At 69.7% G+C, this 52,477-nt stretch carries 44 protein-coding genes and 4 pseudogenes; 23 read left to right on the forward strand and 25 right to left on the reverse strand.

Going from position 1 to position 52,477, the window contains the following annotated elements:
* Positions 1-121, forward strand: a pseudogene (locus CLM62_RS08950) (IS5/IS1182 family transposase); the annotation flags it as partial.
* A gap of 159 nt (positions 122-280) precedes the next feature.
* Here CLM62_RS08950 and CLM62_RS08955 read toward each other — a convergent pair.
* The 5 genes from CLM62_RS08955 to CLM62_RS08975 all read right to left on the reverse strand — a co-directional run bounded on the left by CLM62_RS08955 (position 281) and on the right by CLM62_RS08975 (position 6,532).
* A complete protein-coding gene (locus CLM62_RS08955) occupies positions 281-793 on the reverse strand; it encodes a hypothetical protein (RefSeq protein WP_095749323.1) in 513 nt (170 codons plus the stop codon).
* A gap of 1 nt (position 794) precedes the next feature.
* A complete protein-coding gene (locus CLM62_RS52965) occupies positions 795-1,787 on the reverse strand; it encodes a hypothetical protein (RefSeq protein ID WP_095749324.1) in 993 nt (330 codons plus the stop codon).
* A 22-nt stretch (positions 1,788-1,809) separates the two neighbouring features.
* Positions 1,810-2,322, reverse strand: a complete 513-nt coding sequence (locus CLM62_RS49885) for a hypothetical protein (RefSeq protein WP_179382017.1) — start codon at positions 2,320-2,322, stop codon at positions 1,810-1,812.
* A gap of 143 nt (positions 2,323-2,465) precedes the next feature.
* Positions 2,466-4,877 (reverse strand): proprotein convertase P-domain-containing protein, encoded by a 2,412-nt coding sequence (locus CLM62_RS08970; protein WP_257003747.1) that lies wholly within the window; start codon positions 4,875-4,877, stop codon positions 2,466-2,468.
* Between the two features lie 74 nt (positions 4,878-4,951).
* Complete coding sequence (locus CLM62_RS08975) at positions 4,952-6,532, reverse strand: phospholipase (protein ID WP_257003748.1); 1,581 nt, start codon at positions 6,530-6,532, stop codon at positions 4,952-4,954.
* A gap of 206 nt (positions 6,533-6,738) precedes the next feature.
* Between CLM62_RS08975 and CLM62_RS08980 the strand changes: the two genes are divergently transcribed.
* On the forward strand, positions 6,739-7,440 hold the full coding sequence (locus CLM62_RS08980; protein ID WP_095749325.1) for a hypothetical protein: 702 nt from the start codon (positions 6,739-6,741) through the stop codon (positions 7,438-7,440).
* 487 nt (positions 7,441-7,927) lie between these two features.
* Here the strand turns inward: CLM62_RS08980 and CLM62_RS08990 are convergent, their stop codons facing one another.
* Positions 7,928-8,209 carry a helix-turn-helix transcriptional regulator gene (locus CLM62_RS08990; RefSeq protein ID WP_095749326.1) on the reverse strand — a complete coding sequence of 94 codons (282 nt, stop codon included), beginning with the start codon at positions 8,207-8,209 and terminating at the stop codon, positions 7,928-7,930.
* Positions 8,210-8,395: 186 nt separating this feature from the next.
* On the opposite strand from CLM62_RS08990, the gene CLM62_RS49265 reads away from it, so the two are divergent.
* The 3 genes from CLM62_RS49265 to CLM62_RS09000 are packed head-to-tail and all read left to right on the forward strand — an operon-like array spanning position 8,396 to position 9,452.
* Positions 8,396-8,701 (forward strand): hypothetical protein, encoded by a 306-nt coding sequence (locus CLM62_RS49265; protein WP_143658977.1) that lies wholly within the window; start codon positions 8,396-8,398, stop codon positions 8,699-8,701.
* Positions 8,698-9,171, forward strand: coding sequence for a hypothetical protein (locus tag CLM62_RS49890; protein ID WP_179382018.1), 474 nt, complete (start codon positions 8,698-8,700; stop codon positions 9,169-9,171). The genes CLM62_RS49265 and CLM62_RS49890 overlap by 4 nt, the downstream gene beginning before the upstream one ends.
* Positions 9,168-9,452 (forward strand): hypothetical protein, encoded by a 285-nt coding sequence (locus tag CLM62_RS09000; RefSeq protein WP_095749327.1) that lies wholly within the window; start codon positions 9,168-9,170, stop codon positions 9,450-9,452. The genes CLM62_RS49890 and CLM62_RS09000 overlap by 4 nt, the downstream gene beginning before the upstream one ends.
* 382 nt (positions 9,453-9,834) lie before the next feature.
* Here CLM62_RS09000 and CLM62_RS09005 read toward each other — a convergent pair.
* From CLM62_RS09005 to CLM62_RS09015, 3 genes and pseudogenes are all read right to left on the reverse strand, one after another.
* A pseudogene (locus CLM62_RS09005) lies at positions 9,835-10,268 on the reverse strand (phospholipase).
* Positions 10,269-10,406: 138 nt separating this feature from the next.
* On the reverse strand, positions 10,407-11,075 hold the full coding sequence (locus CLM62_RS09010; protein WP_257003749.1) for a response regulator transcription factor: 669 nt from the start codon (positions 11,073-11,075) through the stop codon (positions 10,407-10,409).
* A complete protein-coding gene (locus CLM62_RS09015; RefSeq protein ID WP_095749329.1) occupies positions 11,039-12,310 on the reverse strand; it encodes a sensor histidine kinase in 1,272 nt (423 codons plus the stop codon). The genes CLM62_RS09010 and CLM62_RS09015 overlap by 37 nt, the downstream gene beginning before the upstream one ends.
* Positions 12,311-12,582: 272 nt before the next feature.
* Here CLM62_RS09015 and CLM62_RS09020 point away from each other — a divergent pair, with 272 nt between their 5' ends.
* Together CLM62_RS09020 and CLM62_RS09025 are read left to right on the forward strand one after the other, a co-directional pair.
* On the forward strand, positions 12,583-13,320 hold the full coding sequence (locus CLM62_RS09020; protein WP_095749330.1) for an ABC transporter ATP-binding protein: 738 nt from the start codon (positions 12,583-12,585) through the stop codon (positions 13,318-13,320).
* The gene (locus tag CLM62_RS09025; RefSeq protein WP_095749331.1) at positions 13,314-15,770 is read left to right on the forward strand and encodes an FtsX-like permease family protein; all 2,457 of its coding nucleotides are present in this window, start codon (positions 13,314-13,316) and stop codon (positions 15,768-15,770) included. Before CLM62_RS09020 ends, CLM62_RS09025 begins: the two co-directional genes overlap by 7 nt.
* A gap of 115 nt (positions 15,771-15,885) precedes the next feature.
* Here the strand turns inward: CLM62_RS09025 and CLM62_RS09030 are convergent, their stop codons facing one another.
* Entirely contained in the window at positions 15,886-16,128 is a 243-nt protein-coding gene (locus CLM62_RS09030; protein WP_095749357.1) for a hypothetical protein, read from the reverse strand.
* 371 nt (positions 16,129-16,499) lie between these two features.
* Between CLM62_RS09030 and CLM62_RS09040 the strand changes: the two genes are divergently transcribed.
* The 4 genes from CLM62_RS09040 (at position 16,500) to CLM62_RS09055 (ending at position 22,290) form a co-directional block, all read left to right on the forward strand.
* Entirely contained in the window at positions 16,500-17,606 is a 1,107-nt protein-coding gene (locus CLM62_RS09040) for an NAD(P)/FAD-dependent oxidoreductase (protein WP_095749332.1), read from the forward strand.
* A 45-nt stretch (positions 17,607-17,651) separates the two neighbouring features.
* Positions 17,652-20,933 carry an amidohydrolase family protein gene (locus CLM62_RS09045; RefSeq protein ID WP_095749333.1) on the forward strand — a complete coding sequence of 1,094 codons (3,282 nt, stop codon included), beginning with the start codon at positions 17,652-17,654 and terminating at the stop codon, positions 20,931-20,933.
* A 47-nt stretch (positions 20,934-20,980) separates the two neighbouring features.
* A complete protein-coding gene (locus CLM62_RS09050; RefSeq protein ID WP_095749334.1) occupies positions 20,981-21,883 on the forward strand; it encodes a PhzF family phenazine biosynthesis protein in 903 nt (300 codons plus the stop codon).
* Positions 21,884-21,996: 113 nt separating this feature from the next.
* Positions 21,997-22,290, forward strand: coding sequence for a hypothetical protein (locus CLM62_RS09055; RefSeq protein WP_143658980.1), 294 nt, complete (start codon positions 21,997-21,999; stop codon positions 22,288-22,290).
* A gap of 29 nt (positions 22,291-22,319) precedes the next feature.
* Here the strand turns inward: CLM62_RS09055 and CLM62_RS09060 are convergent, their stop codons facing one another.
* The 3 genes from CLM62_RS09060 to CLM62_RS09070 form a co-directional block, all read right to left on the reverse strand.
* On the reverse strand, positions 22,320-22,745 hold the full coding sequence (locus CLM62_RS09060) for a nuclear transport factor 2 family protein (RefSeq protein ID WP_095749336.1): 426 nt from the start codon (positions 22,743-22,745) through the stop codon (positions 22,320-22,322).
* 84 nt (positions 22,746-22,829) lie between these two features.
* Positions 22,830-23,348 carry a GNAT family N-acetyltransferase gene (locus CLM62_RS09065; protein WP_095749337.1) on the reverse strand — a complete coding sequence of 173 codons (519 nt, stop codon included), beginning with the start codon at positions 23,346-23,348 and terminating at the stop codon, positions 22,830-22,832.
* 178 nt (positions 23,349-23,526) lie between these two features.
* Complete coding sequence (locus tag CLM62_RS09070) at positions 23,527-24,312, reverse strand: DUF5995 family protein (protein WP_095749338.1); 786 nt, start codon at positions 24,310-24,312, stop codon at positions 23,527-23,529.
* Between the two features lie 324 nt (positions 24,313-24,636).
* On the opposite strand from CLM62_RS09070, the gene CLM62_RS09075 reads away from it, so the two are divergent.
* From CLM62_RS09075 to CLM62_RS51300, 3 genes and pseudogenes are all read left to right on the forward strand, one after another.
* Positions 24,637-25,095 carry a hypothetical protein gene (locus CLM62_RS09075; protein WP_095749339.1) on the forward strand — a complete coding sequence of 153 codons (459 nt, stop codon included), beginning with the start codon at positions 24,637-24,639 and terminating at the stop codon, positions 25,093-25,095.
* Positions 25,092-27,734, forward strand: coding sequence for a tetratricopeptide repeat protein (locus CLM62_RS09080; RefSeq protein ID WP_095749340.1), 2,643 nt, complete (start codon positions 25,092-25,094; stop codon positions 27,732-27,734). Before CLM62_RS09075 ends, CLM62_RS09080 begins: the two co-directional genes overlap by 4 nt.
* A pseudogene (locus CLM62_RS51300) lies at positions 27,731-27,889 on the forward strand (transposase); the annotation flags it as partial. The gene CLM62_RS09080 and the pseudogene CLM62_RS51300, both read left to right, overlap by 4 nt.
* Before the next feature lie 119 nt (positions 27,890-28,008).
* Here CLM62_RS51300 and CLM62_RS09090 read toward each other — a convergent pair.
* From CLM62_RS09090 to CLM62_RS09110, 5 genes are all read right to left on the reverse strand, one after another.
* Positions 28,009-28,401, reverse strand: coding sequence for a VOC family protein (locus CLM62_RS09090; RefSeq protein WP_095749342.1), 393 nt, complete (start codon positions 28,399-28,401; stop codon positions 28,009-28,011).
* Positions 28,398-28,700: a helix-turn-helix transcriptional regulator gene (locus CLM62_RS09095; RefSeq protein WP_095749343.1), complete on the reverse strand. Its 303-nt coding sequence runs from the start codon at positions 28,698-28,700 to the stop codon at positions 28,398-28,400. The genes CLM62_RS09090 and CLM62_RS09095 overlap by 4 nt, the downstream gene beginning before the upstream one ends.
* 127 nt (positions 28,701-28,827) lie before the next feature.
* Positions 28,828-29,259, reverse strand: a complete 432-nt coding sequence (locus CLM62_RS09100) for an SRPBCC family protein (RefSeq protein WP_095749344.1) — start codon at positions 29,257-29,259, stop codon at positions 28,828-28,830.
* 201 nt (positions 29,260-29,460) lie between these two features.
* Entirely contained in the window at positions 29,461-29,748 is a 288-nt protein-coding gene (locus CLM62_RS09105; protein ID WP_095749345.1) for a DUF3303 family protein, read from the reverse strand.
* 114 nt (positions 29,749-29,862) lie between these two features.
* Complete coding sequence (locus tag CLM62_RS09110) at positions 29,863-32,775, reverse strand: BTAD domain-containing putative transcriptional regulator (protein WP_095749346.1); 2,913 nt, start codon at positions 32,773-32,775, stop codon at positions 29,863-29,865.
* Positions 32,776-32,918: 143 nt separating this feature from the next.
* Here CLM62_RS09110 and CLM62_RS09115 point away from each other — a divergent pair, with 143 nt between their 5' ends.
* A complete protein-coding gene (locus CLM62_RS09115) occupies positions 32,919-33,284 on the forward strand; it encodes a hypothetical protein (RefSeq protein ID WP_095749347.1) in 366 nt (121 codons plus the stop codon).
* Positions 33,285-33,321: 37 nt separating this feature from the next.
* Here CLM62_RS09115 and CLM62_RS49895 read toward each other — a convergent pair whose 3' ends face one another.
* Complete coding sequence (locus tag CLM62_RS49895) at positions 33,322-33,744, reverse strand: hypothetical protein (protein ID WP_179382019.1); 423 nt, start codon at positions 33,742-33,744, stop codon at positions 33,322-33,324.
* A gap of 159 nt (positions 33,745-33,903) precedes the next feature.
* On the opposite strand from CLM62_RS49895, the gene CLM62_RS09125 reads away from it, so the two are divergent.
* The 3 genes from CLM62_RS09125 to CLM62_RS09135 all read left to right on the forward strand — a co-directional run bounded on the left by CLM62_RS09125 (position 33,904) and on the right by CLM62_RS09135 (position 41,795).
* Positions 33,904-35,553, forward strand: a complete 1,650-nt coding sequence (locus tag CLM62_RS09125) for a helix-turn-helix domain-containing protein (RefSeq protein WP_257003751.1) — start codon at positions 33,904-33,906, stop codon at positions 35,551-35,553.
* 301 nt (positions 35,554-35,854) lie between these two features.
* Positions 35,855-37,318, forward strand: a complete 1,464-nt coding sequence (locus tag CLM62_RS09130) for an amino acid permease (protein ID WP_095749349.1) — start codon at positions 35,855-35,857, stop codon at positions 37,316-37,318.
* Positions 37,319-38,141: 823 nt separating this feature from the next.
* Positions 38,142-41,795 (forward strand): LamG-like jellyroll fold domain-containing protein, encoded by a 3,654-nt coding sequence (locus CLM62_RS09135; protein WP_095749350.1) that lies wholly within the window; start codon positions 38,142-38,144, stop codon positions 41,793-41,795.
* 114 nt (positions 41,796-41,909) lie between these two features.
* Here the strand turns inward: CLM62_RS09135 and CLM62_RS09140 are convergent, their stop codons facing one another.
* The 3 genes from CLM62_RS09140 to CLM62_RS09150 form a co-directional block, all read right to left on the reverse strand.
* Positions 41,910-42,746: a hypothetical protein gene (locus CLM62_RS09140; protein ID WP_257003752.1), complete on the reverse strand. Its 837-nt coding sequence runs from the start codon at positions 42,744-42,746 to the stop codon at positions 41,910-41,912.
* 483 nt (positions 42,747-43,229) lie between these two features.
* Positions 43,230-43,781, reverse strand: a complete 552-nt coding sequence (locus CLM62_RS09145) for a GNAT family N-acetyltransferase (RefSeq protein ID WP_095749351.1) — start codon at positions 43,779-43,781, stop codon at positions 43,230-43,232.
* Positions 43,781-44,785, reverse strand: coding sequence for a hypothetical protein (locus CLM62_RS09150; RefSeq protein WP_257003753.1), 1,005 nt, complete (start codon positions 44,783-44,785; stop codon positions 43,781-43,783). Before CLM62_RS09150 ends, CLM62_RS09145 begins: the two co-directional genes overlap by 1 nt.
* A 486-nt stretch (positions 44,786-45,271) precedes the next feature.
* Here CLM62_RS09150 and CLM62_RS09155 point away from each other — a divergent pair, with 486 nt between their 5' ends.
* From CLM62_RS09155 to CLM62_RS09170, 5 genes are all read left to right on the forward strand, one after another.
* Complete coding sequence (locus CLM62_RS09155) at positions 45,272-45,685, forward strand: ATP-binding protein (protein WP_257003754.1); 414 nt, start codon at positions 45,272-45,274, stop codon at positions 45,683-45,685.
* Positions 45,686-45,883: 198 nt separating this feature from the next.
* A complete protein-coding gene (locus CLM62_RS50710) occupies positions 45,884-46,294 on the forward strand; it encodes an MvdC/MvdD family ATP grasp protein (protein ID WP_218835575.1) in 411 nt (136 codons plus the stop codon).
* Entirely contained in the window at positions 46,261-46,827 is a 567-nt protein-coding gene (locus tag CLM62_RS50715) for a hypothetical protein (RefSeq protein WP_218835576.1), read from the forward strand. Before CLM62_RS50710 ends, CLM62_RS50715 begins: the two co-directional genes overlap by 34 nt.
* Positions 46,824-47,930 carry a methyltransferase domain-containing protein gene (locus CLM62_RS09165; RefSeq protein WP_095749353.1) on the forward strand — a complete coding sequence of 369 codons (1,107 nt, stop codon included), beginning with the start codon at positions 46,824-46,826 and terminating at the stop codon, positions 47,928-47,930. Before CLM62_RS50715 ends, CLM62_RS09165 begins: the two co-directional genes overlap by 4 nt.
* A gap of 265 nt (positions 47,931-48,195) precedes the next feature.
* Positions 48,196-48,510: a hypothetical protein gene (locus tag CLM62_RS09170; protein WP_257003755.1), complete on the forward strand. Its 315-nt coding sequence runs from the start codon at positions 48,196-48,198 to the stop codon at positions 48,508-48,510.
* Between the two features lie 743 nt (positions 48,511-49,253).
* Here CLM62_RS09170 and CLM62_RS09175 read toward each other — a convergent pair.
* The 3 genes and pseudogenes from CLM62_RS09175 to CLM62_RS51305 all read right to left on the reverse strand — a co-directional run.
* Positions 49,254-50,471 (reverse strand): pentapeptide repeat-containing protein, encoded by a 1,218-nt coding sequence (locus tag CLM62_RS09175; protein ID WP_257003756.1) that lies wholly within the window; start codon positions 50,469-50,471, stop codon positions 49,254-49,256.
* 877 nt (positions 50,472-51,348) lie between these two features.
* Positions 51,349-52,157 (reverse strand): IS5 family transposase gene (locus CLM62_RS09180; protein WP_257003757.1). Its coding sequence is split into 2 segments (ribosomal slippage): positions 51,349-51,837 and positions 51,840-52,157, totalling 807 coding nucleotides; the frame shifts between segments, so codons are not numbered across the junction.
* Positions 52,158-52,342: 185 nt separating this feature from the next.
* A pseudogene (locus CLM62_RS51305) lies at positions 52,343-52,477 on the reverse strand (transcriptional regulator); the annotation flags it as partial.

Genomic DNA, 52,477 nt, shown 5'->3' on the forward strand with positions numbered 1-52,477 from the left:
GCCGGTCGAGCGCGGCGTCGCACGACTGAAGTCCTGGCGGATCTTCCGCAGGGCACGATGCAGCCCGAATCGAATGTCGTCAGTCGCCGCGGCCATCCTCACCCTGGAGCGGCTCCGCTGAAAACGCCCCTTCACTGGCGACCGTGAAGCCCTGCAAGACCACCTGTCAGGCGCGTGCAGAACCGGGGCCTGGTCAGGGTCTCCCGGAGGGCGGGGCTCTGGGTGAGGGTGGGGCGTCGACGAGAACACCCCACCCTCGCAGCCTTCGCCGACCCGGGGGTCAGCCTTCGCCGGACGACCGCCGCAGCTCGATCCTCAACGCCGCCGGGTCGCGTACGGACTGCACACTCACGTACGTCACCACCGATTTGCCGGGGGCTATCTCACCGTCGGAGTCCACCGTTCCCTCCCACAGCGAGGTTGCCCCCTCGTCGCGTGAGGAGTACACGCTCAGGCGCATCTCGACACGTCGCTGCGCATCGCCGGGGTTGGTGAGCACGACGGGGATCTTCGCCAGGCGCATGTCCTCGTCCTCCCATACCGCCTCGTGGGCGGTGGCGACCGTTTCCCCACCTTCGCGGCCAGTGGCGGCACTGGGTCCCAGTGCGGCGCGCTGCGTTGTGGTGAGGGTGTCGCCGACGGGCTGCTGGGCGGGAGGTCGGGAAGCGCTCGGGGCAGGGTCGCCGGATTCGGCTTCCATGCTCTTGGCGAACGTCACTCCTCCCCATGCCGCGCCTCCGACGAACAGGCCGCCGATGAGCAGCACCGTTCCCACGCCTTTGTAACGCGCCACGTCAGCGCCCCATTCTCTTGCCGGCCTCGCTGACGGCAGCCTCGTTCTTGTTCTTGAAGGAGTCAAGGGCGGGCCGGTGCTCGGCGATGATCGCCGTTTGGATCTTCGATTCTTCGGTGAACCAGGTTCCGATCAAACCGGTCTCGGCCTTGCAGTCGATCTCCGCCAGGGCCAGGGCGATCTCCTGCTGGTCGGAGGGGGCGCCTTCGGGGCGGTTGACAGAGCGGGCGGCTTCGAAAGGATCCTTGAGGCCGGGGTGGCCCTTGCCGGTCATGCAGACCGACCAGTCCTTGAACGCGGCGGCGACGGCGGGGGTCTTCATCGACTCGGTGAAGCTGGTGCCGTTCATCTCGGAGATGCGGGTCAACTCGTCGTCGGTGGGGGCGTTGATCTCCTGATCGGCCCATCCGCTGCAGCCACGTTCATGGATCTTCTTGCCGTTGTGGCTCTCGCGGGCCTTCTCACGGGCTTCCATGGGCGTGTTCGGCGCCGTGCTCCCGTTCTGCCCCGTGGGGGCCTTGCGGCCGGTGAGGACTTCGGTCTGGACCGCATCGAGCTGGGGGAACTGCTGCTTGGTGCGGGGCTTTGCGTCCCCGGCCAGGCCGTAGCCGTACGTGGCAGCGGTCTCGCGGTCGGTCAGCCCGTAGCGCCGTTCCATGTTGGCGTCGTTCTCGGTCGGTGAGGGGTTCAGCCCGTACGCCGGAAGCTGTACGTCGAGGCCGTAGGTCTTCATGCAGTCCTCGGCGAGCAGGCGCTTGCCGTTGCCAATGGTGACGGTGTCGGCGTAGTCCTGCATGTAGGTTTCCAGCGGCAGATTCAGGCCCTTTGCCAGGCCCCGTTCGGGTGCGGAGGGCGGGAAGGTCTTGGTGTCGGCGACCGGGCTGGGGGCGGCGCCGGTGGTGCGGGCCTGGTTTGCGGGGGTGGCGCATGCGGTCAGCAGCACGGCTGCGGTGGCGGCGGTGAGTGCGAGGGCAGCGGGGGTGCGGGCGTTCATGGAAAGCGGGTTCCCTCTCGGGTCAGGCGAAGTGCTGGGAGGCGTTCTCGTTCTTCAGCGCGGAGATCAGGTCGGTGTGGACGCAGTCCTCGTAGGGGTCGCGGTGGCGGAAGAACTGGGAGGTACCGCCGTACCCGGAGTTGTAGTACACGCGGTAGTTGTCCTGGCCGGAGCAGTTCCAGACGCTGGCCGCGTTGTTCTTGACGTATTGGCCGTGGCCGTTGGTGGCACTGTCGAAGACGTAGCGATAGGTGACCAGGGTGGAGCCCTGGTACTGGCTGGAGCCGTAGTAGTCGTGGACGTTGCCGTAGAACGTGGCGTAGGCGGAGACGATGCTGCCGTTCTGGATGGCGAGGGATTTGCTGTTGTAGAACAGCCACAAGTCGCCTTCGCTGCAGGTGATCCACGGCACGTCGCAGTTGGAGGACACGGTGCCGGAGGCGGTGTGCGCCGTGGCGGGGGTGACACCGGTGGTGAGGGCGGCCGCTGCCGTCAGGGTGGTGAGGGCGGCTCGTATCGGGGCGCGCGCATTCACAAGTATCCGGTTCCTTCCGGGGGTCAGGCGAAGTGCTGGGAGACGTTCTCGTTCTTCAGGCGGAGATCAGGTTGCAGAGGACAGCGGGCCGCACTTTCGGGAGGGTGCGGCCCGCCGTTTCTCCTTGCCTGCGCCCGGAAGGGTCAGAAGCGGACGACGAAGTTGTTGACCGTGCCGGTGTTGCCGGCCAGAACGTCGTCGACGCGGAGCTTCCACCAGCCGTTGGCCGGGAATGCGGAGGCGTCCACGGTGTAGATCTTCTTCAGGTCCCCGGCCCTCGTGATCTGCCCGGAGGCCTGGAGCAGGTGCACCGAGCCGTCAGGGGCGACCAGGTCGATCTTGAGGTTGGCCAGGTACTGGTGGCTGGCGTCCACGTAGACCTGGAGCTGGTTCGAGGCGGAGCCGACCAGGCCGTCAGCCTTGGTCCACAGCTCCACGTACGTGCCGGTGGCGTCGGGGATGGCCATCTGCGTCTGGTTCTCGTAGGAGGGGAAGCCCAGCGACCAGCCCTTGAGTTCGCCGGTGGAGCCGGTGGCACCGTCGGTGACCTTGAGCTTCCACGTGCCGTTCGCGACGGCGGCCGTGGCGTCCACACCGTAGGTGGTGGTCAGGGTGCCGCCGGGCTCGGCGCCGTAGGGCTTGAGCGTGTACACCTTGCCGTCGGGGGAGTCCAGCGTCAGACGCAGGTTGCCGATCTTGGCGTGGGTGAGGTTCACCCACACCTGGGTCGGGCCGGCCGCGCGCCCGTCGATACCGTCCACGTCGAGGGTCGACACGATGGTGCCGGTGTCGGGGATTGCTTGGAGGGCGGTGCTCTCGAACGGGGTCGGGAAGATCAGCGACCAGGTGTTGATTTTGCCGGTGTCGAGGTCGTCGTGGTCGGTGGCGCGCAGTTTCCACGTGCCGTTGGCGTCCTGGCCGGCGGCGTCCACGGTGTAGGTGGCGACGACGTTGTCCGCGGCATCCGTGCCGGAGACGTCCTTGAGGAGGTACACCGTCCCCGACGGGGCGACCAGTTCGAGTTTGAGGTCACCCCGGTAGGTGTGGGTGATGTTCACGAAGACCTGGGTCTTCTTCGATGCCTTGCCGGGGTACTCCGAGACGGTCACGGGGGACTCGGCCGGGGCACCGGGGGCGGGGGAGCCGACACCGTCGGGGATCGGGGTTCGCTTGTCGTTGTCGACCTGGAACGCGCGGGGCTTCTTGTCGGCCTCTGGCTTGGGCGCGATGGCCTGCACGGCCTTGCCGACGTCGATGCGCGGGGTGGTCGCACCGGTGTAGGAGATGGGAGTGCCGGAGGTGGCCAGCAGCGACACCAGCGAGTCGATGCCCTCGGTAGGGTAGGTCTGCTTCAGGACGGCGAGGGCTCCGGCGACGTGCGGGGCGGCCATCGACGTGCCGTTCTTCGCCGCGAACGCGCCGCCCGACACCGAAGACGTCACCGCGTTGCCCGGGGCAAGCAGGTCCAGCAGCGTGCCCCGGTTGGAGAACGCCGAAAGCTGGTCGTCATCGCTGGTCGAGCCGACGGTCACCGCCGACGACACACAGCCGGGGGCGGCCACGGCGTCGGTGTGCCCGTTGTTCCCGGCCGCGATCACCGTGGCCACGTTCGCCGACCACAGCCGGTCGACGATGCCCTTACGCGGGTCCAGGTCACACGGGGCGGTAAAGCGGCCCGCACCGAGCGACATGTTCGCCGCCACGATCGGCTTCCCGGCGCTCTTCCACGCCAGGACCTTCTCCAGGCCCTTCATCTGCGACGACGAGTACGACAGCACACACGGCGAACCGCCCGCGCCGCAGTATGCGTCGTTGTCGAACAGCGAGAACACCTGCACAGCGGCGATGTTCGCCCCCGGAGCGACACCGCGTAGGGGGGCACCGGCAACGCCCTGACCGTTACCGGCAGCGATGCCCGCAACGTGGGTGCCGTGGTCGCACGCCCCGGACAGCGACGCACACGCCGACTGGGCCGTGTCGGCAGCGCCCGTACCCTCCTGGGCTTCCTGGCCGTTCGGGCACAGGCTGGACACGCCCAGTTCCACGTTGTTCACCGAGAAACACGCCTGGTCGGTGACCCGGCCGCCGAGGAACGCGTGCCCTGCCTCAACACCGGTGTCCAGAACGGCGACCGTGGCGCCCGTACCGGTCTTGCCTGCGATGGCTGCCGTGTCCGAGCCGATCTTCGCCGTGGTCTCGGTCAGCGACGGCGGCAGCGGAACGTCCTCCGTCACCGACACGACACCCGGCTGGGACTGGAGGTCGGTCAACCCGGCCTGCGTCACCTCAAGGGTCACCACCGGCAGGTAGTCGAACGTGGTCAGCACGGTGCCCGCCTCAGCGGCACCTGCCACGTCCTCACGCTGGTCGGTGACCACGTTCACGCGGACGGGCTTACCGTCCTGCGTCTGGTCGAACAACGGCGGGTCAACAGGCCCGTTCGTGCTGGCCGAAGCCGTCTGCGGGCCGAAGCCCAAAGGTATCGGGGCGGGGAACGCGGTGGCCACCATCGCGGCTGCCACAGCGATCACACCCGTGTAGATGCGTCGTCTCACGCTGCTTTTATCTCCCTGTGTGCAACATGGAGGAGGCCGGGGCGAAGCAACGCCCCGGCCTTCAACTGGCTTGCCTAGCGAGTGGCGTTGGCCCCGTTGAGGGGGCTGCCGTACTTCACGACGAACCGGTAGTACGTGTAAGCCGTGTTCCTGCAAGCGGTCGTGAAGAAGTAGTCGGGGCAGGTGTAGTGGTAGAGCTGCCCGTAGAAGGCGTAGTCGACAGCCAGGCCCTTGTTGTAGTCCAGGTACCAGGTGTAACGCTTCCAGGCGTTGCCGATCGTGCCGTAGCCGTAGTCGTGGGAGGCGCACGCAGGCTTGAAGTTCCAGCCCATCGGCGTGTCCAGCGAATCGGTGCAGTAGTCGTTGTAGATACCGACGACGCGCTTACCGGTAGGCGTGTTGAAGAAGTACGGGTACCGCCAGCCGTAGTGGGCGACCTTCGTCGCACAGCTCGTGTACCACAGGTACATCCACGACTCAGCGGTGTTGCAGTAACGCGGATTCGCGTACGGGGTGTTCAGCTCCGTCTCGGAGAACCCCTCCGCCGGGGGAGCCGCGCCGTCGTCGCCCTGCGCGACTGACGGGGTCTGGTCCATCGGCGCTTCGGGACCGGCGACCTTGCCGGTCAGATCCACAGCGGCCGGGGCCGCCTCGTCGCCGGCGAAGGTGAGCTGCCACTTGTCGCCGCCGTCGGTGGTGGCGGTCGCAAGCCGCTCCTGCGCGTCGTAGGTGTAGACGTTCAGGTCCTCACCAGCGGACGGGTTGGTGACCTTCCGCAGGAGCTTGCCGCCGTCGTACTCGTAGCGGGCCAGAGTCTGGGTGGTCGTGCCGATGGTGGCGGAGATCTCCTTCACCTGACCGGCCACATCGCCCAGCGTCTCACCCGAGGCGGTCGTCGCGGTCGCATAGGAGACCTTCACCGTCGCCGCGGGCTTGTCGCCCAGCGCGGGCTCCTTCACCTGCGACACACGGCCCTGCGCGTCGTACAGGACCGTCGCGGACTTCGTCTCCTTCGAACCGGCAGAAACGATTCGCCAGTTGTCGCCGCCGCCGCCGACCTGCTTCCACGTGAACGTGGGCTTGAGATCAGCCGCCGCGATCGGGCTCCCCAGCGCGTCCTTCGGAGCCCCATCGCCCGTGCCGTAGGCGTTGGTGAGGTCCACGTTCGTCGTCTCGACCACGCTGGTCTTGAGTTCGCCCGCAAGGTCGTCCCACACCGTCGAGTCGACGGCCGTGGAGCCGTCAGCGGCGGTGTAGGTCTTCACGTGCCCACCGAAGGGGGCGTCGAGAGTTTCGGTCAGCGAGTAGACCGTCTTCTCACCCGTGTCCAGGGCCGTCGTCGTCAGCTTGTCGCCGCTGACCGACAGGGATCGCTGGAGCTGGCCTCCCAGGAACTCCGCCTCCCAGGAGGGGCCGAACACGCCGAGGTCCGACCGGGTCGAGGGCGCGTCCTGCGCCTGCGCCACGCCCTGGGACTGACCGGTCACCGAGTGGACTCGGCCCATCAGGCCAATCGGCAGGTCGTTCTCCGAGACTCGATATGTGTCATCCGACGACGAATACTGGCCAGGTCCGGTCTGGGCGAACGTGCCGGTGTTCAACGCCGGTTGAGGCAGCTCCTCCGCGCTGGCCTGCTGCGGAAGCAGCAGACTCATCGACAGAGCGGCTATCACCGGAAGCGCTGTTTTGCGCACAGGGGTGCCTTTCGGTCAGGCCGGTTTTTGATCTTCACCGGTCGGTCACGGACCCTAGAGGTCAACTCCACACATGCGCAAGCATCTTGAATGAGAGTCAATTATTCCGCTTCGGGGTGAGTACGCGTACTCATGGCCATGTCAGCGCGCGACTGTAGGTTGACGTCATGCCCCGCATCGCACACACTGCAGCTGCCCTCGCTCTGGGCGCGCTCGCCCTCACCGCCTGCTCCAGCACTCCCCCGGCCGCCACGATCGGGACGGACAATGTCGCCTCCGTACCCGAGGGCGGGGACGCCGACAAACCGCAGCTTGACTTCATGAAGCTGTTCCTCAAGATCACCGACGGCTGCCCGGCGCTGGACGGCACCAAGACCGGCACACCCCTCGGCCCCAGCGACGTCCCCACCGTTCCCCAAGGCCCCTCCAGCAAACCCACCGGCACGCCCGGCGACCGCGTCCCCCTGCCCGCCGACCCCGCCGACCCGCCCGCCGCCGACGACCCCGTGGGGCCCATGCCCGATGGGAACCTCCTGGAGCCGGTCACGCTCACCAAGCCCGAGACCTGCTACGCGGACAAGTTCGCCGCGCACGTCACCACCGCCCTCAAGGACACGGGTGAGAACGCCGCCGAGGTGCGAGCCGCACTCAAGCGCGCCGGATACCCCGACGAGCGGATCGTGGACATGAAGCCCGAAGGCGGCTCCCCCCGCGTGCGGATCGACCTGCGCGAACAGGACACCCGCGTCGCCCTCCAGGTCGTGCACGTCGGCACCAGCGGCACCGTCGTGGACAAGTTCGGCGCACAGCCCACAGCGCCCCTCAAGGACGTCCGGTACCTCCCGGAGCTGGCCGAACCCCTGAGCTGAGACCCCGTGAACGAACTGATCTGTCGGGGACGGATGGGAATCGGCGAAGTGACGTGCACGGCCAGGACCTCTTGGTAGCAACTGCGGTGTCGAAGCCCAGTCGCGCCAAGAGGTCCCGTCATACCGTTGCACCCCGCTGTCGTCCGAAGGGGCAAGCCGCCCTGCCCGTGCCTGGCCTGCCGGTTCGGTCACGGCCGCCGCCATCCGGGCCCGGTCCCGCCGCTGCACCTCGGACACCACGGACAGTGGGAGGTGCAGCGGCGCCGACGTGGCTGGACGGCAACGGGGGCCGCTCCGAGGGCCGGGACGCCGACCCGACCGCCGCGATCACCGACTCGCAGCCGGTACGCGCCGCGGAGACGGTCGGCGCCGACAGCCGCGGGTACGACGCGGGCAAGAAGGTGGCGGTCGTGCAGGAACTCGACCAGCCAGCCCCAGCCGAACGCCGCCTCCAACGCCACCGGCGTGCCCGCCGCAAGCTCCCTGATCACGCCCAGAACGAGTCATCGTTGGCAGGTTCTGCGGCTGCAAACCAACCAGGCGCCTGAATGCGCGGCAGAACATCGGAGGCCAGCAATTCATCCAGTTCTCTGGACGTCAGTTGCAACAGCGTTGCCATTTTCGGGCGCTGGTGCGGTTGCGGGTCTGCCTCGCCCCGTTCCCAACGCTGCACCGTGGTGCGGTCGACTTTCAGGGCGTCTGCGAACTGTTCTTGGGTGTATCCGCTCGCCTTCCGGCGCTGCGCTAGACGCTGCCGCTTGCCTGACATGCCCGACTCCGTCCGGGTGCCGTCTTCCCTGGTCAGGGTAGCGCGTGCAGCCAAGATGCCGCCTGAATGCGGCAGTTCTGCCGTGGTGCGGCCAGCGTGCGGCGAGGGAACGTGGTCGGAAGCAAGGACCCCCGCGACCGTGCGACCGGTCCGGGGGCTTGGCCGACGATGCGAAGGAGCGCCAACATGCGATTCGTACCACACGCACTCGAATGGGTGAGAGCCCTACTGTTCGGGACACGAAAACCCGACGGGTACACCACCCCTGACCAGCGCACACAGGCGCCCGCGTACGCGGTGCAGCCGTCGCCGGAGTTGTGGGGCGCCCTGCTTGCGCTCGCGCGTCTGCGCCGCGCCGGACATGCCCCCGACCCGTGCGGTGATCAGCACGACCAGGACGCGACACACCCCCTGGTGCGCACCTACGTCCTCCCCCTCGAAGAACGCCAACCTGCCCCGTACGTATGGCAGTTGGTGGAGGCGAGCCGATGAGCGACGCCAAGGCCGAGTCGCACGTACCGACTGCTGAACTGCCGATGCTGCGCGCCTACCGCCTGTGGTTCGAGCACACCCGCAAGTGCGACGGCTGCAAGGGTGTCCGCAAGGCGCAGGAAGGCTGCGAGACGGGGCGGGAACTGTGGGGGCGCGTACCGCCTCGTGCGCGTCGGGAGGACGTCATGACGTGGGAGATCAAGCGCACCCCGGGGAGCCGTGTGCACCGCACCGACGATGACCACGTCGCCGTTCCCCTGCGGCTGTCTCGGAACGGGGAGCACGCGACGGACACTGAGCTGTGCCTGTCCTTGGCCGACGCTGAGCACCTGCACGCGGCTCTGTGCCGCGCCCTCGACGGCTACCCTGCGCCCTCGAATGCGCCGGAGTGCCGCAAAGGCGCAGGCATTGCCTGCGCCCTGAGTTCCAAGGTGGCCGAAGCGAACCGGCGCAGCAGGAGGGCGCTATGACGCGTTCGATCATCAAGGCTGCTGAGTGGACGCTAGGGCCGGAAACCGGCGAGGGCGCCCCGCAGGGTATCTACTCGGCCGTATGCCTGACCTGCGGGGCAAAGGCGCAGCCGACGGACGATGAGCGCCTGCCGGTGGAAGTCTGGGCGCTCGAGCACACGGGCCTGAACCCTGGTCACCGGCAGTTCAAGGCGGTAGCGGAGACGTTCTGGCGCGTGACTCCGGCAGAGGGCAACCCCTACCGCGAGATCGACGCGCCCAGCGCCCAGGCGGCCGTGTAGGCGGCCGCACGACAGCACCACCCCCGATGGCTGCCGCTTCCGGGTACAGGGCAGCGACATGCGCGCAAGCGCCCGCATGACACCTGTTCCGGCTTCCCCCGTCCGGATCGGGTCTGAGCCTCCAACTGCTGTATATGCAACAAAGGCAGTTGGGGGCGCGGCGCTCTTTACGGGTCACTGGGGCGTTGTGGCGGGTTCAGCGGAACGCCGACGGGCTTGTGCCACGGCGCAGGGGGTGAGCGCGGCCTCGCGGGCACGGTGGCCAACTCACCTCGCCGGGCATGGGGATGACGGTGATGGCGGTGGCGTCGGTAGCGGTGACGCTGTTGGCTGGTGCGGGGGCTGCGGCGGTGACCGGCGATCGACGGCGGCCTCACCTTGGTCAGCCGAGCTTGTCGACCGCCTGGTAGTAGGTCCAGGCCGTGGCGTCGCACGATGACTTCTTGAGGCTGGTGTAGGCCGCGCACACCCGCTTCAGATCCGCGTAGAACGCCTCGTCCAGGCGGGACTTGTTGGCGTCGAAGGTGCCGGCCGCCGTGTAGTTGCGGTAGCCGAAGTCGTGGCGGACGCAGGCGTTCTGGAAGGGGAAGCCGAAGGAGTTGTCCGGGAGGTCGTGCAGGAGTCGGTGGACCAGTCGAAGCCGTAGGCGCTCCAGGTGCCCTGGTTGGCGCGGGCGGCGAAGAAGGCGCTGTAGCTGGTGGCGCTGGTCTGGGTCCAGCTCGAGAGGACCGCGGCCTTGTCGGCGGGAGCGGCCTGGGCCGTGGCGGCGGGCAGCAGGGCGGCGGTGACCAGCGGGGCGGCGAGGCGACGGAGTATGGGCTCTTCCTCCGTGGGGGCGTGGACTGCCCCCGCGGGGATTCGCCGGGGCAGTCCGCAGCGTTCGCCACGGAGCTATCGCGCCTGCATGCCGCGTCTGTACGGATGTGGGAAGAAGTCGTGGGATCCCGGCCCGGGTCAGGACCGCAGGTAGGCGAGGACCGCCAGGACCCTGCGGTGGGTCTCGTCGGCCGGAGGCAGGTCCAGCTTGGTGAGGATGCCGCTGATGTGCTTGCCGATGGCGGCCTCGGAGACCACCAGCTCCTTCGCGATCGCGCCGTTGGACTTGCCCTCCGCGATCAACGCCAGCACCTCACGCTCGCGCGGGGTGAGCCGCTCCAGCGGATCCCGCCGACGGCGCAGCAGTTGACGTACGACTTCGGGGTCGACGACCGTACCGCCGTCCGCGACCTCGTGCAGCGCGTCCACGAACTCCTCGACCTGGCCGACCCGGTCCTTGAGGAGATAGCCGACGCCCGTTCCGTCGCCGGAGTCCAACAGGTCGGAGGCGTACGTCCGCTGCACGTACTGACTGAGGACCAGGACCGGCAGCGTGGGGCGCTTCTCGCGCAGCCGCACCGCCGCGTGCAGGCCCTCGTCCTGGAAACCGGGCGGCATGCGCACGTCCGTCACCACGATGTCGGGGGTGTGCTCCTCGACCGCGGCGACCAGCGCCTCCGCGTCCCCGACGGCCGCCACCACCTCGTGGCCGCAGCGGCCGAGCAGGCCGATGAGGCCTTCGCGCAGCAGCACGCTGTCCTCGGCCAGCACTACGCGGAGCGATCGGCCGCCTTGGTCAACTCGCAAGGAAACTCCACACGCAACAGGGTCGGTCCACCCGGCGGACTGGACAGGGCAAGTCTGCCATCCAGAACGGACACCCGGTCCGCGAGACCGGTGAGCCCGCTGCCCGCCGAGGCGTCCGCGCCGCCCCGGCCGTCGTCGCGCACCTCGAGGGACAGCCGGCCGTCGCGGTGACCGCCGCTGACCCGCGCACGGTCGGCACCGCTGTGCTTGGCGACGTTGGCGAGCGCCTCGCAGACCACGAAGTACGCCGCGGACTCCACCGCCTGGGGCAGCCGACCCGGCAGTTCGAGGTCCACGTCCACGGGGACCACGGAACGGTCCGCCGCGTCGGCGACCGCGGCCTCGAGACCGTAGTCCGCGAGGACCTTGGGGTGGATGCCGTGGATGAGCTCGCGCAGTTCCGCGAGCGCTTTGCCCGCTTCCTCGTGGGCCTTGGTGAGCTGGTCGGCGAGCGGGCCCGGCGGGGCGTCCAGCCGGGCCAGGCCGAGGCTCATCGTCAGGGCCACCAGCCGCTGCTGGGCGCCGTCGTGCAGATCACGCTCGATGCGGCGCCGCTCCGCCTCGAAGGCGTCCACCAACCGCACGCGGGAGCGGGCCAGTTCGACGACCTTGGCGCCGAGCTCGCCCTCGCGGGAGGCGATCAGCAGTCGGGTCAGCTCGGCGCGGGCGCCTGCCGCGACGCCGAGCAGGTAGGCGCACAGGACCAGCAGGAGCAGGCCCAGTACGGCGACGCCGAACGCGGTTGGCCAGGTGGTGACCGTCCACTGCTTGAGCACCTTCGCCTCGTTGCCGTCGCCGACCGTGGCCATCAGCAGCGGGGTGGCGACCATGGACAGCGGGAAGAGCAGGGCGACCGTGATGACCAGCGCGTCGACCGGCCACAGCAGCCCGGCGAACAGCAGCGCGTACCCGAGCTCCCGCCAGGTCGCCTGCTCGCGCAGCCGGGTGGTCACCCAGGTCCACAGCCCGGGCGCGGCCGGCTCCTGGTGCTGGCCGGAGGCCGGATCGTGGTCGATCAGGCGCAGCCTGCGCCGTTCCACCCCGGCCACCGGGATACCGCTGAGGGCGACCACGACGAGCAGCGGGATGCCCACGACGACTATGGCGAGAGCCCCGCTGACCGCCGCCACCGTCACGATCGCCACCAGGGCGGCGACGCCGGTCACCGCGCCGGTGATCAGGTACGCGACGGAGCGCCAGGGCCAGGCCGACAGCAGGAAGCCCGGCCGGGACATGGCCTGCCACACATTCCGAGGGTGCATGGGGGTCACCGTAGGAGGGCGAAGCCGTGCGGTGCCATCGGTCCAGGGCGCGGATCGGGGGTAGGGCCGGGCCTACCCCAGGTCTCGTCCCTGCCGCACTGCGCCGCGAGAGGCTCTCGCGGTTTCGTGGAGGCAGCACGGAGACGAGGGGCGCCCGGTGACGGCATGGCCGGCCGAGCGCCACCGCCGGTGGTCCGTCCCGCCCAGACGCGCGGGAGGACCGACACCGACACGAGTGGGGACACATGAGCAACGACGCGATCCAACTGCGCTCCGTAAGCCGGCGGTACGGATCGGGCGGCACGTCCGTCACCGCCCTCGACCAGGTATCGCTCGCCTTTCCCAAGGCGACGTTCACCGCCGTGATGGGCCCGTCCGGCTCCGGTAAGTCGACCCTGCTGCAGTGCGCCGCGGGCCTGGACCGGCCCACGTCGGGCTCGGTCTCCGTGGGCGGGACCGAGCTGACCAAGCTGAGCGAGACCAAGCTGACCCTGCTGCGCCGCGAACGCATCGGCTTCGTGTTCCAGGCGTTCAACCTGCTGCCCTCGCTGACCGCGGAGCAGAACGTCGCCCTGCCGCTGCGGCTGGCCGGCCGCCGCCCGAAGAGCGCCGCGGTCCGTGAGGTGCTCGAGCAGGTCGGACTCGGCGACCGGGCGCGGCATCGGCCGACGGAGATGTCCGGCGGCCAGCAGCAGCGGGTCGCCCTGGCCCGCGCGCTGATCACCCGTCCCGAGGTGCTGTTCGGCGACGAGCCGACCGGCGCGCTGGACTCGCAGACCAGCCGCGAGGTGCTGACGCTGCTGCGCGGCATGGTCGACCGGGAGGGGCAGACGATCATCATGGTCACCCACGATCCCGTCGCCGCCTCCTACGCCGACCGCGTCGTCTTCCTCGTCGACGGCCGCGTCAACGGCGAGCTCATCGGCGCCTCCGCCGAGGACATCGCGTCACGCATGACCAAGCTGGAGGCCGTGCCGTGCTGAGCACCGCCCTGCGCACCCTGCGCACCCGCTGGGTCACCTTCGTCGGCAGCTTCGTCGCCCTCTCGCTGGGTGTGGCGCTCATCGCCGTCATGGGGCTGGCCCTGGCGTCCTCGCTGGACGCACCCGACCGGGCCCCCGAGCGGTTCGCGGCGGCGCCCGTCGTCGTCAAGGGCCAGGACACCCTCGAGGTGCCCACCTCGATCGGCGACCGCACCCAGAAACTCGCGCAGCCGCGCCCCGTGCCCGACGACGCGGTCGCGAAGCTGCGGGACCTCGGGACCGTCGTCGAGGACCGGTCGTTCGAGGTTCGGGCCGAGGGCGGGCCCGGCGATCTGGTGGGCCACCCTTGGTCCACCGCCGCCTTCGCGCCGTACGAGCTGGACGCGGGACGCGCGCCCGAGGCCGCCGACGAGGTCGTCGTCAGCGGTGACTGGGCCCGCCCGGGCAGCCGGGTGCGGACCGACGCCGGCACCGTGCGGGTCGTCGGCACCGTCGCCGGGCTCGGCTTCGAGGACGCCGTCTTCTACACCGACACCCGGGCCGCCGAGCTGTCGCCGCGCAGCGTCCAGCTCGTGGTTGACGCGGACGCGGCGGCCGTGCGCGAGGCGGTGCGCGGCAGCGGCGGCGTCGAGGTCCTCACCGGGAACGCGCGCCGGTACGCCGACGCCGATCCCGACCGGGACAGCGAGGCTCTCACCGCGATGAACGCCATGTTCGGAACGGCCGGAGGGGTCACCGGGTTCGTGTCGGTGTTCGTGGTGGCGTCGACCTTCGCGTTCGCTGTGGCCCAGCGGCGCCGGGAGTTCGGGCTGCTGCGCACGGCCGGGGCGACTCCGGGGCAGATCCGCCGCATGGTCCTCTCCGAGGCCCTCGTGGTCGGTGTGCTCGCCTCGGCCACCGGGTGCGTGCTCGGCTCCTACGGGGCGCCGAAACTCGCCGAGTGGGCGGTCGACGAGAGCCTCGCGCCCCGCTGGTTCGGCATCGGCGACTACACCTGGCCGTACCACATGGCCTTCTGGACGGGCCTGTTCGTCGCGGTGTGCGGGGTGCTGGCCGCGTCCTGGCGGGCCGGGCGGACCGGCCCCACCGAGGCGCTGCGCGAGGCCTCCGTGGACACCCGGGCGATGACGTGGGGCCGCTGGCTGTTCGGCGCCGGCCTGCTGATCACCGCCGCCGTGACGCTGGCCCTGGCCCTGGTGAGCGACCCGAGCGACCTGCTGCACCGCAAGACCTATGTGAGCCGGCCGATGGTGCTGATCACCGGGGTCGCGCTGCTCGCGCCGGTGCTCGTGCGCCCGCTGGCCCGGCTCATCGCCTGGCTGCCCGCCCAACTGCCGGGCGCCGCCGGGATGCTGGTACGGGAGAACGCCGCCGCCGGCGTCCGGCGCACCGCCGCCGTCGCGGCGCCCGTCCTGGTCACGGTCGCGCTGGCGGGCTCGCTGCTGGGCGCCACCGCCACCCTCAACGAGGCGGAGGCCACCGAGGTCCGCGAGCAGACAGCCGCCGACTTCGTGGTCGCCCCGGCGGGCGACGCCGGCTTCGACGAGGCGACACTGCGGAAGCTGCGCGCCGTGCCCGGCGCCGATGTCTCCGCGACCGCGTCGAGCGCCGTGTACGTCCTGGAGGAAGGCGTGGCGCTCATCAGGTCCGACGCCCGCGCAGCCGATCCGGAGCTGCTCGCGGACACCGTCCGGCTGCCGCTCGCCGCCGGGAAGGTGAGCGAGCTCGACGACGACTCGATCATCGTCAACGAGGAGTGGGAGAAGCACGCCGTGGGCGAGCGCGTGGACGTGTGGCTCGGCGACGGCACGAAGAAGTCCCTGAAGATCGCCGCGGTCATGACCATCGGCACCGGCAACAACGGCGTCTACGTCACCCCGCGCAACGCCCCGGCGGCCCCTGTCGACCGGGTTGACGTCAGGCTCGCGGACGGCGCCGACACAGCCGCCGTGGCCGCCGGACTGCGGGACGCGGTTCAGGCGTCGGGCGGGCAGGTCCTCACCCGGGACACCTGGGTGCGGGCGACGTACCCCGAGACCAACCGGACGACCCGGATGGGCTTCTTCCTGGTCCTCGGCATCGCCCTCCTCTACACCGGCATCTCCCTGGCCAACACCATGGTCATGGCGACCTCCGACCGGGTCCGCGATCTGGCCGTGCTGCGGCTGGCAGGGGCCACCAAGTGGCAGGTGCTGCGGCTGGTGGGCGCCGAGGCGCTGATGGTCGTCACGGTCGGCGGAGTCCTGGGGGCGCTGGTCGCCGCGCTCAACCTGATGGGCATGTGGAGCGCGCTGGGCCTGCTCTCGGTGTGGACGTCGATCGAGATCCCGTGGGCGACGCTCGGCGGGGCCGTGGGCGTCTGCGCGGTTCTCGCCGTCATCTCGGCCGTCGCCCCGGCCGGCCTCTCCCTGCGCCGCAGGGCGGTGGAACTGGCGGGCGTACGGGAGTGACCCCCTGACCGGCGCCCGGCGGTCCGTTCCCCCGTCCCGTCCGGGCGCCGCCCCCTCCGCCTCGCGCGGCAACCCCGTGGCCGGCCCGACAGCCGGACAACCCTCAAGCCCCGTCTCACATACGTTCGTCCTTCTTCTTCGCGGCCCTCGCCATCCAGGACCGGCAGGCCTCTCGGGCAAGCCCACCTACGGCGAGGGACACGAGAATGGCTCCCCAGTCGATGACGTGCGGCAGTCCAGGAAAGAGGGCAAAGAACGCGAGCGTCGCGACAAGCCCCACGAGGAACGCGACGATCCCGGACCGGCGTCGCCGTGTCTCATGCGCCTGGTCTGCGCCATGCCCCTGCTGCTCGATCATGACGACTCGCTTCGTGATGTGGTGGCACTGACTCACACGCCGCACCCTGTTGACGTGGAGATGGGCGCACGCCTTTCCATAACGAGGCAGCGTCCGGGGAGAGTTGTTCCGCATCGGGTCGATCTTGCACTCGCTGTGCGTCCTGCCGCGCGAGGTGCGGTAGATGCGGGTGTTGGTGTCAGCGTACGTGAAGTCGATGTACTCGAAGGTGCGGGCGTGAGGGCCCCCTCCCCGACGTGACTTCACACAATGCACACAAAGCCTGGCCAAAACTTTAGGTTTCAAGGGTTACGCTCACCGGCACTGCAGTGGCCAACGGCGGCCCCCGCCGCGGCCACTCGCTCCCCCCACGCAGGCACAGGAGACTCGTTGTGCATGACGGCGACGTAGTGGTGATCGGCGGTGGATACGCGGGCGTTCGTCTGGCGAAACGGCTGGACGGGACGGCGCGGGTCACGCTGGTGGACCGTAAGGAGATCTTCTTCCATCGCATCGCCTCCCTGCGCGCCGGCGTGCGCCCGGAGTGGACGGTGACCCCCTTCATCCCGTACGACCGGCTGTTGCGCAACGGACGCGTGGCCGTGGGCAAGGCGGTCCGTATCGACACCGCCGAGCGGCAGGTGGTGCTGGCCACGGGCGAACGGCTGCCGTACGACGTGCTGGCGATCGCCACCGGCGCCGACTACCCCGAACCGGCCCGCTTCACCGGCACCACCACCGAGGAAGCGGCCAAGACGTTCGCCGCACACCAGCAGAAGATCGCCGCCGCCGAGCACGTCCTCGTCGTCGGCGGCGGCCCCTCCGGCGTCGAGCTCAGCGCCGAGATCCGGCTGGCCCGGCCCGACGCCCGGGTCACGCTCGCCCACGACGGGCCGGCCCTGCTCCACTCCACGGGCAGCGGGCGGGCCGGGGCCAAGGCCCGCTCCTGGCTGGAGTCCCACGGCGTGGAGGTCCGGCTCGACTCCTTCATGTCCCCCGGCAACGACTTCGGCACCTACCGCGACGCCCGGGGCAACATCGTCGACGCCGACGTCTCCTTCTGGGCGACGGGCACCACCCCCAACACGCTCTGGCTGCGGCTGGCCGGGCACGGCGACTGGCTGAACCCGGCCGGGCACATCAAGGTCGACCGCACGCTGCGGGTCGAGGGGAAACAGGACGTGTTCGCGGTCGGCGACGTGAACGACGCCACCGAGCTCAAGATCACCCCCGCCGCGCTCGCCCAGGCGGACCTCGCCGCCCACAACATCCGCGTCTACCTGCAGAGTTCCGGCAAGCACCGCAGGGAGCCCCGCTTCTACCGGCCGATCCATCGCCTCCCGCTCATCGTGCCGTTCGGCTCGGCCGACGGAGTGACCGTCGTGCCCGTGCCGGGCGGGGAGAGCGCGGTCCTCGGCGGCCGTACCAGCACCTTGGCCAAGGCGAAGACCCTCATGACGCCGTACATGAGGCGCCAGCTCGGATATACGGCGGCCTGAGGCGCCGTTGAGCCAGGGGTGGTTGGTGCGCCAGTCTGTACGTCCATGGACCGTGACTGGAGCACATCCTTCCGTACCTCCTTCCGTCCCTCGTTCCCTTCCTCCTTCCGTCCGACGCGCCGTCAACTCCTCGCCGCCGCAGGCGCCGTACCGCTCGTGGGTCCGCTCGTCGGCGCGGCAGCAGCCCCCGCGGCCCCCGCGACCGCACACCCCCGTACCGGCGCCCTCTCCCTCACCTTCACCCGCGCCACCAACGGCTCGGCGACCCTCGCCCCCGCCGGCGACCACCTGGTCGCCGAGGTGCAGAGCGTCCTGTGGTCCCTGCCCCGCGCCGGCGGCACGGCCCGCCCCCTGACCCCGGCGGACCTCGAACCGGGCCGCCCCACGCACGCCCCGGACGGCGCTCTCATCGCCTTCTGCGCCTACCGGGGCGGCGGCTTCCACCTCTGGACCGTGCGCCCCGACGGCTCCGGCCTGCGGCAGCGCACCGACGGCCCCTGGGACGACCGCGGCCCGGCCTGGTCCCCCGACGGCACCCGCCTCGCCTTCGCCTCCGAACGCGGCGGAGACCCCGTCGACGGCAGCCCGTACCGCATCCACGTCCTCGACCTGCGCACCGGCCGGATCGCTCGCGTCACCGGCCTCCCCGGTCAGGACGGCCCCTTGCAGGACGGCCCGTGGGAGGACTTCGACCCCACCTGGTCACCGGACGGCACCCGCGTCCTGTTCGTCCGCGCGAAGACCGTCACCACACCGCAGGGCGTGAGCCTGGAAGCCCGTACGATCGCCGCCGTCCCCGCCGACGGCACCGGCCCGGTCGCCGTACGGCACACCGAGACCGAGGCCGCGCAGGTCATGACCCCCGCCCTCGCCCCCGACGGCAGCCTGGCGTACCTGCGCACCACGGCCTCCCCGAACGGCTCCTGCACCCTCGTCGTCGACGGCCGCCCCGTCCCGGTCGGCGGAGGCACCGGAGGCACCGGAGGCACCGGAGCCACCGGAGACATTGCCCCGGTGCCCCCGCGCTGGACCCCGGCGGGCGAACTGCTCCTGACGGTCGACGGCGCCTTCACCCTCGTACGACCGGACAGACCCGACGACGACCCGGAGACCATCCCCTTCGAGGGTGTGCTGCCCGTGCGGCGGCCGCGGTACGAGACCAAGCAGTACGACCTCGCAGACGCCCGCGCCCGCCCGGTGCGCGGCATCCACCTGCCCGCGCTCTCACCCGACGGCCGGCAGATCGCCTTCGCGGCGCTCAACTCCCTCTGGCTGGTGAGCAGTTCGGGCGGACGTCCGAGGCGACTGCGCGGGTCGGCACCCACCCGGTACCTCCTCGCGCCCGCCTGGGCGCCCGACGGCAGGTCGCTCCTCTACGCCGACGACCGCGACGGCCTCCTCGGTGTGTACCGGCACGATCTCGCCACCGGAGACGAGACCGCGCTGGCGACCGGCGGCCGCGTCTTCCCGGCGCTGTCGCCCGACGGGCAGCGCCTCGCCTGCCTCGACCTGACCGGACGGCTCCTCGTCCGCGACCTGGCGTCCGGCGAGGAACGCGTCCTGGCCGCGCCCCTGGGCGCCGGCGGACTGCCCGGCCGCCCCAGCTGGTCGCCCGACGGCCGCCACCTCGCCCTCTGCGACCGCAACCGCCTCAACTCCCGCTTCCGGGAGGGCTACAACGTCATCCGGATCGTCGACACCACGACCGGCACCGACCGCCTCCACCTGGTGGCGCCCCACACGTCGATCGCCGACCGGTACGACTCCGGGCCCGTCTGGTCGCCCGACGGCCGCTGGATGGCGGTGATCGTCGAGTCGGCGCTGTGCCTGCTGCCGGTCGCCCCCGACGGAAGCCCGCGCGGCGACCTGCGCCCCCTCGTCACCACCGAACCGGCCGACCACCCCTCCTGGTCCGGCGACTCCCGCACCCTGCTGTACCTCTCCGGCACCCGCCTGCGCCTCGTCGACATCGACGGCGGCCCCGCCCGCACCGTCCGCGTCCCCCTCGACGCCTCCAGACCCACACCCGCCGACGTGGTGGTGCACGCCGGCCGCCTGTGGGACGGCACGGGCGAGACGGTCCGCGACGACGCCGACATCGTCGTACGCCACGGACGCATCACGGCGGTGGAACCCCACCGCGCGACCCGACGGGCCACCCTCCGCCGCATCGACGCGTCGGCCCACACCGTCCTCCCTGGCCTGTGGGACACCCACACCCACCCCTGGCAGAGCACCTACGGCGGCCGCCAGACCGTCGGCCAGCTGACCTACGGCATCACCACGGCCGTCTCCCTCGGCGGCTTCGCGTACGAGCAGGCCCGCATCCGCGAGGCGGTGGCCACCGGACAGCTCGCCGGACCCCGCCTGCTGACCACCGGCGAACTCCTCGACGGGGCACGCGTCGCGTACAGCATGGCCCGCGCCCACGGGACCCGGCAGGGCCTGCGCCGCTCGCTGGAGCGGGGCGCCGCGCTGGACTGGGACTTCGTCAAGACGTACGTTCGCGCCCCCGGTTGGGTCATGGAGGAGGCCGCCCGCTTCGCCCACGAACGCCTCGGCGTCCGGACCGGAGGCCACCTGCTCTCACCCGGAGTCCAACTCGGCCAGGACGTGACGACCCACCTCCAGGCCACGCAGCGCGCCGAGTTCGGCCACGCCATCACGGCCACGGGCCGCGCGTACCAGGACGTGGTCGAGATCTACGGCGCGCGAGGCGTGGACTTCTCCCTGATCGCGACCCCGTTCACCTCGGCCCCCCTCCTCGGCGCGGACCCCGCCCTCGCCGACGACCCACGCGTCACCGTCGTGATGCCCCCCTGGGACGCGGTCGCCGTACGCCAGGCCGCCGGCACCCCACCCACACCCGCCCAACTCGCCGCCCTCCGCACGGAGACGGACATCTACCGGCGCGTGCTGGCCGCCGGCGGCCTCGTCGCCCTCGGCACGGACCAGCCCCTCGTCCCCGTCGGCCTCGCCCTCCACCTGGGCCTGCGCGCCCTGCACCGCGGCGGCCTGTCCCCGGCGCAGGCTCTGCGCACCGCGACGGTCCTGCCCGCCCGCCTCTTCGGCGTCGACGGCGACCTGGGCACCGTCGAGGAAGGCAGGCTGGCCGACCTGACGGTCGTCGACGGTGACCCGTTCACGGATTTCGCGAGCCTTGTCCGTACGGTGTCGGTCCTGAGGGGCGGAGTGCCGTACGCCACCGAGGAGTTGGTGGCTGCCTTCGAGCCGTCGGCCCGGCGTGCGACGGCGGCGGAGGAGGACTGGCTGGGGGTGGGGCGGCTGATGCGGAGGGACGGGTGCTGTGACGGGCATGGGGGCTAGCCCCCAAATACTTTGACGGGCTGTTCGGCTCCCGTTACGTTCACGCGATGCAGATTCTCCGATACACGGCGTTCACGACCGACCCGGTCGGTGGCAATCCGGCAGGAGTGGTTCTCGACGCCACCGGAGCCGACGAGGCGACGATGCTGGCGACGGCCGCGGACATCGGCTACTCCGAGACGGCGTTCCTGGTGCCGCCGTCGGAGGAAGACGGGGGTGACGGGGGAGACGGCGGAGACGGGGAAGGCGGGGGAGACAGGGACAAGGGCGAATTCGGCATTCGTTACTTCAGCCCGCGCGCGGAGGTGCCGTTCTGCGGACATGCCACCATCGCCATGGCGGTCGCCCACGCCGAGCGCCATGGTGTCGGCACGCTGCGGCTGAGCACCAAGGCGGGCCCGGTCACCGTCACCACCCGCACCACGGAGGACGGTCCGGTCGTCGCGACGCTGGTGAGCGTCGCACCGCGTACGGCGCCGATTCCCGCCCCCGTCCTGGCCGAACTGCTCGCCGCTCTGCGCTGGTCGGCCGACGAACTGGACCCCGGCCTGCCGCCACGCGTGGCATACGGCGGCGCCTGGCACCCGATCATCGCCGCCGCCGGCCGCGAACGGCTGGCCGACCTGGACTACGACTTCGACGCTCTTGCCAAGCTGATGGACCGTGAGGGCTGGGTCACGGTCGACCTGGTCCATCGCGAGTCCCCGACGGTGTACCACGCGCGCAACCCCTTCCCGCCGGGCGGAGTCGTCGAGGATCCGGCCACGGGCGCGGCGGCCGCCGCCTTCGGCGGATATCTGCGGGAGCTGGGACTGGTGACTCCGCCCACCAGCTTGACGGTTCATCAGGGGTACGACATGGGACGGCCCAGCACCATCACGGTGTCGGTGCCGGCAGAGCCGGGCAGTGGTATCGCGGTGTCGGGAAGCGCTGTGCCGCTTGCGCGGTAGGACAGCCGTGGCTTGATGGCGAGGACACCCTGAGGTTCCGGGACCCCTCCCGGCACTCCCGGCGAATGCTGGTGCGGGCCAACTGCAGGGGTGAGTTCGATACGGGGCTGCGCATGCGCTACGTCGTTGCCCTGCGCGTCGTCAAGTACACCCCGCCGGATGTCAAGTCGGTCCCCGAGGAGGTCGGATGGGGCCAGTACGCCGTCGGAGAGGTCACGGTGGACGCGTTCGTCATCGATCTGAAGCGGGGGGACGTCCCATGCCGCTTCCGTGCGAGCGGGCAGACGGCGGATTCGGTGTTCTGGACGGAGGGCACTGCCGAAGAGGCGATCTACAAGGACATCCGCGAGTCACTCTCGATCGAGATCTACCGCATGCTCCGCAAGATGGGAGCTGGTGTGGACTGACGTGCTGTGGCCGCCGGTCGGCCTGTGGCTCAGCTTCGGGCCACAGGCGTGATGTGGCTCAGCACGCACAGCCAGCGACCGTCTCGTTTCACGAACACGTCGGTCGTCCACTCGTCCGCGTCGTAACGCGTGCCTTGGTAGTGGGCTGTGTTCGTCACGCGGCCGGTGAGCACCGCCGCATCGTTGTAGACGCGAATCCTGGGTGGCGTGACGAGGTCCATCGCCGAGTGGGTCAGCTCCCCGGACTCGACGAGGGAGAGGAACTGCTCCTTCGAGGCGACGCCCGACTCGGAAACGATCACCCACTCGTCGGCCATGAAGCCGGCGATTCGCACAGGGTCATTGGCGACGATCGAAGCAGCCCAGTCCTTCACCAGGCCGATCAATCGAGCGTCTGCCGCGTCTGCCGCGTCTTCGCCTGGCGCCCGCGGGTCCGAATGAGGTTCTTCGTCCACGTCCCGACCGTAACCGCGCCAGGCCGGCTCGGCGAGCGCGGTCAGGGCAACCGCGTAATGGTCAAGACCTGTGGATCGCTGAAGTCATCGTCCGATGCTCCCGTGCCATCGGATCTCGCCTTCCTGCCATGCGTCGGTGGGTGCGAGTCCGGCGGCAGCGGCGACGGCGGCAGATGCCCGGTGTTCGGGGTGGATGTGGGCGATGACGGTGTGCACCGGCTGCCGGCTGAGCCAGGCGACGAGTCCTTGGGCTGCTTCGGTGGCGATGCCTCTTCCCTGCCACGGCGTCCCCACCACCCAGGCGATCTCGGCGACGAGTCCGTGAGCGGAGCGGCTGACCGTCGCCTGGACTGTGCCCGTGAGGCAGGACTTGTCACGGAGCCGGATCACCCAGTTCAGCCAGGAGATGGCCGGATCACCAGAGCCTGCGGTCATGCGCTGGTAGCGCGAGCGCAGGGCTTGCGGGGAGTCCGGAGTGCCGCCGATGAAGGTGTGCAGGGCCGGATCGGACAGCACCACGGCCATCTCCTCGGCGTGCTCGACGCGCAGCGGCAGCAGGTCCAGCCGCCTGGTGCTGATGGCCTGGGCCGCAAGGGTGCTCACGCCGTGCCCCCCTCGGGGTGTTCGACGAGCCGGCCGCGTTCGAAGCGGGTCCCTCGGGCGTGAGCACGATGGACAGGCCGTCCTTCCGCGTCGGGTCCCCGATCACCCAACGGTCCCCGATCAACTCCAGCGGCGCCAGGTGGCGGCGCGGGCCGGGCGGGCTTCGATCCGCCGGGCGTCACCCCGTCCCCTGCCGGGCGGAGGGTTGCTCCATGGCGTGGTCCAGATGAGTGATGACGGCCGGCACGTCGTCACTCTCGGTGCTCCGGATCAGCTGCAGGGCCGGCCGGACGAGACCGCCCGGTCGCGCTGTCAACCGTGCGAGCACGGCGGCCCGGATGTCGAGCCGCTCGATGGTCGCCTCGCGCTCCTCTTCGCTCTGCCCGGCCAGCAGTACGGCGTTGTACCACGCCTCCTCGCGGGACTGACGGACACTGAAGTCGAGGATCCGCTCGTCGGTGCGGGCTCCGACCTGATCCAGCAGCGACATGAGTGGCGACAGGGCGCCGACCGAGTCCTGCACCGTCAGCGCCACCCGCGCAAGGATGTCGTTGATCAGCAGAAAGTCGCGCCGCAACGCGTGGATGGCCGCACCCGGGCTGGTCCGCGCGGCGGCGATGGCCAGGTCGAGGTTGATGTGCGCGTTCACGCCGAGGATCAGGTGCTGGACGATGACGGTGTCGGCGTCGTCGAGCAGCCCGAACGCCTCGCGCCAACAACGCGGCCCGCTCCGGTCACGCCGCCAGGCGTCGTACGCGTCGAAGTAGCGGTTGCCGAAGAGCGTGTCGAAACGGTCCATTCGGGCGCCGTCGTCGAACAGCCCACCGTGAATGGCCGTGCGGACCTCAACGGTCACCTGTCGGTACAGCGCCGCGAAATACCCGACCCGGTCACCGGCGCGGCCGGCCTCCCGCACGATCCCGGCAAGCCCGTCCACGACATCGTCGATGTTCTCTGCCGCCATGCCCAACTCCCCTCTCGCGGCCCCTCGTTCTGGCCCGCACTCTGGCTGCTGTCCGCAGTGCTGATCGCAGCCCCAGTCCTACCACCGCACACCGGGGAGGGTCCCCGCCCTGCAGGAACCGGGACGGGAGCCCCGCTCGTAGCTAGGGTGCCCGGGTGCCTCTGGTGAATCTGCGTCATTCAGTTCGCGCTCCCTGGCCCTGACGCCGCTGAGCCGGCGCTGACGGGTGTCACAGATCACTGCGCGTCGAAGGTGCTGGGAAGCGTGGTGGCAATCGGGTATAGGTTTTCGAGTGTCGGAGTAACGGAGGGGGCGGTCCGAGCAATGGATCCTGTGTCGCTTGTCGTCGCGGCGGTGGTGGCCGGTGCGACGGCCGGGCTGAAGGAGCAGGCGCAGTCGGCCGTGCGCGATGCGTACCTGGGATTGAAGAACCTGATCGTGCAGCGGCACGGGGTCGAGGTCGGCGCGGTGGAACGGCGACCCGACTCGGAAGCCAAGCAGGAGTCGTTGCGGGAGGATCTCGCCGACGCTGGCGTCGGCGAGGACGCCGAGGTACTCGGGGCGGCGCACGAGGTGGTCAAAGCCGTGCGTGAGCACGATGCGGCCGCTGCGAGGGCGGTCGGTGTCGACCTGAACGACGTCGATGCCGAGCTCATCAGGATCGTCAACGTGAAGGTTCGCGGCGACGCGACCGGCGTCGACCTCGATCGCGTGAGGACGCGGGGCGGCATCGTCATCGAGGGCATCCAGGTCGACGGAGGTGATTCCCCCGCCCACCCTTGACAGCGGCCGGTCCGGCCCCGTTCGCCGCACCCTCACTGGGGTTTCGCGACATCGAAGCCGGCCGCGACATCATCGTCACCGTTCACCAGCAGTTCACGGCGCCACCGCCGTTGCGGCCGGAGGAGAGCTGGCCCAAGCGGGTCGGAGCGGTGCCGCCGGCGGCTGAATGCTTCCGGGAGCGGGCCGTCGCGGCGGACCTGGACGCCGGTGGGGCCGTGGTGCTGGTCGGGTACAGCGGTGCGGGGAAGACCCAGCTGGCCGCCCGGCACGCCGAGCGGCTGTGGGACGCCGGTGAGCTCGACCTGCTGGTGTGGATCACCGCCGGCTCGCGGGACGCGATCCGGCTCGGCTACCTCGCTGCCGCCAAGGCGCTGAACGAAGAAGCCGCAGGCGACGAAGCGGTCGAACGCTTCCTGACCTGGTTGACCGAGACACCCCGACGGTGGCTGATCGTGTTCGACGATCTGTCCACGGTGGACGACCTGCGTGACCTGTGGCCGCCCCGGCACGGGCGGACCGTGGTGACCACCAGCCTCAAGGACGTCGATGCGTTCGGCGAGGACGTGCACGTGGCGTTCGTCGGTGGGTTCGACGACCAGGAAGCCGTGGAGTACCTGCACGAACGGCAAGACGGAAGTCCCCATCGGACCGTAGGCGCGGCGGAACTCGCGAGTGAGCTGGGACGATTCCCCCTCTTGCTGGCGCACGCCGCGAACTACGTGGCGAGCCGTGACACGACGTACGCCGAATACCATCGCCTGTGGTCGGCTCGCTACGAGCAGGTCGCCCCTCGGCACGAGTGGCTCGCGCGTACCTACATGCCGCTGCGGCCCGGCTTCGCATTCCACATCCCCGTGGTGGCCGCGTGTTCGTTGTTGCTCGACCTCGCGAGCGGGCTGACCCGTCCGGTGCTGGACCTGGCCTCGCTGGTGGACGGCGGCGCCATTCCCCTGGCGTTCTTCGGGACCTCGGCCGTCACGCGGCACCTCACTGCCGGCCAGGGCAGAACCGTCGACGCGAACGACGTCCGAAGCGCGCTGGCCCAGGCGCACGGCTTGGGCCTCGCCACGATCGACGCGCATCGGATGCTCCGGCTGGACCCCTGGATGCGACGCGTCCTCCTGGAGTACCAACAGATCGCCGTCCTCGACGAGCGGGCCAGGAACACGCCGAACGACTGGGTCTCGCCGCGGCCGGACCGGCCCGACATGGGTGAGCGCGCGGCAGGCGACGCCCTGGTGGAAGCGTGGCCGGGCGCGCGCAGCGACCCCGTGGGCAGCCAGGTGTTCTTCGCGGCCGCGATGGCCCTGCGTGGCTGGGCCGACGGACAATTCTGGCTCAACGGCGGGCACCCGGTGCTGATCCGAGCCGGAACGGCGCTCAAGGACGCCGGCCTGCTCGGCCCCGCCGCTGTCTACTTCGAGTACCTGCACGGCATGGCGCACAGCCGACTGGGCGAAGACCACCACGAAACCCGGAGCATCCACGGCCACCTCGTGACCGTGCGCAGCTTGATCGTGCGCGGTGACGCCACCGAGCTCCAGGAACTGCTGGCGGAACAGACCCGGACGCTGGGCCCCCGCCACCGGGAAACCCTGGCCACCCGCAGCCAGGTGGCGTTCGCCCACGCCTTGGCCACACCGGGCGATCGCGGTAACGCAGCCGAACTCGAGAACGTGCTCGCCGACCAGCGGCGCGTGCTGGGCCGCAACGACCAGGACACGCTGTTCACCCGCTACCTCCTCGGTTACCTGCGGGTGATGTCGGGCAACGTCGACGGCGGGATGAGCGACCTCAAGAAGGTGCTGAAGGACCAGCGGCGGGCGTTGGGGTTCGACCACGTCCGCACGCTGTACACCCGACAGATGCTCGCCGAGCTGCGCCTTTCCCAGGACGACACATCGGGTCTCGACAAGGTCCTGCACGAGTTGATCGAGGACCAGAAGCGGGTGCTCGGCCGTAACAGCGGGGAGACTCTGCTCACCCGGCACAACCTCGCGGTCGTCCGCTTCAAGCGCGGCGACACGGCCGAAGCCGCGACAGAGATGGAAGAAGTGCTCGCGGATTTCACGAGGGTGTACGGCGCGGACCATCGCGAGACGTTGGCGGTGCGGCGAAACCTCGCCGCCACCTACAGCAAACTCGGCGACGAAGTGGGTGCGCTGGCCGAGCTGGAACTCACGATGAACTACGCGAACCGCGTGTTCTCACCCGACGACAAGGACTTCAAGAGAATCCGTGAGCTGCTCGAGCACCATCGGCACCGCGCCTACTGGCAGGTGATGGACGAGTACGAGCGGGAATGGGGATCCGGTGAGTACCTTCTGTCGCAGATGAAGGACATCATCAGCTCTCAACATTTCCACAACGAGGCCGGCGCGATGGCGGGCTTGTGGGAATCCCTGTTGAGCGAGCACACGGCGCCGAGGGACGCGGAGGGCACGCTGTCGATCCGCCGCATCGCGGCCTGCTGGCGCGGGCTGGGCGGCAACGCGGCGGGTGCGGTGGCGGAGCTGGAGCAGATCCTGGACGGTTGCGTGGAGGCGTTGGGGTCTGAGCACCTGCTCACCCGGTTCACCCGCCGCAACCTCACCTTCTGGCGGGCGCGGGCCGGCGGGGCTGGTAGAACGCCGCGGTGACGCGACGCGAACTGAGTGACAGTGAGTGGGAGTTGGTCGAGCCGTTTGTGCCCATCGGCCGGTCCGGCCCCTGCCCGCACCACCTGCGCAGGCAGTTCGAGGTCGTCATCTGGAAGTTCCGCAGCGGGGGCCAGTGGCGGGAGATGCCAGCTCGCTGTCCTCGAACCAGTGGAAGAGGGTTTCGAGGAACTCCGCAGTCATGCCCACGCCGCCGGCGAATTCCAGGGCGAGGCCCCGGTCGCCGCAGCGGCCGAGCGCGCACGCGGGCAACTGCCTACTGCGGCTTGGTCGCGATCTGGATCAGGTTGCCGCAGGTGTCGTCGAAGACGGCGGTGGTGACCGGGCCCATCTCCAAGGGCTCCTGGGTGAAGCGGACGCCGAGACCGCGCAGGCGCTCGTACTCCGCCTTCACGTCGTCGACGGCGAACTGGGCGAGTGGGATGCCGTCCTGGATGAGCGCGTCGCGGTAGGTCTTGACGGCCGGGTGGCCGGCGGGTTCGAGGAGGAGTTCGGTGCCGTCGGGCTCGTCGGGCGAGACGACGGTCAGCCACCGGTCCTTCTCGCCCACCGGGACGTCGTGCTTCTTCACGAAGCCGAGGATCTCGGTGTAGAAGTGCTCGGCCTTGGCCTGGTCGTCGACGAAGACGCTGGTCAGGTGGATCTTCATGGGGTGCTCTTCTCTGGTCCGGATGTGTCGGGCACGGGCCATCGCTCGGTGATCCGCCGCAGTGGGGCTGTGTTCAGGTCGTGGAACTTGTAGCGGCCCTCTCGCCTGGTCTCGACGAGCCCGGCGGCCTCGAGCACGGCGAGGTGCTGGGAGACCGCCTGGCGCGAGATGCCGAGCTGGTGCTTCGTGCTCAGTCGCGAGCAGATCTCGAACAGTGTCTGTCCGGACTTCTCCGTGAGCTCGTCGAGGATGGTGCGGCGGGTGGGGTCGGCCAAGGCTTTGAAAAGGTCGTCGGCCACGACTGCAGAATAGGCAAGTCCTCACTTGCCTATCAAGTCGGTCGTGAAAGCATGACGGGAACGATCCCGTGCCGTGGCGGTACGGAGGCAGCGCCCCCCCGCACCTCACCTACCGCCTCCCTACCACTCACCGCCCTTGTTCCAGGTACTCCCTGAAATGCTCCAGATCGCTGCCGACGAGCCGTTCGATCGCGTTTGCCTGGGCGAACCCCTTCGGCCCGCCGAACGCTTCCCTGATCGTGTCGGGGTCGTACTCGAGTCGTGCCTGGACCCGGGTGTGGTTCTGGTCGAGCGGCTGCAGCGAGAAGGAACCCGTCAGCTCCGGGGCGCCCGTGGTGTGCCACTCCATCACGCGTCCCCCCTCGTGGTCGGAGACCTCGGCCTCGATCTCCCGGGCCCGGCCGCCGGTCTCGACGTCCAGGTGCGCTCGGCGCCCCGCCTCCGTACGGGCGTCGCGTACGCCTTCCACGAAGCGTGGGTAGTCCTCCATCCGGTGAAGGCTGTCCCAGGCCTCGGCGATCGGAACTCCGACGTCGACGTGCTTTTCGAGGGTGCTCATGGCTCACCTCCACGTTCGGCTCACGATGCATGGGCTTCTGCATGCATGGCCTCCTGCTTCCAGTGTGCGCCCGGCACCGACGGGCAGCAGCCGAGGCGGCCGTGGCTTGATTCGGTTGGCGTGATTGACCGTGTTCCGCCAGATCGCGATTCTGAACAGCAGACACGCCAGTAAACCTCGGCCCCGCTGCCGCGGGCTCTGCTACCGCAGGGCGGCAAGGCCCCTCTGCAGTTCGTCCAGGTTCATGACCGGCTCGAACGTGACCTCGGCGCCCATCTCCTGGAAGAACGGATCGGCGATGGCGGGCAACTCGGAGCTGTCCTTCATGTCGAACACGAGGATCATGGAGCGCCCGCCCTCAGGCGTGAAGTAGGCGGCCTCCGGCTTCAGCCGCTCGATGGCCGACTTCACCGAGTCGGGCATCGCCCCGCCCTTCGTCACCCGATTCGACATCTGGGTGTCCATCCGAGCCTTCATCATCATCCGCATCGCACGCTCTCCTCACGCACCGCGACCTGGGCGGTTCCGTCCGCGCTCGCTGGGATCCGGTGCATCGCGCTCAGCGTCACTTCCGCTGATCCCCGCGGCAACATCTGGTACGCCCTACGTGATGCCCTTGGGTGTCAGCTTCTGGCCGGCGCGGTGCGCACGGGCGCCGTGCACGTCGAGCACGGCCTGGAACTGCTCGCGCGCCTCGCGGACGCGGCCCGTCGCCAGGTAGGCGCGGCCCAGGCGGGAACGGATGTCCATCTCGAGCCAGTCGTAGCTGGGGTCGGTGAGCGGATTCAGCAACTGGTGCTGAAGGAAGGCTTGGCGGTGGAGGGCTATGGCCGCGGTCGGGTCTCCCTCGCCTCGCTCTGCCGTGCCGAGCCGGGTCAGGCTGCGCGCGCAGAGGAAGATGTCCCCGACCTGCTCACCCAGCTCGACCGCCTGACGGAACCGGATCTTGGCCTCGCGATGGTGGCCGAGGAGGAGGTGGGCGTCGGCGGCGCAGGTCAAGGTCCTGCCGAGTACGCGCGGTCTGCCGTCCGTCTCGGCGTGGGTCTGGGCGAAGGCGAAGCAGGCCAGCGCCTCCTCGTTCCGTCCCGCGAACTGGTGGGCGAGGCCGAGGATGACGAGTGCCATCGAGGCGAGCCAGTCGTTGCGCAGCCGCCGGGACAGGTCCACCGCAGCGGTGGCACGGGTGATCGCCCCGTCGCCCTCGCCCACGCTCAGGTCGACAGCCCCCAGCAGGGCGAGAGCCCGGGCCTCTTCGAACGGGTCGGTGCGGCGTCGGCTGAGGTCCAGTGCCTCGGTGACGAAGGCGCGGGCCGGCCTGTACTGGCGTTGGTATACGGCGGTGTAGGCCAGGCAGTTCCGCAGTGTGGTGGGCATCCGCCGGTCGGTGGCCTCGTCCACGTGCGCGAGTGCGATCTCCAGAGCTGTCTGGCTCTCGTGGTAGCGGCCCTGCCGTACGAAGTAGTCGGTCAGCGACTCGGCGATCCAGCAGGCGTAGTCGGCTTCGCCCACCGCCGCGGCGTACCCGACGACGTCGGCGAGCTCTCCACCGGCGGCGTCCAGCCAGGTCTCCGCGTCCTGCCAGTGAGCGAACGGTGCTTCGGTGGGCTGGGGTCCGGTGGGAAAACCGGCGGAGCCCCAGTCGCTGGTCGTCCGGGCCGCGTCCAGGTAGAGCCGGAGTACGGCGGTGCGTGCGGCGGCGGCTTCGGCGGGCATGGCCTCCGCGAGGCGTCGTGCGTGCACCCGCACCAGATCGTGCAGCCGGTAGCGGCCCGGACGCGGCTCCTGCACCAGACTCGTGTCGACCAGGCTTTCCAGGATCCGCTCGGTGTCGCGGGGCGGCCGGTCGAGCATGGTCGCCGACGTCAGCACGTCGAACTCGACCGTCGGTGCCAGACCCAGGGCACGGAACCCGCGCTGCTGCTCGGGCGCGAGTTGGTCGTACGACAGCTGGAAGGCCGTCTCCACGCTGCGGTCCCCGACACTCAGTTCGCCGAGCCGGTGCTCGTCGTCGCCCGCCATGCGGCTTACCAGGTACTCCACCGTCCAGGTGTCGCGGTTCTGCAGCCGCGACCCCGCGATGCGCAGCGCCAGCGGCAGCCCGTCGCACAGCCCGACCAGCCGCCGCGTCGCCTCCTGCTCCCTGCTCGCCCGCTCGTCTCCGATGATGTGCGTGAGCAGGGACACCGCGTCCCCGCTGTTCAGGGTCTCGAGGGTGACCCGCCGGTCGGCGTCCAGTTCGGCCAGTCGTCGCCGGCCGGCCACCAGCACCCTGCTTCCCGCTCCCGCGGGCAGCAGCGGCCGTATCTGGTCGGCGTCCAGGGCGTCGTCCAGTACGAGGAGCAGCCGTAGCGGGCTGGTCGCCGCGCGCCAGACGGCGGTGAGTTCCTCGAGGTCGCTCGGTAACTCACCCTTGGCCGCGCCGAGCGACCGCAGCAGTCGCTGCAGCGCCCGCTCCGGCGTCTGCCGCCGCTGCGTGCTGTGGGCGCGCAGGTCCACGAACAGGCAGCCGTCCGGGTACTGGGCGCTGAGTTCACGGGCCGCGCGTACGACGAGCGCGGTCTTGCCGACCCCGGCCGTACCGTCCACCGTCATGATCGAGACGGATCCGGCCGGCGACGGCGCGATCAGTTGCGCCAGTTCGGCCTCCCGTCCGATCAAGTGGCCCGCGTCGCCCGGCAGATCGTTGACCGTGCGGCGGGGCCCGGACCGGGAATCCTCATGAGCCGCACCGGGAAGAGCGGCGGAGCGCGCCGCGGCCGGACCGAGGAGACGTTCGTCGTCCTGGTGCAGCACCGCGTCGTACGTCCGGCGGAGGTCTTCGCCGGGATCGATGCCGAGCTCCTCGCGCAGGCGTCCCCGCATGTCCTGATAGGAGTTCAGGGCTTCCGCCTGGCGTCCACTGCCGTACAGAGCGCGCATCCTAAGCGCCAGCACCGACTCGTCGAGGGGATCGGACGCGGACAGCGCGGCGAGCTCGTCCAGCGTGTCGGCGGGCCGGCCGAGCAGAACCAGACACTCGAGTCTCTCCAGCCGGAGCGAGAGCCGGCGCTCCAGCAGCCGCCGCCGCTCCGCCTGTGCGCGGTGTCCCGGCAGGCCGGTCAGGGGCTCGCCACGAAACAGGGCGAGCGCCTCGGAGAACCGGTCCATCGCGGTGGTCGCGTCGCCGGAGACCTTGGCGTGCCGTGCCTCGCCGGCCCGTTCGTCCAGCTCGGTCACATCGAGCCGGACCCCGTGGCCGACGAAGCTGTACCAGCCCTTGCCGCTGCGGATCACCGACTCCGCCGGCCCGGCGCCCGCCACGTCGAGTGCCTTGCGCAGGGGGTGGATGTGGCTCGGCAGAACCTTGTGGCCCGACCCCGGCGGCCGTCCGTCCCACAGATCGTCGAGCAACTGCTCATGGCTCACCCGCGTGTCCGCACGCAGCACCAGCGCGGCGAGAACGGCCTGTCGCCGAACCGGCCCCAGGTCCAGCGGCGTTCCGTCACGCCAGGCCCTCAGCGGTCCGAGTAACGCCATCCGAAGCCGCTGAGGAGTTCCCCCGTCCACCGAGAAGCCTCCGCTCCCGTACATCACCGGAATTTCATCAGCATTGCAGCACCCCCGGCCATGGTGACGGAGACGACATCGCACAACCCGCACAACTGAGGGGAGGGGTCCCAGTGACCGAAGTGGAGTTGGTGACCACCGCGTTGGCCACAGGGGCGGCGGCCGGACTCACGAACACCGGGCGCGGAGCCGTCCACGACCTCTGCGCCGCGCTGAGAGAGGCGGTCCGACGGCGGTTGGCCGGGGGCGGCGGCAACAGCGGGTGCGGCGGTTACGGCGTACGGGTGCTGGACGCGTACGAGACGGACCCCGACGTGTGGCGGACCCGGCTGCTTCAGGTGCTGACGGCTTCCGGGGTGGAGACGGACGAGGAGATCCTCGCGGCGGCCCGCGCCGTGCTCCGCGTGGAGCGCCGGACCGGGCACATGATCGTGGAGGCCTTCGCGGCACCGGGAACGCCCGAGGGCGGCGTCCCGTAGCCGGGATGCCGCCCTCGGATGTCAGGTACCGCGCCCGTCAGCCCTGGCGGGGAGTGCCGTGGACGACGAGCTCGGTCGCGTCCAGGTACTCGCAGCCCGAGGGACCCGGGTTCTTCGCGCAGTCCACGCCGTTGTCGACGGCCTGGTTGCCGAGCATCACCAGGCGGACGTACCGGACGTTCTCGCCCGTGCCGGCCTTGAGGGGCACGGCGTTCTCCCGGCCGGTGTCGGCGGGGCCGAAGTGGCCCTCGGCGGCGGTGGTCCAGGTGGTGCCGTCCGTCGCGGTCACGGCGGAGAAGTCGGCGCCGGGGAAGCCGGAGGCGTGGCCGCTGATGCTGACCGCGACCCCGCCCACCGGGGCACCGGACGCCTCGTCGGTCACCTTGTTGACGCGCTCGTTGTGTTCGGGATCTCCGTCGAACCGCCGGCGAACCCAGGAGCGCGTGAGCAGTCCACCCAATCCGAAAGTGAGAAAGACCCCGACCAGGACCGGAGCCTGGGCCCAGATCGGCACATGCGAAAATCCACCGGACACTCCCACAGAGATGCCCTCGCGGCGCTTCGGCTACGCCCGGATAGCATCGTGGCTCCGGCGTGGCTCCCAGCAGAGGCGAAGATCATGGAACCGGCCGCGGTACCTCCACCCCCAGCAAACATCGGCCTGCGCCAGTTGCTGATGGCCCTGGGCGATTCCCTGGTGGAGGTGCAGACCGCTCCCGCCGGGCTGGACGTCGAGATCCGCGGCGTCTCCCTGCTCGACCCCGAGGACCCGCCGACCGCCCAGCCGGGCGAGCTGGTGCTCGTCATCGGGGCCCGTGGCCGAGCCGCCCATCCCGCGCTGCGGGCCGCCGGGCGGGACGGGGCCGCCGCCGTCGTGGTCAAACTGGACGGTCCCGGCCAGGCCGAGGCCCTCAGCGAGACCGCCGCCGAGGCCGGGGTCGCCCTGCTGTCGTTGCGCAGCGAGGCACGCTGGGAACAGGTGAACGCGCTGGCCCGCGCCGCCCTCGACGACGCACCGCCGGGCCACGCCGGCGAAGGGGCCGAGGAAGGCGACCTGTTCTCGCTCGCCCAGACCACCGCCATCCTCACCAGCGGCATCGTCAGCATCGAGGACGCCGCCAACCGGGTGCTGGCCTACTCCCGCTCCACCGACTCCGACGAGATCGACGACCTGCGGCGGCGCTCCATCCTCGGCTGGCAGGGACCGGAGGCGTATCTGGCGAAGCTGCGCGAGTGGGGCGTGTTCCAGCACCTGCACTCCAGCGACGAGGTGATCAGCATCGACAGCCACCCCGAGCTGGGCATCCGCCGCCGGCTCGCGGTGGCCATCCGGTCCGGGGACCGGCAACTGGGGACCATCTGGGTGCAGGAGGGCTCGACGCCGCTGTCCGAACGCTCGGACCAGGCGCTGCTGGGTGCCGCCCGGGTCGCCGCGCTGCACCTGGTGCGCCGCCGCCGGGAGCTCTCGGAGGACCTGACGCTCACCCGGACCCTGCTGGCCGGCCTGCTGGAGGGGAGCACCGGGCCGCAGCCGCTGGCCACCCACCTCGGATTCGACGCGACCCGCCCGGCCGCCGTCCTGGGCTTCTCGTACGGGAACACAGAGGTGTACGGGACGCCGGAAACCGTCGCCGCGCCCGAGCTGACCCACACCGAGGTCACCAACCTGGTCTCCGTGCACATCGCCGCCCGGCACCGCAGCGCACTGGTCACCCAGGTCGATCCCCGTATCTACGTGCTCCTGCCCCAACTGCCCCGCAGCATCGACATAGACACGATGCGCGGCTGGGGCCAGGAGATCACCGACGCCGTACGCCGCCACCTGGGCCTGCCGCTGCGCGGCTCGGTCGGTTGCGTGGTGCCCGGACTCGGGGACGTCCCCGAGTCACGCCGGGAGGCCGACCGCATCCTCGACGCCATGGCGGGGGCGGACGTGTCCACCGCGGTCGCCGCGCTGCCGGACATCCAGGCGGAAGTGCTGGTCAGCGAAGTACTCACGCTGCTTTCCGCCCATCCCGAGATACGGGACCCACGGCTGACCGCCCTCGTCGAGCACGACAGCCGGCACCAGGGCCGCCTGGCCGAGTCCCTGCTGACGTACCTGAACTGCTTCGGTGACGTACGGGCGGCCGCCGCCCAGTTGCATGTGCACCCCAACACGCTGCGCTACCGCATGCGCCGGGCCGAGGAGCTGACCGGTCTCGACCTGAGCCGGCCCGACCAGCGTCTGCTGGCCATGCTCCAGCTGCGGCTGCCGCCCAGCGGCTGATCCCGGTTCGCGGCTGCCCCCGACCGGTCGACCCCGGTTCCGCATTGGCCGGTCGTACAGCCATCGAGGGCGAGTTTGTTCAGCTTTCACAAACACGTAGCCCCGTGACCCCCCATACGCTTGCGCAAATCCATTTCCGCAAGTGATGTGACCCACCTCCCACGAGGAGACGCTTCCGGGAATCGGCAGTGCCCTGACCGCACCTCCCGCGCATGCCCGGCCCGCTCTTCCCCCGCCACCGAGGCGATCCGGGCAACCACGCCCCCGCACGGCACTCCCCAACCACCCAATGGATGTCGACATGACTACACGTCCCCCTGACTCTCTGGCCTCTGACACCGCTCCGCCCACCAGTGGTCAGCCTCCGGAGCAGCAGGCAGGTCTCCAGGCCGGTCTCAAGAACCGCCATCTGTCCATGATCGCCATCGGCGGCGTGATCGGCGCCGGCCTCTTCGTGGGCTCCGCCTCCGGTATCGCCGCCGCCGGGCCCGGCATCCTGCTGTCGTACGCGCTGGTCGGCGCCCTGGTCGTCTTCGTGATGCGGATGCTCGGCGAGATGGCCGCGGCCAACCCGACCTCCGGCTCCTTCTCCGCCTACGCGGACCGCGCGCTGGGCCGCTGGGCCGGGTTCTCGATCGGCTGGCTGTACTGGTTCTTCTGGGTCGTCGTGCTCGCCGTGGAGGCGACCGCGGGTGCCGTGATCCTGGAAGGGTGGGTGCCGGCCGTACCGCAGTGGGCCTGGGCGCTGATCGTGATGACGGTCCTCACCGCCACCAACCTCGTTTCGGTCGGCTCCTTCGGCGAGTTCGAGTTCTGGTTCGCCGGCATAAAGGTCGTCGCCATCGCGGGCTTCATCCTCCTCGGCGTCCTGGCGATCTTCGGAGTGCTGCCCGGCTCCGACAACGCCGCGACGGGCTTCGGCAACCTCACCGAACACGGCGGCTTCCTGCCGAACGGGCCCGGAGCGATCCTCACCGGCATCCTGCTGGTCGTCTTCTCCTTCATGGGCAGCGAGATCGTCACCCTCGCCGCCGGTGAGTCCGCGGACGCGCAGCGCGCGGTCGCCAAGGCCACCAGGAGCGTGATCTGGCGGGTCGGCATCTTCTACGTCGGCTCGATCCTCGTCGTCGTCGCGCTGCTGCCGTGGAACGACCCGGCGATCGAGAAGAAGGGCTCGTACGTCGCGGCCCTGGACTCGATCGGCATCCCGCACGCCGGCGAGATCATGAACTTCATCGTGCTGACCGCCGTACTGTCCTGTCTCAACTCCGGCCTTTACACCGCCTCCCGGATGGCCTTCTCCCTCGGGCAGCGCGGCGACGCCCCGCAGTCCTTCGTACGGACGAACGCGCGAGGTGTCCCACAGCCCGCGATCCTGGCCTCCGTCGCCTTCGGCTTCGTGGCGGTCGGCTTCAACTACCTGTGGCCGGACACGGTGTTCCAGTTCCTGCTGAACTCCTCGGGCGCGGTCGCGCTGTTCGTCTGGCTGGTCATCTGCTTCTCGCAACTGCGGATGCGGGGCATCATCCTGCGCGAGAACCCGGAGAAGCTGGTCGTCCGGATGTGGCTGTTCCCGTATCTGACCTGGGCGACGATCGCGATGATCTCGTTCGTGCTCGTCTACATGCTCACCGACGACAAGGAGGGCGGTGGCCGGAGCCAGGTGCTGCTCTCCGTGCTCGTGGCCGCACTGGTGATCGCGGTCTCGCTGGTCCGGGAGCGGATGCGGCCGAAGACCACGGAGGAGGCGGTCGCGTCGCGGTAGGCGCTGCGCTGCCGACTGCCTGCCGTATGTACGGCCTTCAGGCTCCCCGTCTTCTTCGGCGGGGAGCCGACGCCTGGGACATCAGCACTGAGTCCCGGGCACTAACCTCCTCCCGCACAACCCGCAGCGCCCGCTCGTCAACACGGCCGAATGGGAAGAGCACCAGGCGGGCGATTTCCCGGGGCCGGGCGCGCCGATGACGCCGGCCGAGATGGAGCACAGCACCGAACGGGTCATCGGAGTACGTCTGCCCTTGACCCCGCCGCCCGAAGGCGCGCCCACACTGCTCCGCCGCCTGTGCCACCGCAACTTCCGGCAAGCCGACCGCTACCGCGACAGCCGAGTCTTCATCGCCGGCGACGCCGCACAGGTAAGCCACGGGCCGACCCACCGACGACGGACACACGCGGCGCCTTGCCGGGCTCCTGCGCGACGCCCGCCCCCATCGCTTTTCCTGCGGCGAGGGACGCCGCGTTGCCAAGGCTGACGCAAAGTCTTGACCACCATACCCACCTGCCCCTACGGTCTCGCCGACACTGCGAACCACGTTCGAAAAGCCGAACAATTGGGCCGAGTTGAGAGAACCCGTGCGGTCCCGCCGCAGGGCGGTGCCGCCTCGCCACCACCGAAGAACCGGCGCAGCCGCGCGCCGCGTTCCGCGACACCTGACCCGCCCGTGACACCTGACCCGCCCGTTACGCCTGACCGCCCGTTACGCCTGACCACCCGTGACACCTGACCACCCGGTCGGCCCCCGCCAACCGGCAAGAGCCGCTGTGGACGCTGTCGAACCGGTTCGACAGTTTCCTGAAAGGACGTCACCATGCCATCCCCTGACGCAACCGCCCGGCGCAGAGCCCCGGCCGCCGTGGCGCTGGCCGTCGGCGCGGGCCTGCTGGCCGTGCCGGCCGTCCCCGCGCAGGCGGCGGACACGCCCCAGCCCACCGCCCGTTACACCTTCGACCAGGACGACCTCGCCTCCGGGAAGATCACCGACAGTTCCGGCAACGGTCTGACGGCGAGCCTGGTGAACGGCTCCACCGCCCAGTCCGTCGAGGGCACGGGCGGAGGCAAGGCGCTCGCGCTACCCGGCGGGGCACCCGACTCCAACGGCGCGTACGTCCGCCTCCCCCGCGAAATCCTCGGCGACGCGGCCGACTTGACGGTCTCCGCCCGCGTGAAGTGGGGCGACGACAAGTCGTCCTGGCAGCGGATCTTCGATCTGGGCACCAACAACACCAAGTACCTCTTCACCACCCCGTCGAACAACGGCGGTGTGCTGCGCACGGCCGTGACCACCGGCGGAGGGGGCGCGGAAGCACAGGTCAGCGGGTACGCGGAGCTTCCCGCGAACCAGTGGCGTACCGTCACCGTCACCCTCGACAGCACCGCCCACCGGGTCACCACCTACCTCGACGGCGCGGCGGTCTCCTCCGCCGCGACCGACGTCAAGGCCAGGGAACTGCTGGACAGTTCGGCCACGGCCGCCGGTTACATCGGCAAGTCCTTCTGGCCGGACCCGCTGCTCAAGGGCGCGATCGACGACTTCACCGTGTGGCACTCGGCGCTCAGCCCCGAGCAGGTGGCCGGCACGGTGGGGACCGTGCCCGCCCTCCAGCAGCTCTCGAAGACGTCCTTCGACGTCCGTACGACGACCGGGACCGCTCCCTCCCTCCCCGCCGCCGTCCGCTCCTCCTACTCCGACGGCTACGACCGTGACACGCCGATCACCTGGGACGCCGTAGCGCCCGAGCAGTACGAGCGGCCCGGGACGTTCACGATGGCCGGAACCGCGGCCGGACGCGCGGTGAAGGCGACCGTCACCGTGGTCCGCGAGGGCCAGCTCACCGTCGACCTCGGCTCGGACACCGGCGCCTTCCACGGCGGCGCCTCCGGCACCCTCTACGGCGTGTACGGACCGGACGTCCCCACCAACAACCTCATGGAGGGAATGGGCCTGCGCACGGTCTCCACGAAGGCGCAGGACGGCCCGCAGCACCCAGGTGCCGACGCGCTGGAGGTGGTGAAGCCGCTGGCCGACTCCACCGACGGTGACGTGTACATCTACATGACCGACATCCACCGCGGCTTCCCGTACCAGTGGCCGGGCGACACCCCCGAGGAGAAGCTCAAGCTCTACCGGGAGAAGATCGCGGCGCAGGTCGACCAGGTCCTGAAGCTGCCGAAGGAGTACCAGGACAACATCGTCTTCGTGCCGTTCAACGAGCCCGAGGGCAACATGTTCGGCACCGGCGAGTGGAGCTACAACAAGGTCAGCTGGCTGAATGACCCCGACGACTACTTCGCCGCCTGGGACGACTTCTACAAGCTCATCAAGAGCAAGATGCCCGACGCCCGCATAGCCGGCCCCAACACCAGCGTCCTGTACGACCAGGTGAAGGGCTTCCTCACACACGCCCTGGCCGCCGGCACCCTCCCGGAGGTCATCACCTGGCACGAGCTGAGCCACCCGGAGGCGGTGCGCGCGAGCGTCGCCAAGTACCGGGCATGGGAGAAGGACCTCTTCAAGGGCACCGACCGCGAAGGCACCCAACTCCCCATCAACATCAACGAGTACGCGTTCAACTACCACACCTCGGTCCCCGGCCAGATGATCCAGTGGGTGTCCGCGATCGAGGAGTCCAAGGTGGACGCCGACATCGCGTACTGGAACATCGACGGCAACCTCTCCGACTCGGCGGTGCAGTCCAACCGAGGCAACGGCCAGTGGTGGCTGCTGAACTCGTACGCCTCGATGAGCGGGCACACGGTGAAGGTGACCCCGCCGTTCCCCGGCCAGAACTACACGATGCAGGGCGTCGCCACGCTCGACGAGAAGAAGAAACAGTCCCGGCTGATCTTCGGCGGCTCCACGGGCAAGGGCCACATCACCTTCGCGGGCGTCCCGAAGAAGCTCTTCGGGGACCGCGTACACGCCTGGGTGAAGGAGATCGACTGGAGCGGGCAGGTGGGCGACAACTCCGGCCCGAAACTGCTCTCGGAACAGAACCTGAAGGTCGGTGACGACGGCACGGTCGTCGTCGACTTCGGCGACGGCGCGCTGCCGACGCTGAAGGAGTCGTCGGCGTACGAGATCGTCCTCAGCCCGGCCGGAAAGGCGACGGGCACGCAGTCGCCGCCCGTGCGCTGGCAGGGCTCGTACGAGGCGGAGGACGCCGCCCACACCGGGTCCGGCTACTCCAAGAACGGCCCCGAGGGCTCACCCCGCGACGTGTCGAAGTTCTACACCTCCGGCGGCTACGACGTGGGCGGCCTGCGCACCGGCTCGGACGTCACGCTCGACTTCACCGTGGACGTACCGCAGGACGGCACCTACGACCTGAGCGTCTTCGCCAACTCCCTCAACACCTTCGACAGGGTGAAGGACCAGGGCCCCACCAACGTCTTCCTGCGTGTGGACGGCAAGGCCGACAGCGAGCAGGAGCTGTACCTGCCGCTCGGCTACAAGTGGGTGGTCTGGGACCACACCGACACCAAGGTCCACCTCACCAAGGGCAAGCACACCCTGACGCTCGCCGCGAAGAGCGCCGACGGCAAGCGCGCCACGAAGGGCGACGCCATCGTCGACCGTCTCACCCTCTCGCTTCCGGAGGCTTCGGCGGGAACCCAGGTGTACGAGGGTGAGCTGGCCTGGCTGGGCGGCGGGGCGCGCCCCGTCTACGACCTGCCGAAGCAGGCGGCCACCGGCTCGGGCGCGGCCCGGCTCGCCAAGGGCCAGACCGCCACGTTCTGGGTCTACTCACCCGCCGACCGCGAGGCCACCCTCAAGGTCGACACCCTCGCCGGCTCGGGCGCCCGGCTGTCCGTCAACGGGCACGAGGTCCGGCGCCTGGGCAGCGGCACGAGCAGCGCGGCGGTGTCCCTCTCGGGCGGCGTCAACAAGGTGACGCTGACCGGAGGTTCGTCCACCACCCTCGTCGACCGCCTCCGGGTCACGCCGACCGAGGGCGCGCTCCCGGCGCGTACGTACGAGGCGCAGGACGCCAAGCTGGCGGGCTCGGCCACGCTCAGCCCGCTCTCCCTGGCCACCGACGGCACGGCGATCACCGGTATCGGCGGCGATCCCGGCAACGGCAACACCGCGACCTTCACCGTGGCCGCCGACCGGAGCGGCCTGTACGCGCTGCGCATCCGCTACTCCAACCCGGAGCAGTCCGAGGCCACCCACTACAACCCCGACCCGCTCGCCCGACACGCCGACATCAGCGTCAACGGCGGCGAGGCACAGCGCGTCGGCTTCCCGCACAGCTTCCACCAGAACAACTTCTGGGAGCTGACCGTCCCGGTCCACCTGAAGAAGGGACAGAACACGATCGCCCTCCGCTCCGAGGAACTGCCGAACTTCGACGGCACGACGTACGCCTCGGACACCTTCCCGGGCGTACTGCTCCGGTCCCGCTACGCGCCGCTGATCGACCGGATCACTGTGGCGCCGTATGCGCGGCAGGTGCGATGAGCCACTAACCGCCACCACCGGCGGCGGCCGCCGCCGGTGCCGTAGGAACGTGCCCGGGTCCGTCGAGTTCGGCGGACCCGGGCACCTGCTGTTCGGCTGTTCGGGCTGTTCGGGTCAGGACTTGGAAAGCGTGATCGTCGACTCCTGCTGTCCGGTGTCGGCGGTCACCGGGTAGTCCCGGTCATCGGCTCGGGCCCTGCTGCGCATCGTCGCCGTACCAGGCTGGAACGAGGTGCCGGGTTCCCCGCTGGTGAGGCTGACAGACCAGGGGACGGGCGCGCCCGGGGTGCAGGCCACGGTCGTGTCATAGGTCGCGCTCGGCGTCTCCTTCTTCTGGATCTGGAAGACATGGCCGACGATCCAGACGCTCGTAGGCTTGTTGCACGTCACGGTGCCACCGACGGTGATCCGGCCATCCGGTCCGTCCACCGTGCCCTCGGGGTCGACGTTCATCCCCATGGCGAGTTCGACCGGAGGTTCGGGCATGACCGCGTGAACCGCACCGCGCACAGGCACCGTCGATCCGTTGCAGTACTGCTCGAAGGTGGCATCGAGCTCGCGGACGTAGCCGTAGGGGCCGAAAGCGATGTGCTGGATGGTGAAGGAGCCAGAGCTGGTGCTACACCATTTTTCGGTTCCGTTGACGTTCCCGCCGAACACCAGTTCCGGATCCTCCGGCTGGGCGTAGGGCCACTGCTTCGTCCCGGTGTACGTGGTGCCCTCAGTCAGCTTCTGACCATCGGGGGCGGCGACGATGAGACGCCAGAGCGTGCCCTCTTCCACATCGATCGCGACGTCAAGGACGTTCTGGTTGCTGCTGGCCTGGACGTCGAACATCTGGACCGCTCCAGCCGTGTACTCGTACGACTGGCCGCCAGAAATCGGCTCACCCGGATCGCCACTGAAACTCAGCGTTCCCGACGCCGCGCCATAGGCCTGCGCGGTGTCCACCAGCGGTGCGGCCGTGAGCGCGACTGTCATTGCCGTGACGACGCCCAGGGTGCGGGCGAGTATGCGTCTCGGCGTGGTGCTTCTCGTCAAGGTTCCCCCAGGGAGTTTTTCGCAAGACTTTGGTGAGGCCGTCAGCCCCACTAGGGAAGCGCTTGACCTTTAACAAACGTCACAACGGCCTCAGAAGCCCCGTCCGCACACGGCCTCGGGCGCGTGTCGGGGCGGCCGGTGTATCGGTAGTGGCGCGAGCTGGTGCCGACGGAGTGTGCGCGCTACCGGCGCCCCCCCGTCGGCCGCCTCAGCAGGAACTTGCCCCGCTTGCCGATCGGCTTAGGCCACTCGGGGCGACGTGCCCAATGGTTGCGGGCCGTGTCGTAGGGGCGGCCGTGGCGGGGACTGAAGTTGAGCAGCCCCCGAGACGGCATGTGTTCCGTCTCGGGGGCCGTCTGCTGCCCGCGCCCGCCACGGGGTGGGCGTTTCGACTCAGCGGAGATCACGGACCATGCAGTCGTACAGCGGCGCCTCGTCCCACGGATGGGACACGCCGACCTTCCGGTACCCCCATGCCGCGTAGGCGGACTGCGCCGGCGCGGCCTCCGGTTCGGGCCGCATCGTCAACGTGACCCGCTCGACATCCAGGCCGTCGAGGAGCCGCGTGTGCAGCGCGGCGGCGATGCCGCGCCGCCGCCACGCCTTCCGTACGGCCAACTCGATGATGACGAACGTGCGGTAGCCGTCCTCGCGTGTGAAGTCCTCCGGCAGCTCGATGCGCTGGAGGTTCTTCCACCAGTGGGTGTCAGGGGCGAGGTAGTAGCCGTACGTGAAGCCGATGACCTCGTCTCCGTCGCGGGCCAGTACGAGACGGAAGCCGGGCCGCTGGGCGTGCACCTGGTAGTGGTCGATGAACTCGGCGACGTCGCCCGGGCCCTCGCAGTACGGCGGCTCGGCGTACACCTCCTCGTAGGCGGGGAGGAAGGCGTCGAGTTGGTGGGCGCCGCCCGGACCTTCATGCCGCTCGTACGTCAGGTCGGCCATCACACGGCTCCCTTCTGCTGGGTGGTGTACTCGGTCAGCTCACCGGTGGCATCGCGGGCGCTCACCGCGTCGACGCTTCGAAGGAGGTCCCGCACCTCGGCCACCCGGCGGTTCACGCGGCCGGACTCCACCTCTTCGAGGTGGGTGAGGCTGCCGACCGCTTCGGCCGCGCCCTCGTCGACTTCGCCGGCCTGGACCAGACTGCGGGCGAGGGTCATCCGGTACAGGGCTCGATTGCGCCCGTACGACCGGTCTTGGTGGGCGAGCGCTGCCCGCAGGAAGGGCACCGCGGCCTTGTGATGCCCGGTGTCGGAGTACAGCAGGCCCTGGGCGTAGTCGAGTTCGGCGTGCCCGTGGAAGGCGGCCCAGTCCGGGGCAGGGTGTCCGCGGTCGAAGCGGTCCACCATGCGCATGGAGTCGGCGAGTCGCTTGCGTGCGCTGCTCTGGTCCTTCATGAGGGCCAGGGCGCGGGCCTCGCGGGCGGAGATCAGGGACAGCAGTACCGGGGAGCCGAAGGGGACGGCCAGCGAGTGGGCGGCGCGCGCCAGGTCGTAGCCGTCGCGGGGCCGTCCTTCGTAGCTGGCCTGCATGCTCAGTGAGACGAGGACCAGGACCTGAAGGCCTGCGTCGTGGAGCATGGTCGCGGTGGTCAGGGCCTCGCCCCAGTAGCGGCGGGCGGTGTCCTGTTCGTCGGCGTCGTAGTACAGCCAGGCACAGTGCTCGGCCGTTTCGCCCGCGAGGAGCTGGAGTTGGCGGCCGATGGTGTCCGGATAGCTGCTGGTGTTGATGATCCGGCGCACACGCCGGAGGTGGCGGACGGCAAGGGACCGGACGTCGCCGCCTCCGTATGCGTCATCGAGCGTGTACAGCGACCGCAGGCCCTCGCGGAGTTCGAGAAGGTGAGCGGTCCCCACGGCATCCGGGATCCCGGTGCTCTCCCGAGGTCCCACCGCCAGGCCGGCGGCGAGGCCGACGGAGTCGGCGACGAAGGTCCTGCGGTCCACGTTCACCTCTTTCGGCGGTGTTTGAGGTGCGTCCGCCGTCGTGCTTGGCCCTGGCCCCGGGAAGCCGAGGTCAGCGGGGTTCATGCCGAACATCGCGTGCAGCACCCGCCAGGCCGGGGGGTGTGGCCTGGGTGGATTCGGCTGCCGCCACCGCCGGAACTGGCGATCGGTGACGGTCACCTGTTCCCCGACTAATTCGGCGGTCGCCTCGAAGGCCGGGATGAACGTCGCCGGTTTGGCCCATCCACGCTCTATGCAGGCACGTGCGAACGGCGTCAGCGTTTCATCCACCCCTGGCCTCCCCGAAGGTGTCTGCTCTCGTCGACCGTAGCCGCCGTGCTGGACTCGAAAAGTCCGGCGGCTGAGAAAAAGTCCGGCGGAAGGTCCGCGCGTACGTCCGGTGGCGCTCCGTGAACGACGGTTGTCTCTACGTGACAGCAGAGGCGCTGTTGACGTCGAACGCGAGAACCACCGAGGGACGCGACGATGACCATGACCGCTGTACCCGTAGGACCACAGCGCTATCAGGAGCGCTATCCGGCGACGCTGGAGGCCGCCACTCAGGCACGGCGGGACATAGCGCTCGCACTGGAGACGTGGGGCCTGCCTCAGCTGGTCGACGTCGCCAAGCAGGTCGTTACGGAGCTGGTGGCCAACGCGGTGGAGCACACGGACGCCGCCACGGTCGGCGCTTCGATCACCCGCACCGGCACCGTGTCCGCGCGGGTCGTCGTGACGGACACCTCGCGCACCAGACCCACCCCGGGCACACCGGCGGCCGACGACGAGAGCGGCCGCGGCCTGGTCCTCGTCGACGCCCTCGCCCACGCGTGGGGCAGTGAGCTGGTGCACGGCGGGAAACGCGTGTGGGCCGAGCTGCGCGCGGACGGCGAACAGTGAGCGCGCCCGCCGTGGCCGAGCTGCCGCGCGTGGACCAGCTCAGCCCGCGCCAGCGATCGCCCTCGACTGCGCGCGCTGCGCCCGCCGGTTGGGGATGGCCGGCCTCGTGTGGAGCCGGTCCGCCACCCTGGCCGGGAGCTGCACGAACACGAACTGGGACAGCAAGAATGACGACACCGCCGCCCCGTACCTGATGCGGTGACACAGCATCTGTCCGGCGGCCCGGTGCTGGTCGTCACCAAGGAACTAGACCCCGCAGCGGACCTGGTGATCGACGAGCTGACGATCCGGCACGTGCCGGTGATGCGGTTCGACATGGGCGACTTCCCGCTCACCGTCTCTCTGTCCGTCGAGCACGCTGCAGCACCTTGGGCGGGGGTCCTGGCTGACGAGTACCGCTCCGTGCGGCTGGAGGAGGTGAGGGCCGTCTACTACAGGCGGCCCCGCCTTCCCGCCGTCTCCGAGCGGCTGGAGGAGCCCCACCGCTCGTGGGCGAACGAACCGGCGTTGGCCGGCCTGCTCGGCACGCTGTACGCGCTGCCGGGACGTGGGTCAACCGACCCGAGGTGGACGGCATGGCCTCCCACAAGCCGGGACAGCTCCCGGTAACGGCTGCGCACGGACTCCGTACGCCCCGCTCACTGATCACCACGGAGCCGGAGGCGGCCCGGAAGTTCTGCAACCAGGTCGGCGGCCGGATGATCTGCAAGCCGCTCATGGGCGGTCCGCTGGAGTACCCGGACGGCCGCCGCACCGGGGTCCCCACCCACGTGGTCGACCCCGACGCCATCGACGACTCCGTGTCCCTGACGGCGCACCTGTTCCAGGAGTGGGTGCCCAAGTCGCACGAGGTGCGGCTGACCGTCGTGGGCACGGACATGTTCGCCGCCGAGATCCACGCGGGCAGCGACACGGCCCGCGTGGACTGGCGCAGCGACTACGACGCCCTCACCTACGACGTGTGCAAAGTCCCGGACGACGTACGGACGGGCGTGCTGGGCTGGCTGGAGCACTTCCGGCTCAACTTCGGCGCGTTCGACTTCGCGGTCACCCCGTCCGGAGAGTGGTCCTGGATCCAGAACAAGACGGGCCTACCCATCGCCGCGCATATCGCTGATCTACTCGCCAAGGGACGACCATGACGACGCACACCGAAGAGCGCGCTGCCGAGCTGCGCGTGGCGCTGGCTGACGGCCTGGAGGCCAGCGGCCAACTCACAGACCCAACATGGCGGAAGGTGTTCGAGACCGTTCCGCGCCACCCGTACGTGCCCGAGTTCTGGGCCTTGACAGGCGAAGGGCAGCGGCGAGTGACGTCCGCCGACCCGGACTGGCTTGACCTGGTGTACACGGATGACGCGCTGGCGACGCAGCTGACCGACGGCGTGGCCACCTCGTCGTCGACGGCCCCCGGCCTGATGCTCACCATGCTCCAGGCCCTCGACGTCGTCGACGGTCACCGGGTGCTGGAGATCGCGACCGGCACGGGCTACAACGCCGCGCTCCTGTCGGAGCGGCTCGGCAGCCACCAGGTCGTCACCGTGGAGGTTGACCCGGTGCTGGCGCGGCTGGCGGGATCGCGGCTACGGCGCTCCGGATACACCCCGCTCGTCCACGCCGGGGACGGCCGCGAGGGCCACCCGGGCCAGGCCCCCTACGACCGGCTCATCGCCACCTGTGGCTTCAGCACGATCCCGGCCGCGTGGCTGGAGCAGGTGAAGCCCGCAGGCCTGATCGTGTGCCCGGTGGGCTGGGGCACGGTGTGCCTGGTCGTCGCCGACGACGGCCGTGCCGAGGGCAGGTTCCTGCCCGCCCGCTCGTACTTCATGGCCGTACGCGACGCCGGCACCACCGGCACTCCGGCCCACCCGGGCAGGCCGGACGCGACGAGCGGCCGACTGACCGGCCTGGAGCTGGCCGCCGTCGCCGAGGACGAGGCATTCCGCTTCGTGCTGTCCCTCGTCGCTCCCGACACCGGGTTCGCCTTCGAGCGCGGCGACGATGGCCTCGTGACGGCCGTGGAGCTGTGGGGCACTGACGGCGCGTGGGCGCGCGCCGAGGACGGCGCCGTACGGCAGGCAGGGCCGCGCCCGCTGTGGGATGCGGTGGAGGCCGCGCACGAGCTGTACGTCGAGCACGGCCGACCGGGCCGGGAGCGCTTCGGGGTGACCGTGACCGCCGAGGGACAGAGCATCTGGCTCGATACCTCGAGTCGGCCAGTGCCTCGGGCCGCCGCGACGGCCTGAGCCCCCGACTCGCCTGCACGGGGCTCTGCGCGACCTACTGGGCGTTGCGCGGAGCCCCGTCCTTCTGCTTGGTCAGTGAGCGCTTCTGGAAGAGATCCGGTGGCACCCGCTTTAGGAGTTCGATCGCTCCTCGGCACCATCGGGGAGCCACCTGGCCACGCTGGCCATGCCAGACCGCCTGGGAGTGCTGACGTCCGGCCCCGTTGACGTCACTCGTGGATGTCAGAAGGGGGCAACCGCGTGCACTCGCTGACACGATGGTCCCGTGGTTGACCTGGAGCGCATCAAAGCAGAGACCATGACGTATTTCCGAGCACTCGATGAAGCCGCCACCCAGCGGCACCACTTCCGCCACGCTGACGAGGAGGGTGGCTTGTGGTACATCGAGGCCGTACCTGACCGCGGTGAGTTGGTCGTCATCAAGCAAGCCGAGCTGACTTCGGCCGGCCAACTCCACCGGTACAGCTGGGAGCACCTGGAGGACGAGCACGGCTTCCTGACGGACCAAGCGATCGATCCTGAAGAGGATCCGCTGGAAGCCATCCCGGCCGAAGAGTTCCTGCGGGTGTGGACTCGGTGAGCGGGCTGGACAACCACCTTAGGAGAGAGGCTGGGGGATCGTGCCGGTGAGCTGCGGTCTTGTTACCAGGTGAGGCGCCCGGCAACTCGACCGCAGGACACCCTCATTGACCGTGGCTGACCTCTGCATCTGGCACGGTTGTGGCACGAACCTCAGCCGACGACAGTCAGCCACGACGGCGGGTGCGCCGGCCGATCAGGCACGCGTATGCCTCGCTGTACCCCCACCGGTCTCAGCCACGCTACCGGCTTGTGTCGTCGACCAGAGCAAGCTGCGACGGTCGGCTCGCAACGGTAGCTTCGGGGCCCTCAGCTTGGGAAGCTGCGAGCATTTGGGGCTGGTTCGGGTGCTGACCTGGGCGAACGGCCGGGGCGTGGCCTCGTCGGGCTGGGCTGCGTTCCCCGTGGTTCCCCGCTGTTCCCGCTTCTTCTGGTGCGCTTGTGGTGCGGCTCGCATCATCGGCCTGCTTCAGTGGGGCCCTCGTCTATGCCCTGGTGTGCATGGGGTCTTATTCACGCTCACTGCGCTCGTCGGGGTTCGATACAGTCGCACCTTTCCCGCTGGGTGTACTTGCCGGAAACGTCAACGCTGACAGAGTCCCAGAGGGGCTCGGACTCGGGGGAGTGTCCGCCTGCCGTGTGCCACTGAACTTTGGGGTAGGCGCGGCGCAGGGACCGGAGAGCGGCTTGGGCTTCTGGTTGAGCGAATCAGGCATTAGCCCTCCCAGCTTGGCCGGACACCCTTCAGACAGTGGGCTGATGCCAACTCTCAGGCAGCAGCAGGCTCGACGGAAGTGGCCTTACGTCTGCTGGTGGCAAACCATCAGGCGCGTTCCCCACCGCCTGTCGAAGGTCAATCGTGCCACCAGAGAACGCCGTGCCGTCGAAGGAAACCTCGCATCCGGTGAACTCCGAGCGGTCGAAGGAGACCTCGCAGCCCGAGAACTGGGCGTTGTTGAAAGACACCTTTCCGCCAGAAAAATCAGAGACGAAGGTGATCTTTCCTTTGGAGAACGCCGCAGCGTTGAAGGAGACATCGCAACCTGAGAACTCTGCGGTGTCGAAGAACACCTGGCCGCCCGAGAATTGTGCTCCTGTGAAGGACACCTGGCCGCCGGAGAATTGCGCCTCCTCGAAGATGACCTCACCGCCGGAAAACTCCGCGAACATGAAGTGGACGTGGCCGTCTACGAACTCGGCAGCGCCGAAGGAGACCTGCCCACCTGAGAACTCCGCACCTCCGAAGGAGAGGTCGCCCCCGCAGAACCGTGCGCCATCGAAGGCGACGTGGCCGCCAGAGAACCGCGCTCGGGTCCAGTCGCCGCCGTCGAAGACAACGTTGCTGAAGTCGAAATCATGCCCTTGCCAGGAGCGCGGATGGTCGGGTGTCAGGCGCAGGTGATCTCGGATGAGTCGGATGATGGTATGTCGTACTTCACGCAGAGCCAGATAGGCGTGCCGGGCTTCGGCGTCGTCGGCAGGGATGCTGGCCTCGGCCGTATAGGGAAGTCGGAGGTAGGCGCACAAGACATCGATACAGGTCTGGCGCAGATCGCGGGTCGGCGCGTCGTCGGCAAGACCAGCCAGAGCGTGCACCCCGCCCAGGCGCACCGCGGCGGACTCCTCACCTAGCTGGGATACCGCGGTGGTGAAACGCTCGGTGTGCAGGCGGGTGGCTTCCCGCAGCGCAGCATCCTCGTCGACACGCTGACGCCGATAGGCCACGATCAGAGCGACCAGAGCACCGGCCCCAGCGACGACGCCGAAGGAGAGCTTGACCAGGTCGAAAAGAGTCTTCGAATCGACCCGACGTTCGGGCTTGAGGCCTTGGACGCCGAGCAGGTCCCATGCTGTGAAGAACACTGCGCCGGCAACAGCGATGGCGGTGATGAAGGCCAGGGTGAGGACTGGGCCGACGGGCCAAAGACGCAGGCCCCGGCGCGGGGACAGGTTAGGTTTCACACGGCACAGGACCGTCCAAGCGCCCAGTCGGTTGCATGGCTTCTATTCGCGAACCTAACCGGATGGATCGATCGCCAGTTGGCCAACCGTAGCTGCGCATGGCCAACTGTTGCCTACTCGCAAGACTCTCCGCTCGCGGAGCCTGGGTCTTCGAGGGACGACTACGGCACCGACCTGCGGCGGAGCGGTGTACCAGCCCTGGCGATCGGTGGCTGAGTCCTCGCTCCCCCCCCCGCGAGTCCCCGGAGGATCTGGCACGCAATTGGCAAGCCCCCGAGGCACCTTGAGCGGGGGCCAGCCTTGGGGTCGTCTGAGCCTCAGCCGACGACAGTCAGCCACGATGGCGGCTGCGCCGGCCGATGAGGCGCGTGTGTGCCTCGCTGTACCCCCACCGACCTCAACCACGTTACCGGCTTGTCGTCGACCAGAGCACGCAGTGACGGCGGGCCCGTGACAGGGGCACCAGACGTGTTGCAAGCGTCGCGGCCTCGTCACCTCGTCGTGGTCGGCACCTACGGCGCGACGCTGGCGAACTTTACAAGCTGCCCGTAACTTGAAGGTCACAAACTGCGACGAAGACGGAGTAAAAGTGAGCCGAGTGGTGCACCATTGTCCCTGATGCGCCATCAGGCAACTGGTCGGCGTGACTTACGTACTTGGCGGCGTGACTCGGGTGAAGCGCTCGCGCGCGAAGCACAAGCCTGCCCGGCCTGGGGGACTCAATGGTTAGGCGCAAGCGGAAGAGCAAGGGACAAAGCGGTGAGGGTGGCGCGCCGACGGCCTCGGGCGCGGCGGCTGTTGAGCTGCAGACGCCCCAAATCCCCGCTCAGCAAGCACCGCAGCCCACGCTCAAGTTGCCTAAGAGCTCGTAACACGATCATGGGCGGGCCTTCTTGAGGCGTCTCCAGCAGATGAGGCTGCAGGCCAACGAGACGAAGGCGTCGTGGAGTTCGGTTCGGCGTTCCCAACGGACGGCGAGGCGTTTGAACTGGTGGAGCAGGGCGAAGGTCTGCTCGACGACGTAGCGGAGCTTGCCCAGGCCCTTGATGTTCGGGGCGCCCTTGCGGGAGATGACCGGCAGGATCCGCCGCTTGCGCAGTTCCCGCCGGGTGGGGTTGGAGTCGTAGCCCTTGTCACCGAGGAGTGAGTCGGGGTGGCGGCGTGGGCGGCCGGTTCGTCCGGCCACGGGCGGGATGCCATCGATGAGGGCGAGGGTCTGGGTGACGTCGTTGACGTTGGCCGCGGTGGTGATGACCTTGAACGGGGTGCCGCGTCCGTCGCAGATCAGGTGGTGTTTGCTGCCCGTCTTCCGCCGGTCGACCGGCGACGGACCAGTGTCGGCGCCCCCTTTTTCGCGCGGATGTGGGAGCCGTCCACGCACGCGCGGGACCAGTCGAGTTCGCCGGCCGAGTTCAGCTCGGCGAGCAGGATGCGGTGCAGTTGGTCGAAGACCCCGGCCTGCTGCCACCGACCCAGGCGCCGCCAACAGGTCTGCCCGGAACCGAATCCCAGCTCCAGCGGCAGGAGTTGCCAGGCTATGTCGTTGTGCAGGACGTACAGGATGCCCTGCAGACACAGCCGGTCCGCCACCGGCCGCGGGCCCGGCGACTTCTCCGGCCAGGGCGGCAGCAGCGGCTCGATCAGCGCCCACAAGTCGTCGTCCACGATCCACGGCCGGGTGCTCACATCCTCCCGAACGGCGGAATCGTCACATCGGTCACGCCGGACCAGGGCACTTCAACAAGATCAAGTTACGAGCTCGTAGGACACGGTCTGATACTGCAACAGTCTTCGGCATGACTGGTTGCCAGGCTGTTCGCCGGCCTGGGCATGGATGGGGATCTTGATGGTGTCAGGGCGTAACGGGGAGGCTAGCGAGGTGCCGCGAGTACGTCCCGGAGTACGTTCTCGAGCGTGACGCGGGCCAGCTCGTGTCTCAGGGTCTCCTCGATGCCCTCGTAGATGCCCTGCATTGCCGGCTGGATGCCGTGACCCACCACGCATTC

It is taken from the genome of Streptomyces sp. SA15 (assembly GCF_002291145.1).
Lineage (GTDB): Bacteria > Actinomycetota > Actinomycetes > Streptomycetales > Streptomycetaceae > Streptomyces.

What these genes read in the sequence shown, in the direction of transcription:
- CLM62_RS52965 (WP_095749324.1), bottom strand. Translation starts at nt 1,787, where the DNA reads ATGAACGCCCGCACCCCCGCTGCCCTCGCACTCACCGCCGCCACCGCA.
- CLM62_RS08975 (WP_257003748.1), bottom strand. Translation starts at nt 6,532, where the DNA reads ATGAGTCTGCTGCTTCCGCAGCAGGCCAGCGCGGAGGAGCTGCCTCAA.
- CLM62_RS08980 (WP_095749325.1), top strand. Translation starts at nt 6,739, where the DNA reads ATGCCCCGCATCGCACACACTGCAGCTGCCCTCGCTCTGGGCGCGCTC.
- CLM62_RS08990 (WP_095749326.1), bottom strand. Translation starts at nt 8,209, where the DNA reads ATGTCAGGCAAGCGGCAGCGTCTAGCGCAGCGCCGGAAGGCGAGCGGA.
- CLM62_RS49265 (WP_143658977.1), top strand. Translation starts at nt 8,396, where the DNA reads ATGCGATTCGTACCACACGCACTCGAATGGGTGAGAGCCCTACTGTTC.
- CLM62_RS49890 (WP_179382018.1), top strand. Translation starts at nt 8,698, where the DNA reads ATGAGCGACGCCAAGGCCGAGTCGCACGTACCGACTGCTGAACTGCCG.
- CLM62_RS09000 (WP_095749327.1), top strand. Translation starts at nt 9,168, where the DNA reads ATGACGCGTTCGATCATCAAGGCTGCTGAGTGGACGCTAGGGCCGGAA.
- CLM62_RS09015 (WP_095749329.1), bottom strand. Translation starts at nt 12,310, where the DNA reads ATGTCCCGGCCGGGCTTCCTGCTGTCGGCCTGGCCCTGGCGCTCCGTC.
- CLM62_RS09020 (WP_095749330.1), top strand. Translation starts at nt 12,583, where the DNA reads ATGAGCAACGACGCGATCCAACTGCGCTCCGTAAGCCGGCGGTACGGA.
- CLM62_RS09030 (WP_095749357.1), bottom strand. Translation starts at nt 16,128, where the DNA reads ATGATCGAGCAGCAGGGGCATGGCGCAGACCAGGCGCATGAGACACGG.
- CLM62_RS09045 (WP_095749333.1), top strand. Translation starts at nt 17,652, where the DNA reads ATGGACCGTGACTGGAGCACATCCTTCCGTACCTCCTTCCGTCCCTCG.
- CLM62_RS09050 (WP_095749334.1), top strand. Translation starts at nt 20,981, where the DNA reads ATGCAGATTCTCCGATACACGGCGTTCACGACCGACCCGGTCGGTGGC.
- CLM62_RS09055 (WP_143658980.1), top strand. Translation starts at nt 21,997, where the DNA reads ATGCGCTACGTCGTTGCCCTGCGCGTCGTCAAGTACACCCCGCCGGAT.
- CLM62_RS09070 (WP_095749338.1), bottom strand. Translation starts at nt 24,312, where the DNA reads ATGGCGGCAGAGAACATCGACGATGTCGTGGACGGGCTTGCCGGGATC.
- CLM62_RS09075 (WP_095749339.1), top strand. Translation starts at nt 24,637, where the DNA reads ATGGATCCTGTGTCGCTTGTCGTCGCGGCGGTGGTGGCCGGTGCGACG.
- CLM62_RS09090 (WP_095749342.1), bottom strand. Translation starts at nt 28,401, where the DNA reads ATGAAGATCCACCTGACCAGCGTCTTCGTCGACGACCAGGCCAAGGCC.
- CLM62_RS09100 (WP_095749344.1), bottom strand. Translation starts at nt 29,259, where the DNA reads ATGAGCACCCTCGAAAAGCACGTCGACGTCGGAGTTCCGATCGCCGAG.
- CLM62_RS09105 (WP_095749345.1), bottom strand. Translation starts at nt 29,748, where the DNA reads ATGCGGATGATGATGAAGGCTCGGATGGACACCCAGATGTCGAATCGG.
- CLM62_RS09110 (WP_095749346.1), bottom strand. Translation starts at nt 32,775, where the DNA reads ATGGCGTTACTCGGACCGCTGAGGGCCTGGCGTGACGGAACGCCGCTG.
- CLM62_RS09125 (WP_257003751.1), top strand. Translation starts at nt 33,904, where the DNA reads ATGGAACCGGCCGCGGTACCTCCACCCCCAGCAAACATCGGCCTGCGC.
- CLM62_RS09130 (WP_095749349.1), top strand. Translation starts at nt 35,855, where the DNA reads ATGACTACACGTCCCCCTGACTCTCTGGCCTCTGACACCGCTCCGCCC.
- CLM62_RS09135 (WP_095749350.1), top strand. Translation starts at nt 38,142, where the DNA reads ATGCCATCCCCTGACGCAACCGCCCGGCGCAGAGCCCCGGCCGCCGTG.
- CLM62_RS09145 (WP_095749351.1), bottom strand. Translation starts at nt 43,781, where the DNA reads ATGGCCGACCTGACGTACGAGCGGCATGAAGGTCCGGGCGGCGCCCAC.
- CLM62_RS09155 (WP_257003754.1), top strand. Translation starts at nt 45,272, where the DNA reads ATGACCATGACCGCTGTACCCGTAGGACCACAGCGCTATCAGGAGCGC.
- CLM62_RS50715 (WP_218835576.1), top strand. Translation starts at nt 46,261, where the DNA reads ATGGCCTCCCACAAGCCGGGACAGCTCCCGGTAACGGCTGCGCACGGA.
- CLM62_RS09165 (WP_095749353.1), top strand. Translation starts at nt 46,824, where the DNA reads ATGACGACGCACACCGAAGAGCGCGCTGCCGAGCTGCGCGTGGCGCTG.